Genomic DNA, 57,671 nt, shown 5'->3' on the forward strand with positions numbered 1-57,671 from the left:
GGTTTCTTGTAGGAGTGAGCCTGCTCGCGATAGCGGTCTAAAACTCAGCGCAAATCCAAAGCCTTAAACAAACAGCTTCAAAACATTCCCCATCGCCTCATCAGCAAACCCCTGCACAAAATCCTTGAACCCCGGCAACGCTTCTTCACCTCCCGAAGCCGGCTCGGCAATGATCGTCCAGGTCGCCCGCGATCTGCCTTCGGCCAGTGATTCCACCTGCATCGCCGCCCACAGATTCGCCACCCCCAAGGTGTTATAGATCGTTGTCCAAGTCATGTTCAGCGCTTGGTCATCGCGTGAATTGAGCTGTTCGACGACGATGTTGCCGTCCTTGAAATGCTTCTTGCGCAGCGAAGACACGCCCTCGCCGGTCATCTCGATGTGCGACAGCGCGGGTATGAAACGGTCGAAACCGGCGAAATTGCCGACCACCGCCCAGACCTGCGCGGCGTCCGCCGGTATCTCCACCGAGGACACAACGTGGCAGCCTTGCGGGTTTTTAATCAGGGTGTCCGGTTGCAGATTGTTCATGGTGTTGCTCCTTTTTATGCACTAGATGAAATCGATCTGTTTCAGGTAATCGCAGCCGCGGCGTAACAGCGCCGGGGATTTGTGCGGGTAGTGCGCGCCCATCTGCCGCACGCCGGCGGCGGCGTTGGCGTGGCCGATCAGCGAGATATCGCCGATGTCTTCTTCGAAGCCGTTGAGGTAAAACCCGAGTACGCCGAACAGTGCGTTGTCGGCATCGACCCGGCTCAGTTGCTGCTGCCAGTCGGCGACGCTGACCAGCGAAAACTCGCGGCCGGTTTCCCGAAACGAAGCGACATAGGCATCCCAGCTCAGCGGCTCGGGGTTGTGCAGGTTGAACACCGCGCGCTCGGGCGAATAGCGGCTGGCATGGAAGGCAATGAAGCGGGCGAGAAAGTCCACCGGCATCAAGTCGAAGTTCAGCGCAAACGCTGGCACCTGACCGAGCTGAATCGAGCCTTTGAGCATCAACATCAGGCGGTTTTTGTGCGGCTGGCAGACACCGCTCAGGCTGTTGAAACTGATGTTGCCGGGGCGATACAGATTGACCCGCACGCCACGCTCGCGCGCCCGCTCGAGGAGGCGTTCGCCGACCCATTTGGACAGGTTGTAGCCGTTGCGAATGTAGATCGGCGGCGTCGCTGCGGCGGGCAGCTCCAACACGCGACCGGCCTCATCCACGGTGCTGGATGCGGACAGCGTCGAGACAAAGTTGAAGACCTTTTTGCACTGCCCTTCGCATAGCCTCAGGAGCGCGAAGATCGGCTCGACGTTGTCCGCCGCCAACGACTCGTAGTCGAGCACGTGATTGACGTTGGCGGCGTTGTGCACCAGCGCGCCGAACTCGCGATCCAGCCGCTGATAATCGTCATCGCCCAGGCCTAGCTGCGCGTGAGTCAGATCCGCCGCATAGACGCGCACCCGGCGCAGATCCAGGTGCTCGAGACGGTTCTCGCGCAGTGCTTGGGCAAAGCGCTGCGCCGCCGTTTGCCCACCGCCGTCGCGCACCAGGCAAGCCACCTCGCTGGCCCCCCAGCCGAGCAGTGCTTCAACGATGTGGACGCCGACAAAGCTGTTGGCACCGGTGACGATCACTTTGTGCACATCGCCCATGCGGTTGATCGGCAGCGGCTCGATATCCAGCGCGCGTTCGGCGTCGGCCATGGCCTGTACGCTGAGCACGGCGCGATCATCGGTGCCGCGTACCAGCGTTGCCAGTTTGCGGATTGTCGGCAGTTCGATGAAGCGGTTGATCGAAATGCTGCGCCCAAACTCCTCACGCAGGCGCAGCAACAGCCGCGACAGCAGAATCGAATGGCCGCCAAGATTGAAGAAGCTTTCGTCAGTGGAAATGTCGTGGCCAGGCAGCTCCAGCAACTCCGCCCAGATCGCCAGCAGCAGCGCTTCGTCGGCATTCGCCGGCAGGCTTTTCGCTGCGCCGTCCTGTACGGTCACCGGCATTGCCAACAGCGCTTTGCGGTCGACTTTGCCGTTGCTGGCGAACGGCATGCCCGGCAGCTCGGTCCACGCTGTCGGGTGCATGTAGTCCGGTAAAAATTGCCGGGCATGCGCCTGCAGCGCCTCGCGGGCATCATCTGACTGCGGCTGGGCGAGGAACGCCAGGATGCGCCGCTGACTGTCGATCACCACCGCAATCTGACGATACAACCGACTGTCCCGCAGGCAACGCTCGATCTCTTCCGGCTCGACGCGAAAACCACGAATTTTCACTTGGTTGTCACGTCGCCCGCACAACTCGATGCCGTGCTCGCCCCACTTGGCCATGTCGCCGCTGCGGTAGGCGCGCAAGGTCTCGCCTCCCGGCAAGGCCAGGGTCAGATAGCGTGCGGCGGTCTGCTGCGGATTGTTCAGGTAACCGAGGCAGACACCGGGGCCGACGATGAACAGTTCACCCACGGTTTGTTCGGGTACCGGTTGCAGATCGTCGTCGAGAATCAGCACCTGACTGTTGGCGATCGGCGCGCCGAGGCTGCGATTGCTGTCGCTGTTTTCGAGTCGCCGGGCGGTAATCAGTACCGTGGCCTCGGTCGGGCCATAGAGGTTATGCAACGTGCCCTGCCGGGTCAGTTGCTCGATGACGAAAGGCTCGCAGACATCGCCGCCGGTCATCACCTGCACACCTTGCAGGTGTTCCAGCGGCAGGATGCTCAACAGCGCCGGGGGCAGGAACGCATGGGTCAGTTGCCGTCGGCGGATCAGCGCAACCAGTTGCAGCGGATCGCGCCGCTGCGTGTCGTCGGGCACTACCAGTTCGGCGCCGGCGATCAGCGTCGGGAAGATGTCGATCAGCGACGAGTCGAAGCTCAGCGAAGAGAACTGTAACACCCGGCTTTCGCTGCTCAGTTGCACATAGTCGGCGTACCACGCGGTGAAGTGCGCGAGGTTGGCCTGGCTGAGCAGCACCCCTTTCGGATGCCCGGTGGTGCCCGAGGTGTAAAGCGCCATGCACGGCGCATCGAGGGCGGGACGTCTTTGCAGCAAGGGTTGGCTGAGATCGGCAGCCGCTGCATGGATGCCGCTGATATCCAGTGCCGACATCGTGCCCCCCAGCGCCTGCTCGCCATCGTGGAGCAGCAGCACCGCTGCGGCGTTCTGCACAATGTATTGCTGGCGCGGCAATGGATGGCTCGGCTCCAGCGGCAAATACACCGCACCGCTGCCGAGAATCGCCAGAATCGCGGCGTACAGCGCCGGACTTTTCGGCAGGCAGACGGCAATCACCCACGGCTGCGGGTGGCGCTCAAGCAAGGGCTGTAGTCGTTGTTGAATCGCCAGGCTGTGGGCCTGCAACCGGTGGTAGCTGATCGACTGCCCGTCCAGATGCAGAGCGGGCCGTCCGGCATGCTCGATCAGGCTCTGTTGCAGGCGTTCGATCACCGAGACCTGCGCCTGTTTCAGCAACGCTGCATTGGCCGTGTCGTTGAAGCGATGGACATACGCCAGGCTGTCGAGAAACAGCAGATCTTCCATGCGCTCGAAATCCGGCGCGGTCAGCGCAGGGGCGTGGCGAAGCGCGTCGGGGTCGCGGGAAAAGCGGCTGACCAGCAACGTCACTTCGTCCACTACCTGCGCCAGTACCCGTTGGCGCAACGCCTGACCGTTGCCGGACGGCTCATCGGCCATCGGCACGCGGCTGATCAGCGACGAGCCAAGAAAACACAGCAAGTCGAGTGACGGCAGACCGCCGCTGCTCCGGGCGGCGACGCCCAATCGCAAATGCAGATGCGGGATCGCGCAGCCATCGCCGGCGGCAATGAAACCATCGTCAATGATCAGGTCCACCGCCGATAGTGCCGCACCGCTGCGGCGTATTGAATGACCGTGTTGTTGCAGTTCTTGCGCCAGGTCGGTCATGGCCTGGCTGGTGCCTGTCAGCACAATGTCGAGACGTTTCATGTCGGCTTCCTTGTCAAACCAGATAGTCGCGCAGGGCGTGCTGCACACAGGGGCTGTCGAGCAGCGAACTGTTGTGGAAGAACTTGACGATGTTGCCCACCAGCGGGTGGTGGCGGTTGATCGGGAAGGCCAGCCCGACGATTTCCTCGCGCAGTGATCGGCGCGTGGCATCGCTGACCGGCAGCGCGTCGATCAGGCGCAGGTCGAAGGCCTTCTGGATGTCGTGGGTCAGGTAGTGGCCGATGAATACCGGCAGGATCTGCGCGATGGTGTTGCGGTCCGCGTCGCTCGCGGTGTGCCAATAGATGCGCACCATGCGTGCCCAGAAACTGGAATGGCGGCCCTCATCGAGCAAGTGGTCGGCCATCAGCCCCTTGATTGACGGCTTCACCGTGTCGTCGCGGGCGAACGCGGCGACATCGCCGGTCACGGTGTTTTCGGCGATGGCCACACAGATCAGTTCCACCGCGCCGCGCAGGTGCTCCGGTGCGAGCGCCACGGCGGCGGGAATCGCTCGGCTCAGCTCGATTTCGTCCGGCAACCGGATGGGCTCGATGCCGGTCAGCGCCACCGTTTGCTGCATGAAATCCATGGCCACCAGCGCGTGGTAATCCTCATCGACCACCACGGTCATGGCGTCATAGCGGCAAGCGAGCGGGAACGGCACGTCGAAGCGATTCTTGGCGATGCTGCGCGCGGTCTTGTCGACGATTTCAGTCTCGAAAATCACCACGTCGTTGATGAATTTGTACAGCGTCTGCACCAGGGCGAAATCACGTAGTTGCGGGCATTCGCGCAGGAACGTTTCGCTGAGCACCAATGGCTGGCGGCTGAGCGGATAAATCAGCCGCTGATCGTCTTCCAGTACCCGCCGCGGACGTGTGCGGATGGTGGCGCGGCTCTCCCAGACATCGGCAAACGATTGATAGTCGGCAGGGTTCATCGGGCCACCTCCGCCAGTGGCGCGCCCATGCTCAGGCGCAGGCCGTCCCATAAAGCGATGCGGCTTTCAACGGCGGCGATGGCACTGGCGTAGACCTCGGCTTGTCGTTGCGGATCACCCGCGATCAGCCGCGCCAGCGGTTGCTCTGCCGCCGGGCCGTGGTCTTCGGAGTCGACCTCAATGTGCCGTTGCAGGTAGTAACGGAAGGTCGGTGCTTGTTCGATGCCGATGCCCCAGTCATCGAGAATGCGCTGGAACATCGTCGGGATCACGCTTTCGCGGCCGTGCAGAAACGCGGCGGCAACGCTATGCCCCGGTGCCTGCAGGGCAGTGCGCAAGGTATCGCGGACAAACTGCGCGGCCGCCGGCTCAACCTCGACGCTTTGCAGCGCCACTTCGTAGCTCACGCCTTCCTCTTGCAGCGTCACGAAGCGTTCCACCGCCGTGGTGCTGGCGCCGATTTCGCGCATCGCATCCAGATACAGTTCGAAGTGGCTGTAGTGCCCTTCGGCCAGGCGATCGTCCGATTCCTCACCAAGGACGATCTCGTTGATCAGTCGGGCGGCGTGGGGATCGCGCGGTGGCAGCCAGGGCAAACGGGTACAGGTCAGTTCCTGTTGCAGGCGTTTGGTCAGCGACATGAAATCCCAAACGGCAAATACGTGGGTCTCCATGAATCGACGCAATACCGACAATGAAGTGATCTCGGAAAAGATCGGGTGAACGCTAAGTTCGGCTTTCTTCAGGGCGAGTTGGTGCTTGAGGGGCATCATGATGTCCTTTATCAGTGATATGAAGTGGAACAGCTTTATCAACTACGCAATCAGCGGAACAACGATTTGTTTATGTTTCAAATGCCTAAATTAAAAATGCCGAGGCATTGTTCAAGTGCGGTCATGCACATCTGTCAGGCTGAAGCGGTCGGCTGGTGTGGGCCTTGAGCCTGGCGCATCACCGAGGCGATTTACCGAAGGTGAACGTTGAAGTTCAAACTTGGCGAGGAAAAATTAATACAGGCTCAAACTATTTAACAAGTTTATTTTCAATTATTTTTAGTTTGCGGTTTTGCAAGTATGAGTTGCGCCGATAAAACTATTGGTTGAAGTTTTATTTGGGCGTAGTTACTCCTTTCGGCAAATAACGGCCAAAATGGGACAAACAGAGTGAATGCCTCACTCGAAGCAACTTTCAACTGAAGAGAATTGATTGATTAAAGGGGGCGGAGGTTGGCCGTGATTGGCGCCAGAACGTCCTTTTTCCCGTGACAAGGCTCCTTCCGTAGGTTCCTGGTGCGGGGACTGCGCCGGCGGTGCGGGGCGTCGCCCGTTCTGTATTGGGTTGGCGCCTAAAGAGTGCGGGTAAATGGTGGCCACGGCTATGCCCGTTTCATTCACTCGGGGCCGGGAAACCGGGCTGATGGAGGCAAAACGGTCGGAGCGGGCAGGCGCATCCACCACCTGGCTGGGTGGCGGACAGAGCAGGGGATTTGTAAGCAGTTAATTCGAGGGGAGGGGAGCCGTTCAGGGTTTGGCTTGGCGGCTTTGACCGGCAGGGCTGTCGAGGTAGCGAGTAATGACTTCCACACCGCGATTGAGATGCTGGACCAATAGCGTCACCGAGCCTTCTACGTCACCGTCGATGGTCGCTTGCAGCATCGCCCGGTGGTCGTCCTGGGATATTTTGCCCAGGCCCATGGCTTCGAGGTTAAAGCGCAGGAAACGCTCCTCCTCGTTGAGGCCGTCTTCGACCAGGCGCAACAGGCGCCGGTTGGCCGCTTTGCTGTACAGGGTCATGTGGAACAAGCGATTGAGCCGACCGATTTCGCTGTAGTCGTGTTGATTTTCCAGCTCTTCGATCAGCGCGGCCGCGCGGTCATGGTCGGCGGGGGTCAGCAAAGGCACTGATTGGCGCAGTGCTTCGGATTCCAGCAGGATGCGCAATTGGTAGGTTTGCGTCGCGTCTTCTTGAATCAACGGTGCGACCACGGCACCTTTGTGTGTGGTTACGCTGAGCAGCGCCTGGGCTTCGAGCTGGCGCAAGGCTTCGCGCACCGGCATGCGGCTGACCCCGAACAGATCGGCCAGGTCCTGCTGGCGCAGGGCAGTGCCACAGGGCAAACGGCCATCGAGAATGGCCGTGCGCAGGGTTTCCTCGATGGTCGAACGGGCCAGGTGTGCGGGGATCGGCCCATCGACTTTAATGCTGTGCAGTGGTTTGGGCTTCTGAGTCACGACTACGCACCCTGTATGTCGACTGAATTTGGATCCAAATGACACTAGTGATTGCTTTACAGGTTGTCAAACCGTGTAGAAGAACGCGTCCTGTGTTGAGTTTAGCGCGTTACCGATGATCTCACGGTGCCATTGTTTTTTCGCAGACTAAGCTTCACCATCAAACGCTTTCCTCCCTGCCCTCTGGAAACTTGCTGTGGCGGTACGTTTCGCGATCCCCCGGACGTTGCGCTGGCTTGGCTGCGCACTGCTGCTGGCCGGCGTCATGCTGGGCGGCCTGCATGCCGATTGGGATTTTTCCGCGATCAGCCGCAAGGCCACGGCCATCTATGGGCCGCTGGGCGCCGGGCAGCAGCGCATCGATGCCTGGCAGAACCTGTTGGCGACGCAGAAACAGGTCAGCGAGATGGACAAGCTCAACGTGGTGAACCGGTTTTTCAACCAACAGGTGCGCTACGTCGAAGACATCGATCTGTGGCGTGAGGTCGATTATTGGGAAACCCCGATCCAGGCGTTGTGGAAGGGCGCCGGCGACTGCGAGGATTATGCGATCGCCAAGTATTTCAGCCTGCGCCACCTCGGGGTCTCCAGTGACAAGCTGCGCATCACCTACGTCAAGGCCCTGCGCCAGAACCGCGCGCACATGGTACTCACTTACTATGCCACCCCCGACGCCATGCCGCTGGTACTCGACAGCCTGATCGACCCGATCCAGCCGGCATCGCAGCGAACCGATTTGCTGCCGGTCTACTCTTTCAATGCCGAAGGTCTGTATCTGCCGGGGGCCAAGGGCAACAAAAAGGTCGGTGACACCAAACGCCTGTCGCGCTGGCAGGATGTGCTGAAAAAAATGCAGGCCGAAGGTTTTCCGGTCGAGACGACTAACTAGGAGCACGCGCTCAGATGTCTTTGTTCAAACAGCTGTTGATCGCTATCTGTCTGTTCCTGGTGGTTGCCTTCACCGGCAGCTTCATGGTCAGTCTGGAGAGCTCGCGCACCCAGTACGTCAACCAGTTGCGCTCCCATGCCCAGGACGCCGCGACGGCGCTGGCCTTGTCGCTGACGCCGAACATTGACGATCCGGCGATGGTCGAGTTGCTGGTCAGCTCGATTTTCGACAGTGGCTATTACGCGAGCATTCGCGTGGTCGATGTTAAAACCGAGAAAACCATCGTCGAGCGAACCGGCATCCCGGCGGTGAGCAACGTGCCGGACTGGTTCGTCAAACTGATCGGTCTGGAACCGGCCGGTGGCGATGCGCTGGTCAGCCGAGGCTGGGAGCAGGCGGCGCGGGTCGAGGTGGTCAGCCATCCGATGTTCGCCGTGGCCAAACTCTGGCAGAGCGCGCTGGGCAGTCTCGGCTGGCTGCTGCTCTGCGGTGCGGTGAGTGCGGTGCTGGGGGCGTTGCTGCTGCGCCGACAACTGAAGCCGCTCGATTACATGGTCAAGCAGTCCCACGCCATCGCCCGTCGCGAGTTTCTCAGCCTGCCGGACCTGCCGCGAACCCCGGAATTGCGGCGCGTGGTGCAAGCAATGAATCAGATGGTCGAGAAGCTCAAGGCACTGTTTCAGGAGCAGGCTGAGCGCAGCGAAAAACTGCGTGCCGAGTCCTATCAGGACAACCTCACCGGGCTGGCCAACCGGCGTTATTTCGAGATGCAACTGAACGACCGGGTGAGCAATCCGGAGCAGGCCAGTTCCGGTTATTTGCTGCTGTTGCGGGTGAAAGACCTGGCCGGGCTGAACCAGCGTCTCGGCGGCCAGCGCACCGATCAATTGCTGCAAGCGGTTGGCGAGCAATTGTCCCGCGAGTGCGCCAAGTACCCGGAAACCCAGAACCTCGTCACCCGTATCCGCGGCGGTGAGTTTGCCGTGCTGGCGCCGGGGCTGGTGCGCGAGGAAGCGCTGCAACTGGCGCAGAACCTCGACAGTGCCCTCAGCAGTCTGCATGCCACGGGCGCGACCGATGTGCCGACGGTGGCGTCGATTGGTCTGGCGCCGTTCGCCCACGGCGATTCGCCGCAGCAGGTACTGACCCTCGGTGATCAGGCGCTGGCGCAGGCCGAAGGACAGGGTGAGCAGAACTGGGCCTGTATCGAACAGAGCCTGAGCGCAGACGTCGGCGACGATCATCACGCCTGGCATCGCTTGCTTGACCAGGCCTTGAGTCAGCAGCGTTTCGAGTTGTATTTCCAGCCAGTGGTGTCCGCCCAGGACCCGCAACTGGTGCTGCATTACAAAGTGCTGTCGCGTCTGCTCGACGAGCAGGGCCAGACCATCCCCGCCGGGCGCTTCCTGCCCTGGCTGGAACGCTTTGGCTGGACGGCACGACTGGACCGCCTGATGCTCGAACGCGTGCTCGATCAGATGAAAAACCACGAAGATGCGCTGGCATTGAACCTGTCTTCCGCGACCCTGGCCGATCCCCAGGCGCTGAACAAAGTCTTCGACATCCTGCGCGCGCATTCCAATCTCGGCGCGCGCCTGACCCTGGAAATCGGTGAAGAGCAGTTACCGGAACAAGCGGTGCTGGAGCAATTGACCCGGCGCCTGCGCGAGTTGGGCTTTTCGCTGAGCCTGCAACGCTTCGGCGGGCGGTTCAGCATGATCGGCAACCTGGCGCGGCTGGGGCTGGCGTACTTGAAAATCGATGGCAGCTACATTCGTGCGATCGATCAGGAAAGCGACAAGCGCCTGTTCATCGAAGCGATTCAGCGCGCGGCGCACAGCATCGATCTGCCGTTGATTGCCGAGCGGGTCGAGACTGAAGGGGAATTGTCGGTGATTCGCGAAATGGGTCTGTACGGGGTTCAGGGGCAGTTGCTGGGTGAACCCAAACCTTGGCGGTGAGCGGTTGAACAGCGGCACTCACCCTGACCTGCCTGTGAAGCGAAGGCCAGGGTGAGCGGGTCCGTCAGACCGCGTCCCGCGGCAGCATCAACCCTAACGGCAAGCGCACCCGCGCTTCCAGCCCGCCACCGGAGCGATTGCGTAATTCGACGTTGCCGCCGTGCATCGACGCGATCCGCTTCACGATCGCCAGCCCCAGTCCGGTGCCCTTGCCGCCGCGGGCCCGATCGCCGCGAGTGAACGGGTTGAAAATCGCCTCAAGCTCGGCAGGGTCGATGCCCGCCCCGCGGTCCATGACGCTCAGCACCACATAGGGCGCGCTGGTGTCGCCGGACACATAAGCGGCGACTTCCACGCCACTGCCCGCATGGTTCAGGGCGTTGCCGATGAGGTTGTTGAGCAGGCGCTTCATCGATACCCGACGCAGCGGAAACGGCTGGATCGGCTCCAGGCGCAAACGGACTTTTTCTTCATTCTGGTTGTACGGCGCGGCCACTTCGCGTACCAGATCGCTGAGGTCGACCTCTTCGACCGACTCGTCGCGACCGTCGCGGATGAACGCGAGGAACTGATCGAGAATGGCGTCCATGTCTTCGATATCACGGACCATGTCGTCGGTCAGGTCGTTGTGATCGCCCATCAACTCCAGCGACAACCGCAAGCGGGTCAGTGGTGTGCGCAAGTCATGGGAAACGCCCGCCAGCATCAGTTCACGCTCGCGCCCGGCTTGCTCGACGTCTTCGGCCATCTGGTTGAAGGCGCGGTAGACCTCGGTCATTTCGCTCGGCGTGTCGCTGATCGGCAGCCGCACGCTGCGGCCCTGTCCGAGTTGCCGCGCGGCATACACCAGGCGCTTCAGCGGCTGGTTGAGCTGGCTGACAAAAATCCACGCCGAGGCCGTCGACAACAAGCCGATGGCGAGGAACCAGCCGAGCACGTTCCAGATTTTCTGGCCACGCAATGGATGCGGATACAGCGGCACTTTCAGCCAGCCATCGCCCAGGCTCGGCGCGCGCACCCACAACGCTGGCGGCGAATGCATGCGCAAGCGCACTTCGGTGTCGGCACCCAGTTCCGCCTGCATCTGGCGTTGATAAATTTCGCTGTACGGCCAGTGCTGTTCGCCTTCCGGCACACCGGCACCGACCACGCGAATCAGGGTCGCGGCATCGGCAATTTTTGCGCGGTTTTCTTCATCGGCGGCCCAGTAGGCACGCAACGTCAGGGCGACGCCGTGGCTGTACTGACGGTCCACCAGCACGTCCTCGTTCATCAACAGATAAACCAGGGTCAGCGCCTTGGAAAACAGCACGACGATGAGCACCAGCCAAAGGGTGCGGGAGAAAAAACTTTGGGGGAACCAGACGGGGGTTTTCATCTTTAACCGCTACACACTTGCAGGAGCGAGCAATGCTCGCATATTGCGGATTGCGAGTCTGTGGCAATGGCCGTGCGACCAGAGCCTTGCAGACTCGCTCCTACAAATCACCGATCACTTGGTGGCGGTGCCATCCGGTACGAACACGTAACCCACGCCCCAGACAGTCTGGATATAGCGCGGTTTCGACGGGTCCGGCTCGATCATCCGGCGCAGACGCGAAATCTGTACGTCGATGGAACGCTCCAGGGCATCCCACTCGCGGCCCCGGGCCAGGTTCATCAGTTTGTCGCGGGTCAACGGCTGACGGGCGTTCATCACCAGCGCCTTGAGCACTGCGAACTCACCGGTGGTGAGCATGTGCACTTCGTCGCCACGCTTCAATTCACGGGTCGCCAGGGACAAGACGTAGTCACCGAATGTGACGTTTTCGTCCTCGCTGCCCGGCGCGCCCGGTACCGGTGCGGCCTGACGGCGCAGAACGGCCTTGACGCGCGCCATCAGCTCGTCGGGGTTGAATGGCTTGGCCAGGTAATCGTCGGCGCCCAGTTCCAGGCCCTTGATGCGGCTCAGCTCGTCGCCCTTGGCGGTAAGCATGATGATCGGGATCTGGTTGTTCGCGCCACGCAGACGGCGGCAAGCGGTCAGCCCGTCTTCGCCAGGCAGCATCAGGTCGAGGACGACCAGATTGAACACTTCACGCGACAGCAGACGATCCATCTGCTCGGTGTTCGGAACGGTACGGGCGCGGTAGCCCTTGCTGACGAAAAAACGTTCCAGCAGGCTGCTCAGCCCTGGATCGTCATCAACAATAAGAATTTTTTCGCCTTCAGCAGTTTGTGCAGTGCTGCTCATTAGATGCTCCTTTTAGCTCGGCGCGCATTATGGCGTAGCTGCCGTTATACGCACCGTGTGCATTGTTAGCAGATTTTTCCTTCACTGCCAGAAAACCGGGGTTTATGCCTACAAGCTGCAACGCCCCTGAATGACAGAACGCTGGTTATAATGCGCGGCGTTTTGTGCCAGGCAACGTCTGAATCGTTACCGTAAGTGGCCGGCATTTTTTCCGGCCCTGTGCAGTAACCGTTCGATTTCACGGGTCAATGGGCTGCCTCTTGATCCAGGCAGCGGCAATTTTCTAGCCGCTCAATCAGCCTCCAGGCCTTTATTTGCGTGCCTGAGAGCCTGCTTTCACACTATGTCAGGTGGTTTTATGGACAGCATCAACAGCCGCATCGCCGAGGAACTCGGCGTACGCCCGCAACAGGTCGAAGCGGCCGTCGCGCTACTCGATGAAGGTTCTACCGTTCCCTTCATCGCCCGTTACCGGAAAGAAGTCACCGGCAGCCTCGATGACACCCAGTTACGTCATCTGGAAGAGCGTCTGCGCTACCTGCGAGAACTCGACGAACGGCGCATCAGCATCCTCGCCAGCATCCAGGAACAGGGCAAACTCACCCCTGCCCTGGAGCGCGACATCAAGCTCGCCGACACCAAGACCCGCCTCGAAGACTTGTACCTGCCGTACAAGCAGAAGCGCCGCACCAAGGGTCAGATCGCCCTGGAAGCCGGCCTCGGCGAGCTGGCGGACGGCCTGTTCAACGACCCGAACCTCTCTCCGGAAACCGAAGCCGCACGCTTCGTCGACGCGGAAAAAGGCGTGGCTGATGTCAAGGCAGCGCTGGAAGGCGCCAAGTACATCCTCATGGAGCGCTTCGCCGAAGACGCCAGCCTGCTGGAAAAACTGCGCAACTACCTCAAGCAGGAAGCGATCCTCAGCGCCCGCGTGATCGCCGGCAAGGAAGAGGAAGGCGCCAAGTTCCGCGACTATTTCGAACACGACGAGCCGCTGAAAAGCATGCCGTCGCACCGCGCGCTGGCAATTTTCCGCGGCCGCAACGAAGGCATTCTCAGTTCCGCGCTGAAAGTCGGCGACGAGCTCCCAGGCTCCATGCACCCATGCGAAGGCATGATCGCCCAGCAGTTCAATATCCAGAACCAGAGCCGCCCCGCGGACAAGTGGCTGAGTGAAGTGGTGCGCTGGACCTGGAAGGTCAAGCTCTACACTCACCTGGAAACCGACCTGCTCGGCGAGCTGCGCGACGGCGCCGAAACCGAAGCGATCAACGTGTTCGCCCACAACCTGCACGACCTGCTGCTGGCCGCTCCGGCCGGGCCGCGCGCGACCCTGGGTCTCGATCCGGGCCTGCGTACCGGTTGCAAGGTGGCGGTGGTCGACGCGACCGGCAAGCTGCTCGATCACGCCACGGTTTACCCGCACGTGCCGCACAACAAATGGGATCAGACCATCGCGATTCTGGCCGCCCTGTGCGCCAAACATTCGGTGGACCTGATCGCCATTGGCAACGGCACCGCCAGCCGCGAAACCGACAAACTGGCCATCGAGCTGATCAAAAAATACCCGGCGATGAAAATGACCAAGGTCATGGTTTCCGAAGCCGGTGCATCGGTGTACTCGGCATCGGAACTGGCGGCCAAGGAATTCCCGGACCTCGACGTGTCGATCCGCGGTGCGGTGTCGATCGCCCGGCGTCTGCAGGATCCGCTCGCCGAGCTGGTGAAAATCGATCCGAAATCCATCGGTGTTGGCCAATACCAGCACGACGTCTCGCAGCTGAAGCTGGCGCGTGGCCTGGATGCCGTGGTCGAGGACTGCGTGAACGCCGTGGGTGTGGATGTGAACACCGCCTCCGTGGCATTGCTGGCGCGGATTTCCGGCCTCAACGCAACGCTGGCGCAAAACATCGTCGCGCACCGTGACGAACACGGCGCGTTCAAGACCCGTGCAGCGCTGAAGAAAGTCGCGCGTCTGGGCGAAAAAACCTTCGAACAGGCCGCCGGTTTCTTGCGCGTGATGAACGGCGACAACCCGCTGGATTCCTCGGCGGTGCACCCGGAAGCCTATCCGCTGGTGCAGCGCATCGCCGCTGAAACCGATCGCGATATCCGCTCGCTGATCGGCGATGCCGCGTTCCTCAAGCGCCTGGATCCGAAGAAATTCACCGACGAAACCTTCGGCCTGCCGACCGTTACCGACATCCTGCAAGAGCTGGAAAAACCTGGCCGCGATCCGCGTCCCGAGTTCAAGACTGCCGAGTTCCAGGAAGGCGTCGAAGACCTCAAGGATCTGCAACCGGGAATGATCCTCGAGGGCGTGGTAACCAACGTGACGGCCTTCGGTGCGTTCGTCGACATCGGCGTGCATCAGGACGGTCTGGTGCACATCTCGGCGCTGTCGGAGAAGTTCATCAAGGATCCGCGCGAAGCGGTGAAGGCCGGCGACGTGGTCAAGGTCAAGGTCATGGAAGTCGACATCCCGCGCAAACGCGTCGGCTTGTCGATGCGCATGAGCGACACCCCGGGCGAGAAGGTCGACGGCGCCCGTGGCTCGCGTCCCGGCTCGGCACCGCGCCAGTCTTCAGGCAGCGCGCCGCGCAAGGAAACCGTAACCGCCGCCCCGGTGAACAACGCGATGGCCTCGCTGTTCGCCAACGCCAAGCAGTTGAAGAAACGCTGATGGAATTGCCGGCCGGGCTCGTCGAGAGCGCGTTTTTCAAGCTGTTGGGCTGCCGCCTGCACAGCCTCGAAACCGGGGTGGCGCAAGTCGCCCTCGCCCTTGAGCCCGAACTGCGCAACCGCGGCGGCAAACTGCACGGCGGCGCGCTGTTCAGTCTGGTCGACATCGCCATGGGGCTGGCCTGTTCCAGCACCCATGGCTTCGATCAGCAGAGCGCGACCATCGAGTGCAAGATCAATTACATTCGCGCCGTTTCCGACGGCGAGGTGCTGTGCACGGCGCGGGTGATCCACCCGGGCCGGCGCACGCTGGTGGTCGAAGCCGACGTGATGCAGGGCGACAAACTGGTCGCAAAAGCGCAAGGCACGTTCGCTGTGCTGTAGATGTTGCTCATCATTTTGAGTTAATTTCGGCGCTGTGATCGCAGCGTCGAGCTCTTCTGTGGGAGCGGGCTTGCTCGCGAAGGCGGTGTGTCAGGTGACGTTATATTGACTGACACTCTGCCTTCGCGAGCAAGCCCGCTCCCACAGGTATTGCATGATCTTCGCGTGCATCTGCCAGATTCAGGGATTGAAGTCGGCGGTTCGAAAGTGCCTTTTGAGGCTAAAAAACCAGGCGATAACGCCAGTTTCAACTTCACCCTTGTAGACCGTCCTGCCCACCCCCATATTGGGGCGACTGACGCGTGAAGGAATCCAAATTGAGCGAACTTCTCAACCGCCGCCTGGCTCTGCTCGGCGAGCGCGCTAACCTCTCCCTGCTCAAGCAGTGCCTGCACGGTATCGAACGTGAATGCCTGCGCGTGACCAGCGAAGGTCGCCTGGCGCAAACGCCGCACCCCGAAGCCCTGGGTTCCGCGCTGACCAACGAACAGATCACCACCGACTACTCCGAGTCGCTGCTGGAATTCATCACGCCGGCCTTGCCGAACCCTGCCGACACGCTGGCGAGCCTGGACAAGATTCACCGTTTTGCCTACAGCAAGCTCGGCAACGAGTACCTGTGGAGTCCATCGATGCCGTGCCCGTTGCCGGCCGAGGAAGACATCCCGATCGCCTATTACGGCACCTCCAACATCGGTCAGCTCAAGTACGTCTACCGCAAGGGCCTGGCTCTGCGGTATGGCAAGACCATGCAGTGCATCGCCGGGATTCACTACAATTTCTCGCTGCCGGAACAACTCTGGCCGCTGCTGCGCGAGGCCGAAGGTTTCGTCGGTACGGACCGCGATTTCCAGTCGGTGTCGTACATCGCCCTGATCCGCAACTTCCGTCGCTACAGCTGGCTGCTGATGTACCTGTTCGGAGCGTCGCCGGCGCTGGATGCCGGTTTCCTGCGCGGCCGTTCGCATCAGTTGGAACAGCTCGATCCGGACACGCTGTATCTGCCGTACGCCACCAGCCTGCGCATGAGCGATCTCGGTTATCAGAGCAACGCCCAGGCCGGCCTGACGCCGTGCTACAACGACCTGGCGAGCTACACCGACAGCCTGCGCAAAGCCGTGGCCACGCCGTACGCGCCGTACGTCGAAGTCGGTACGCACAAGGATGGCGAGTGGGTCCAGCTCAACACCAACATCCTGCAGATCGAAAACGAGTACTACTCCAATATCCGCCCCAAACGTGTGACGTACACCGGCGAGCGGCCGATCCAGGCACTGATGGCGCGTGGCATCCAGTACGTTGAAGTGCGTTGCCTGGACATCAACCCGTTCCTGCCGATGGGCATCGACCTCACCGAGTCGCGTTTCATCGACGCGTTCCTGCTGTATTGCGCACTGAACGACAGTCCGCTGCTGACCAACACCACCTGCGGCAATGCCACGTCGAACTTCCTCAGCGTGGTCAAGGAAGGTCGCCGTCCGGGCCTGCAATTGCAGCGTGACGGCCAGCCGGTCGAGATGAAACAGTGGGCCGCCGAATTGCTTGAGCAGATTGCTCCGCTGGCCGCGCTGCTGGACCAAAGCGTTGGCGGTGATGCGCACAGCAAGGCACTGGATGCGCAGTTGGCGAAAGTCAGCGACCCGTCCCTGACGCCATCGGCGCAGGTGCTGGCGGCGATGGCCGAGCACAAGGAAAGCTTTGCGCAATTCTCTCTGCGTCAGAGCCAGGCGCATGCCGAGTTTTTCCGCAGCGAGCCATTGGCTGCGGATGAACAGGCGAAGTTCGAAGAGCTGGCGCGCGCGTCGCTGGCGCAGCAGACCGAGCTTGAGCAGAACGAGGTTGGCGATTTTGATGTGTTTGTCGGGGCGTATCAGGCGAGCATCCTCGCCATCAGCAACTGATATAGAAGGTCCTTCGGCCCTTTTCGCGAGCAGGCTCGCTCCCACAGAGGAATTCGGTCCTGTGGGAGCGAGCCTGCTCGCGAATGACCGCTGCGCTTAGATTTTTCCGCTCATAAGCTCATTCTAAAAAGTTATTTATTTCTAAATTCTTAGATCATTTAGTCTCCATTCACGCCGACGCTCGGTCGCCTGATATGGAGCTCTCAATTGAAACTGAATGTCCCGCTTCGCCTGCTCGCCGCCGCTTCGCTGGCGGCCGCAAGTTTCCTCGCTCAGGCCGCCGACCTCACCGTCGCCTACCAAACCACCGTTGATCCGGCGAAAGTCGCCCAGGCCGATGGCGCCTACGAAAAAGCCACCCGGGCCGACATCAGCTGGCGCAAGTTCGACAACGGCGCCGACATCATCGCCGCCATCGCGTCCGGCGATGTGCAGATCGGCTACCTCGGTTCCAGCCCGTTGACCGCCGCGATCACCCGCAAAGTCCCGGTCGAAACATTCCTCATCGCCACGCAGATCGGCGCCGCTGAAGCCCTGGTCGCGCGTGAGGGTTCCGGCATCAAAACCCCGCAAGATCTGATCGGCAAGAAAATCGCTGTGCCGTTCGTGTCTACTGGGCACTACAGCCTGCTGGCGGCGCTGAAGCACTGGAACATCGATCCGTCGAAGGTCACCGTACTCAACCTCGCTCCGCCGGCGATCATCGCGGCGTGGAAACGCGGTGATATCGATGCCACTTACGTCTGGGACCCGGCCCTCGGCGTCGCCAAGGAAAACGGCAAAGTGCTGATCACCTCTGGCGAACTGGCCAAATTCGGCGCGCCGACCTTCGATGCGTGGATCGTGCGTAAAGACTTCGCCGCCAAGCACCCGGAAATTGTCACCGCCTTCGCCAAAGTCACCCTCGACGCCTACGCCGACTACCGCAAGGATCCGAAAGCCTGGCTCGCCAATCAGTCCAATGTCGACAAACTGGTGAAACTCTCCGGCGCCAAGGCCAGCGACATTCCGTTGCTGCTGCAAGGCAACGTCTACCCGCTGGCGGCGGATCAGATCAGTGACCTCGGTGCGCCGACCACCAAAGCCATCACCGACACGGCCGTGTTCCTCAAGGAGCAGGGCAAAGTCGAGGCGGTGCTGCCGGACTACGCGCCGTACGTCAGCGCCAAATACATCACTAACTGATCGGGAGTCGACCGCGATGGCCTTGCTACAGCTGGAGCGCATCAGCGCACAGTACCCGGGCAGCCCGGAACCTGTGCTGGCGGATATTTCTCTGACCCTGGGACCCCGGCAGTTGCTGGTCGCCCTCGGCCCGTCCGGCAGTGGCAAGACTTCGCTGTTGAACCTGATTGCCGGTTTTGTCGATCCTAGCGCCGGACGCATCACCCTCGATGGCGTGCCGGTCAAAGGCCCGAGCGCCGAGCGCGGCGTGGTGTTCCAGGATGACGCCTTGCTGCCTTGGCAGAATGTGCTGGGCAACGTCGCGTTTGGCCTGGAACTGGCCGGCGTCGCCAAGCCAAAACGCGAACAGCGCGCCCGGGAAATGCTTGCGCTGGTCGATCTGGCCGGTTTCGAAGAGCGGCGCATCTGGCAGCTTTCCGGCGGCCAGAAACAGCGTGTCGGCCTTGCTCGTGCCCTCGCCGCCGACCCTCGGGTGCTGCTGATGGACGAGCCGTTCGGCGCCCTCGACGCGTTCACCCGCGAGCAGATGCAGGAGCTGTTGCTGCAAGTCTGGCAGCGCACCGCCAAGCCGGTTTTTCTGATTACCCACGACATTGAAGAGGCGGTATTCCTCGCTACGGATCTGATTTTGCTGGCGCCGAATCCGGGGCAGATCGTTGAGCGTCTGGCGCTGGACTTCGGTCAGCGTTATGCCGCTGGCGAGCCGGCCCGGGCGATCAAGTCCGATCCGCGTTTTATCGAAACCCGCGAGCACGTGCTGAGCAAAGTGTTTTCGCAACGCAGTGCCGTGCAACGGCAGGAGCGCGCATGAGCAGTTACGACGTAACCGCTGCGGCGGCGAAAACGCCTTCGGTGATCCTGCCGGTACGCCGCAGCCTGAGTACACGCTGGATCAGCCTGTTGACCCTCTTCGCCCTGTTGGCGATCTGGTGGGCGGTGACTGCTACCGGTCTGATCGAACCACTGTTCCTGCCGCCACCCTCCGCCGTGCTGCAAAAAGGCTGGCTGCTGGTGACTTCGGGCTACATGGATTCGACCTTGTGGCAGCACTTGGGCGCGAGCCTGAGTCGCATCGGTCTGGGCCTGGTCTTTGCGATTCTCACGGCAGTGCCGGTGGGCATCGCCATTGGTGCCAATCGCATCGCCCGCGGTGTGCTCGATCCGCTGATCGAGTTCTACCGACCGATTCCACCGCTGGCCTATCTGCCGCTGATCGTGATCTGGTGCGGCATCGGCGAGCTGTCGAAAGTGCTGCTGATCTATCTGGCGATTTTCGCGCCGATTGCCATCGCCACCGCGACCGGCGTGCGCACCGTAGACCCGGCGAAATTGTGCGCGGCGCAGTCGTTGGGCGCCACTCGCGCGCAACTGATTCGCCATGTGATTTTGCCCAGTGCATTGCCGGATATCCTCACCGGCGTGCGCATCGGCCTGGGGGTGGGCTGGTCAACCCTGGTTGCCGCCGAACTGATCGCCGCCACCAGCGGTTTGGGTTTCATGGTGCAGTCGGCCGCGCAGTTTCTGGTCACCGACGTGGTGGTGCTGGGGATTCTGGTCATTGCCCTGATTGCCTTCGCCATGGAAATGGGCCTGCGCGCGCTGCAACGCAAACTGGTGCCGTGGCACGGCCAGGCGCACTGAAATGTGCTGTGAATCCCTTGTAGGAGTGAGCCTGCTCGCGATGTCGGTGTTTCAGTCACCAGTGAGTCGCCGGTCTGCCTGAATCGCGAGCAGGCTCACTCCTACAAAAGCTTGAATCCCCCGAATTCGAAGAGAACCACCATGAGCACTCTCAACATCACCCCACTAAGCTCTGCCCTCGGCGCGCAAATCGACGGCGTCGACATCAGCCAGCCGTTGAACCCGCCAACCCGCGACGCCATCGAGCAGGCGCTGCTGCAATATCAAGTGCTGTTCTTTCGCAATCAGCCGATCGAGCCGGCGCAGCAGGCACGCTTCGCGCATTATTTCGGCGACCTGCACATCCACCCGATCTACCCGAACGTGCCGGAACAACCGGAAGTTCTGATCCTCGACACCGCTGTCACCGACGTGCGTGACAACGCCATCTGGCACACCGACGTGACCTTCCTGCCGACGCCGGCGATGGGCGCGGTGCTCAGCGCCAAGTTGTTGCCGGCGTACGGCGGCGATACCTTGTGGGCCAGCGGCATTGCCGCGTATGAGGCGTTGTCGACACCGCTGAAAAGCTTGCTTGAAGGCCTGACCGCGACCCACGATTTCACCCGCTCGTTTCCGCTCGAGCGCTACGGCAACACGCCCGACGCGCTGGCGCAGTGGGAGGAGGCGCGGCGCAAGAATCCACCGCTGTCACACCCGGTGATTCGCACCCATCCGGTCAGCGGGCGACGTTCGCTGTTCGTCAACGAGGGCTTCACCTCGAAGATCAATGAGCTGTCGGAGACCGAGAGCGAGGCGATCCTGAAGTTTCTCTTTGCCCATGCCACCCGACCGGAATTTACCGTGCGCTGGCGTTGGCAGCAGGACGATATTGCGTTTTGGGACAACCGCGTGACGCAGCATTACGCCGTGGATGACTACCGCCCGGCGCGGCGAGTAATGCAACGCGCCACGGTGCTGGGCGACGTGCCGTTTTTCCGCTGAGCGCATCGCGAATGGCCCTGGCTTCAGGGAAGCATTCCAGATATCGCGTCAGATTCGATATTCCAACTAGATATTAATAAATAGCTTCTTATTCCTTAACGAATATAAATCCTCTCCCTATACTCGGTCACGAACAGACACGACGCAGGAGAGCTCCCCATGCGCAACGAATCAATCCGCTACCTGATTGTGCCGGGCTGGCAAGGATCGCCAGATGACCATTGGCAAACCCACTGGCAAAACAGCCTGCCCAACAGCGCCCGGGTCGAGCAAGCCGACTGGCTGACGCCGCGCCGCGAAGACTGGGTCGCGGCCCTGGCCGAAGCGATCGCCGCCGACAGCACGCCGGTAATTCTCATTGCGCACAGCCTTGGCTGCATCACCGTTGCCCATTGGGCGGCCACCGCGCCGCTACACTACCTGCGTCAGGTACGCGGTGCCTTGCTGGTCGCCCCGGCGGATGTCGAACGCCCGGCCTGTGCTCCGGCGCTGCGCAACTTTGCGCCGATTCCCACCGATTTGCTGCCCTTTCCCAGTCAGGTCGTCGGCTCCGACAACGACGCCGCCGTGAGTGCGCCACGTGCGTTGGAGCTGGCGCGCAACTGGGGCGCCGAGGCGGGGATTCTCGCCGGTGCCGGGCACATCAATGTCAAATCCGGGCACCAGCGTTGGGAGCAGGGGTTTGCTTACCTCTACCGCCTGCAAAACCGCATGGAGCATCACGCCCGCCGGCGCGCCTGATTTCTTTTTTTCAACGCCGCCGCCTCCAGGGCGGTTTGGGCGGGAGTCTGCCATGAGTTTCGAAACGTTCGGCCAGCCGTTGCTGACCTTTCCCGATGCGGAAAAAAGCCCCCTGAGCATTCGCGCCAAGGCGCTGGTGTTTGTCGATCCGCGCTCGCGTCAGTTGCGCGAAGAACTCGAACAATTGGCCCCGCGCTCGCTTTCCGTATTGATTCGCGGCGAGACCGGCACCGGTAAAGAACTGCTCGCCCGGCATATCCACCGCGCCAGTGATCGCAGCGGTCTGTTCGTCTCGGTCAACTGCGGGGCCATCAGCCCGACCTACGCCGATGCCGAATTGTTCGGCTATGCCGCCGGCAGCTACAGCGGTTCGGCCAGCAGTCGCGCTGGCTGGTTCGGTTCGGCCAATGGCGGCACTTTGTACCTGGATGAAATCGGCGACTTGCCGCTGCCGATCCAGATCAAATTGCTTGCGGCGCTGGAAAATCACGAAGTAACCCGCGTCGGCGCGCCTCAGCCGAGCCCGGTGGATGTCCGTTTGGTCGCTGCTACCAGCATCGATCTGGCCCAAGCCGTGGACGCCGGAAAATTCCACGAGCGGCTCTATCGCTACCTCAGCGAGGGCCATCTGGAATTGCCGGCGTTGCGTGCGCGAACCGGCGATATCTTGCCTCTGGCCGAGTATTTCCTCGGCATCTACAGCCAGCGCCTCGCCTTGCCTGTGCCGTTGATCAGCGAAGCGGCGCAGCACGTGCTTGAGCAACATGGCTGGCCGGGCAATACCCGCGAGCTGGAAAACGTCATTCACTTCGCCCTGTTGGTCAGCACTGGCGATGAGATCCTGCCGGAGCATCTCAATCTGCCCGAAGCGTCTGCGCCGCCGCTTCACATCGAACGTCTGGTGAAGCAAATCAACATCGGCGGCAGCGCTGCTGAGCGTAAGGCATTGAAAGAGCTCCTGATTCGCTTGAGCGAGGGGCTGTGACCATTTTGTTCAACATGAACAAAATGGAATATGAAGCTGAATAAACGTTATTGTCCGGGAATAAAAAATCCCGGTATTGTCCGCCTCACGCCAGCGATATCACTTCACTGGCACACGTATTAATGCCGTCGTCGATGACGACCGTGATTTTCGATAAGGACACTGCATGAAAAAGGTTCTGTTGTTTACCGCATTGGCGGCTGCTCTGACGGCTTCTTTCGCCAACGCCGGCGAGAAACTGGTGGTTGCCGCAACGCCAGTGCCGCACGCTGAAATTCTCGAGCTGATCAAGCCGACCCTGGCCAAAGAAGGCGTGGATCTGCAAATCAAAGTCTTCACCGACTACGTGCAGCCCAACGTACAGGTTGGCGAGAAGCGTCTGGACGCCAACTACTTTCAGACCCTGCCTTACCTGAACAGCTTCAACCAGGGTAAATACAAGGACGACAAATCCAAGTACCTGGTGACCGTGCAGGGTGTCCATGTTGAACCATTCGGTGGCTACTCAAGCAAGTACAAGACCCTGGCTGAACTGCCGGACGGCGCGACCATCGCTATCCCCAACGAAGGCAGCAACAGCGGCCGTGCCCTGATCTTGCTGCAGAAGGCCGGCCTGATCGAACTCAAAGACCCGAAAAACGCCGTGGCGACGCCGAAAGACATCGCCAAGAACCCGCATAACTTCAAGTTCAAGGAACTGGAATCGGCGCTGCTGCCACGGGTGCTGAACGAAGTTGATCTGGACATGATCAATACCAACTACGCGCTGGAAGCCAAGCTCAACCCGCAGAAAGACGCGCTGTTGATCGAAGGCGCCGATTCGCCGTACGTGAACTTCCTGGTGGCCCGTGAGGACAACAAGAACAGCGACGCGATCCAGAAACTGGCCAAGGCCCTGACCAGCCCGGAAGTCAAAGCGTTCATCGAGAAGAAGTACAGCGGCGCGGTACTTCCGGCGTTCTGATTCAACGTTCGGGAATCCGCTGCACATGTAAAAACGCCGATGGCCAGCGATGGTCATCGGCGTTTTTGTCTGTGTATCGGGAGGCTGGTATATGACTATGTGGCGAGGGAGCTTGCTCCCGCTCGGCTGCGCAGCAGTCGTAATCAAGCTAACTCAATCTACGCAACAGACTGCAACAAGGAGTCCTTCGGCCTCCAGCGGGAGCAAGCTCCCTCGCCACATTGTTCGGCGCTCGAAGTAAAAAATCGCAGCTTCCGGATTGATGTGTAATACCGGCTGAGCGCTGCGATTTTGATCTGGCCGTTACTTCAGACCCTGCGCTTTCACTGCCCGGCGCAACGCCATCAGCCACTTCACAATATCCTGCGGGTCCAGGCGCTGGGGTGCTTTTACGTCAGCCATATTCTCTTCCTTGTGATAGTTCGGCCGGGAGTCTGGCCAAAAGCTGTTCGTCCTTGGAGGGCTTTCCTGAAAAAAAGATCCTTCCTACAGCGAAAAGGAAAATAGCCTTCTTATTCCTTCCCGGCAAACCCACAGGATAGTTTTTTGGGTGATATAAATATGCTTTAACAGTATTTAAATTCCCGTTTTTATACCTATAAAGTCAGTGCCTGCCGGACAGCCACCCGCTGTCCATGGATTGCACCACCGCCGCTTACCGAGCGGCGTCAGGACGCTTCATGACTTTCGATTACGCGTTTATTCTCAGCACTCTGCCGGCCTTTCTCAAAGCCGTAGGCGTAACGCTGCAGGTCGGATTCATCGCGATCGGCACTTCGCTGCTGGTGGCGCTGCTCAATGCGACGATTCTGGTGTTGCGCACGCCTTATCTGCACAGGGTGGTCGGTGTGTACGTCGAGCTGGCGCGCAATACGCCATTGCTGATCCAGCTGTTTTTCGTTTACTTCGCGCTGCCGGCTCTGGGCATCAAGGTCTCCGGGTTTACGGCAGCGATCATCACCATGACCTTCCTCGGCGGTGCTTATCTCACCGAAGTGCTGCGTGCCGGCGTCGATGCGGTGCCCCAGGCACAACTGGAATCCGGCCGGTCAATCGGCTTGTCCCACGGTCAATTGCTGCGCTACGTGATCCTGCCGCAAGCGGGGATCCTCAGCCTGCCGTCGCTGTTCGCCAATTTCATATTCCTGCTCAAGGAAACCACCGTAGTCTCGGCGGTGGCGGTGCCGGAAATTCTCTACACCACCAAGAGCTACATTGCGCTCTATTACAAAACCTACGAAATGCTCGCCGTGTTGACGCTGATCTGCGTGTTGTTGTTTCTGCCGCTGTCGCTGCTGCTCAGCCGCCTGGAAAGGAGGCTCCAGCATGGCCAGTTCGGGTCTTGAGTTGCTTTGGGTGTCGTTGCCGCAATTGGCCAAGGGCGCCGGGCAAACCTTGTCGATCTCGTTTCTGAGCATTGCCATCAGTACCGTCGGCGGCGTGCTCTATGGCGTGTTGCGCACACTCAATGTGCGCTGGCTCAACGCAATCCTGCGGGTTTACCTGGAGCTGTTCCGGGCGATCCCGGTGCTGGTCTGGTTGTACCTGCTGTTTTTCGGCCTGCCGATTTTCCTCGGCCTGAGCCTGCCGAGCTTCTGGTGTGCGGTGCTGGTGCTGTCGCTGTGGGGCGCCAGCGAGGTCGGCGAAGTGGCGCGCGGTGCGCTGCATTCCCTGCCGCGCGGGCAGCGTGAAGCCGGGCTGTCGATTGGCCTGAACGCCGCGCAGCTTTACGGCTACGTGCTGCTGCCGCAGGCGCTGAAACGCATGACGCCACCCACCATCAACGTCTACACGCGGATCATCAAGACCAGTTCGCTGGCGGTGCTGATCGGTGTGGTCGACGTGATCAAGGTCGGTCAGCAGATCATCGAGCGCACCTACGAATCGGTACTGATCTACGGCGCGCTGTTCCTGTTTTTCTTTTTCATCTGCTACCCGCTCTCGGCCGCCTCGCGCGTGCTGGAGCGGCGCTGGACGCAAGCATGAGCGCATTGATCGAGTTTCGCGGTTTCAACAAATTCTACGGCGAGCAACAGGTGCTCAACGGCATTGATCTGCGCGTGCAGAGTGGCGAGGTCATCGTCATTCTCGGCCCCAGCGGCTGCGGCAAAAGTACCCTGCTGCGCTGCCTCAACGGCCTGGAAACGGCGCACAGCGGCAGCATGACATTCGCCGGGCGCGAACTGCTCGATAAGGCCACCGACTGGCGCGACATCCGGCAGCAGATCGGCATGGTGTTTCAGAGTTACCACCTGTTCCCGCACATGAGCGTGCTCGACAATCTGTTGCTCGGTCCGCTCAAGGTGCAAAAGCGTCAGCGTCGCGAAGCGCAACAGCAGGCCGAAGCCTTGCTGGAGCGCGTCGGCCTGCTGGACAAGCGCGATGCGTTCCCGCGCCAGCTCTCCGGCGGTCAGCAGCAACGCATCGCCATCGTCCGTTCGCTGTGCATGAATCCGCGGGTGATGCTGTTCGACGAAGTCACCGCCGCCCTCGATCCGGAAATGGTCAAGGAAGTGCTGCAGGTCATTCAGGGCCTGGCCCGCGAGGGCATGACCCTGTTGATCGTCACCCATGAAATGGCCTTCGCCCGCGCGGTGGCCGACCGCATCGTGTTCATGGATGCCGGGCGCATCCTTGAACAGAACCCCCCCGAGACTTTCTTTACGAACCCGCAAACCGCACGCGCGCAGCAGTTCCTGGAGAAGTTCTCCTTCGTTGCCACACTGCCCAAAACGAATCCGACAAAGGAACTGGAACCGCTATGAAAACTGCCGCTTTTTTAATGCCTCTGCTCAGCCTCGCCTTGCTCGCCGGTTGCGGTAAGACCGAAGCACCGCCCAAACCCAAAGTTGCCAGCGAAAGTGCGGCCCCGGCGGGTTATCTGGACAAGATCAAAGCCCGCGACAAACTGATCGTCGGCGTCTTCACCGACAAGCCACCGTTCGGTTTCGTCGATGAGGCCGGACGCTACGTCGGCTTCGATACCGACATCGGTCGGCGCTTCGCCAAGGACCTGCTCGGCGATGAGAACAAGGTCGAATTCGTGGCCGTGGAACCGGCGAGCCGCATCCCGTTTCTGCAAAGCGACAAGGTCGACCTGATCCTGGCCAACATGACCGTGACCCCGGAGCGCCGGGAAGCGGTGGAATTTACCAACCCGAACCTCAAGGTCGCGGTTCAGGCACTGGTACCGCAGGGCAGCTCGGTGAAAAAACTCGATGACCTGGCGACCCGCACCACCATTGTCACGACCGGCACCACGGCGGATATCTGGCTGACCAAAAACCACCCGGACTGGAAGTTGCTCAAGTTCGAGAAAAATTCCGAGTCGCTGCAAGCCTTGGCCAACGGTCGCGGCGATGCCTATGCGCAGGACAATCTGGTGCTGTTCAGTTGGGCCAAGCAGAACCCGGGCTATCGCGTGCTGGAGGAAAAGCTCGGGGCAGAAGCGCCGATTGCGCCGGCGGTGAAGAAAGGCAATCTCGAATTGCGCGATTGGGTCAACGCTGAGCTGGCGAAGCTTGGGGAAGAGAAGTATCTGCTCAAGCTGTATGACCAATATGTGCGCAAGGAGCTGAGTGATGACACCCGGCCTGAGAGTGTGATTGTCGAAGGCGGCAAGTGGCAGGGTTGATCCGTTGATTCAGTAGTGACGCTGAAATTGCCTTCGCGAGCAGGCTCGCTCCCACAGTGGTACGCGGTCTTCTGTGGGAGCGAGCCTGCTCGCGAATTTTTCAGCCACCGCTTAATCCGGCCAATGCCACGCCGGTTCATCCAGCACCCGCTGGCCGACAATCCCGGTCTGCCCCAGCGTCTTCTCCAGCACGATGCAGTTGCATTCCGGATCTTCCTGCAATGCCGAGATCAATCGCCGCGCATGGGACACCACCCACACCTGGCACTGCTGCGACGCGCGGATGATCAGGCGTGCCAGCGCCGGCAGCAGATCCGGATGCAGGCTGGTTTCCGGTTCGTTCAGCACCATCAGTGTCGGTGGTCTCGGTGTCAGCAATGCCGCGACCAGCAACAGGTAACGCAACGTGCCGTCTGACAATTCCGCCGCCGATAACGGCCGCAGCAAGCCTTCCTGATAAAACTCGATGGCAAAACGGCCACCGGCCAACGGCGCGATGTGCAAGCGCGCGCCGGGGAAGGCATCGCTGATTGCCGCCTGTAGCGCTTCCGGATCGCCGATTTCAATAATCGTCTGCAACGCCGCTGCCAGGTCCCTGCCGTCGTGATGCAGCACCGGCGTGCGGGTGCCCAGTTGTGGCTGACGCACCGGTGCGTCGGCGTCGCTGCGAAAGTGATCGTAAAAGCGCCAGCGGCGGATAAACTCGCGCAATTCAAGTACCTCCGGCGAACCGCGCAGGCTGCCGACCTGATCGAACAGGCTGTCGAAGTCCGGCGTGTATTGCGCCAGTACCTCCCATGTGCGCTCGGCGCGGGCGCGGACCATCGGGCCATTGCGGTCCACCAGCAGGCTCGCGGGGCGAAACACGGGGCCTGCCCAGATGCATTCGCGCTTGATTTGCGGATCGAGTGAAAAACAGGACTGGCTTGGTTCCGGCAGACCCAGACTGATCGAATAACTGAAATCTTCCCCGGCAAACCCCAGGCGCAGACGTTTCACGCTCTGGCGAACCGTGGACTGGATGGCCACCTCGCCGCTGCGCATGCGCCGGCTGAGGGTTTCCGGCCCGGCCCAGAACGTCGAATCCAGCCCGCCTTCGCGAGCCAGCGCATTGACCACGCCACCCTGCGCGGTTTCCGCCAGCAGGCGCAAGGCCCGGTAGAGGTTGGACTTGCCACTGCCGTTGGGCCCGGTGATCAGGTTCAGCCGGCCCAGTGGAATCACCAATTTATTGATCGAGCGGTAATTGGCCACCGCCAGGGTGTTGAGCATGAAATCCTTCTCCGCATACGCTGAATCCGTCACACGATACCCGTGTAGGAGCTGGCGAAGGCTGCGATTTTTTGATGTTGTTTTCAATAAGATCAAAAGATCGCAGCCTGCGGCAGCTCCTGCAGATATAAATCTGGTGTCAGGACGGGCAAGCGTGGAACCCTGTTCTAAGCTCTGAAGTCGTATCGTCTCGACAGCAGCATTACAGGCCAAGGAGTGTGCATGGCGGGTCCCGGATTGAAAGTGCTGATGGCGTTGAGCGCCATGGCGTTGCTCACCGCTTGCGGCGACAAGAAACCTGCTCAGGAATACTTGCCAAGGGTCTTTGTGCAAAAGGTCGAACCGGCAAACTACGCCGCAGCGGTGACCCTCACCGGTGATGTGCAGGCACGCGTGCAGACGCAATTGTCATTTCGCGTCGGCGGCAAGATCATCCAGCGCATGGTCGACGTCGGCGACCGTGTCACCGCCAAACAGGTGCTGGCCAGACTCGACCCGAAAGATTTGCAGACCAACGTCGATTCCGCCCAGGCCCAGGTCGTCGCCGAACAGGCCCGCGTGAAGCAGGCAGCGGCGGCGTTCGTCCGTCAGCAAAAACTCCTGCCCAAGGGCTACACCAGCCAAAGCGAATACGATTCGGCACAAGCGGCGTTGCGCAGCAGCCAGAGCGCATTGAGCGCCGCCCAGGCGCAATTGGCCAACGCCAGGGACCAGCTCAGCTATACCGCGTTGATCGCCGATGCGCCGGGGATCATCACCGAGCGCCAGGCCGAAGTGGGCCAGGTGGTGCAGGCCACCGCACCGATCTTCAGCCTGGCCCGTGATGGCGACCGCGACGCAGTGTTCAACGTTTACGAATCGCTGCTCGCCGAGCGCCCGGCAGAGCGTTCGATTGTGGTCAGCCTGCTCGACAATCCGCAGGTCAAAACCACCGGCACCGTGCGCGAGATTACCCCGGCGGTATCGGCGCAATCGGGCACCGTGCAGGTCAAGGTCAGCCTCGACAAACTGCCGCCGGGCATGCAGCTCGGCTCAGTGGTCAGCGCCACGGCCAAAGGCTCAGGCAAATCGGCGGTCGAATTGCCGTGGTCGGCACTGACGAAGAACATCAGCGCGCCGGCGGTCTGGCTGGTCGATGGCAACGGTGAAGCGCAATTGCACAACGTCACGGTTGGCCGCTACCTGACCGGCAAAGTCATCATCAGCGAGGGGCTCAAGGGCGGCGAAAAAGTCATCGTCGCCGGAGGGCAATTGCTGCACCCGGGGATGAAAGTCGAAATCGCTGAAAACACTTACAAGGATTTGCAACCGGGAGCGCAACCATGAAGCGTTTCGGGCTGTTGTGCATGGCGCTGATACTCACCGCCTGCTCGGAAAAGGAAGCCGCGCCGGAGCCGGTGCGGCCGGTGCTGTCGGTCAAGGTTGAAGCCTTGAGCGAGGAAAATCTCGGCCGCTTTGCCGGGAGCATCCAGGCGCGCTACGAAAGCAATACCGGTTTCCGCGTCGGCGGGCGTATCGCCAGTCGTAACGTCGATGTCGGCGCCGAGGTGCAGAAGGGCACGTTGCTTGCGACCCTCGATCCGTCCGATCAGCAAAACCAGTTGCGCTCGGCTCAGGGCGATCTGGCCAGGGTCCAGGCGCAACTGATCAACGCGCAAGCCAACGCACGGCGGCAGCAGGCGCTGTTCGATCGCGGCGTTGGCGCCCAGGCGCAACTGGACGTTGCCAACACGGATCTGAAAACTACCCAGGCTTCCCTGGACCAGGCACGCGCGGCGGTCAACCAGAGCAAGGACCAACTCAGCTACACCGAACTGCGTGCCGACCACAAAGCGGTGGTCACCGCCTGGAACGCCGAGGCCGGGCAGGTGGTGACGGCGGGGCAGCAAGTGGTGACGCTGGCGCAACCGGACATCAAGGAGGCGGTGATCGACCTGCCCGACACGCTGGTCGATCAGCTTCCCGACGACGTGGTGTTTTCGGTCGCTGCACAGCTCGACCCGAGCATCCACACCACGGCGATCATCCGCGAGATCGAACCCCAGGCACAGAGCGCCACGCGTACCCGCCGCGCACGTCTGACCCTGACCGATACACCGGACGGTTTTCGCCTCGGCACGGCAATCAGTGTGACCCTCAGCTCAGCGATCAAACCGCGTATCGAGTTACCCGCCACGGCGTTGCAGGAGGTCGAGGGCAAAGCGCGGATCTGGGTGATCGATACCCAGAGCAAAACCGTCAGCCCTCGCGACGTCACGGTCATCAGCCGCACCGACAGCAGCGTGGTACTGGCCGGCGGTGTGAAGGATGGCGAGCGCGTGGTCAGCGCCGGCGTCAACAGTCTCAAACCCGGACAATCGGTAAAACTTGACGAGGACAGTCAATGAAAGGCTCTTTCAACCTCTCCGAATGGGCCCTCAAGCATCAGTCATTCGTCTGGTATCTGATGTTCGTCGGATTGCTCATGGGGGTGTTTTCCTACTTCAATCTGGGCCGCGAAGAAGACCCGTCATTCACCATCAAGACCATGGTGATCCAGACCAAGTGGCCGGGCGCGACTCAGGAGGAAACCCTCAAGCAGGTCACCGATCGCATCGAGAAAAAACTCGAGGAACTCGACTCCCTCGACTACGTGAAAAGCTACACGCGCCCCGGCGAATCGACGGTGTACGTGTACCTGCGCGACACCACCAGTGCCAAGGACATCCCGGAAATCTGGTACCAGGTGCGCAAGAAAATCGACGACATTCGCGGCCAGTTTCCCCAGGGGATTCAAGGGCCGGGCTTCAACGATGAGTTCGGTGACGTGTACGGCTCGGTGTACGCCTTTACCGCCGACGGCCTGACCATGCGCCAATTGCGCGATTACGTGGAACAGGCGCGGGCCGAGATTCGCAATGTGCCGGGGCTGGGCAAGATCGAAATGGTCGGCCAGCAGGACGAAGTCATTTACCTGAATTTCTCCACCCGCAAACTGGCCGCGCTGGGGATTGATCAGCGCCAGGTCGTGCAAAGCCTGCAATCGCAGAACGCCGTGACCCCGGCCGGGGTGATCGAGGCCGGTCCCGAGCGGATTTCCGTGCGCACCTCGGGCCAGTTCGCTTCGGAAAAGGATCTGGCCGAGGTCAACCTCAAGCTCAATGACCGTTTTTATCGTCTGGCTGATGTCGCCGATATCAGCCGTGGCTACGTCGATCCGGCAACGCCGGAATTTCGTTTCGACGGCAAGCCGGCCATTGGCCTGGCGATAGCCATGCAAAAGGGCGGCAACGTTCAGGAGTTCGGCAAGGCTTTGCACGCGCGCATCGACCAACTCACCGCGGACCTGCCGGTAGGCGTCGGCGTGCACACCGTGTCCGATCAGGCAGTGGTGGTTGAGGAGGCAGTGGGCGGTTTCACCAGCGCCTTGTTCGAAGCGGTGATCATCGTGCTGGTGGTGAGCTTCATCAGCCTCGGCGTACGTGCCGGTCTGGTGGTGGCCTGCTCGATCCCGCTGGTGCTGGCGATGGTGTTTGTGTTCATGGAATACAGCGGCATCACCATGCAGCGGATTTCCCTCGGCGCGCTGATCATCGCCCTTGGTCTGCTGGTGGACGACGCGATGATCACCGTGGAAATGATGGTCACGCGCCTGGAAATGGGCGAGAGCAAGGAGCAGGCGGCGACGTTCGCCTACACCTCGACGGCCTTCCCGATGCTCACCGGTACGCTGGTGACCGTCGCCGGTTTCGTGCCCATCGGCCTCAACGCCAGCTCCGCCGGTGAATACACCTACACCCTGTTTGCGGTGATCGCGGTGGCGATGATCGTCTCGTGGGTGGTGGCGGTGTTCTTTGCGCCAGTGATTGGTGTGCACATCCTCAGCGCCAATGTGAAGCCGCACGCTGCCGAGCCGGGGCGCATCGGTCGCGCGTTCAATGGCGGTCTGTTGTGGGCCATGCGCAATCGCTGGTGGGCCATCGGCATTACCGTGCTGTTGTTCGTGCTGGCGGTCTTTTGCATGCGCTTTGTGCAGAACCAGTTCTTCCCGGCCTCGGACCGTCCGGAGATTCTGGTTGACCTGAACCTGCCGCAAAACGCTTCGATCGACGAAACCCGCAAAGCAGTGGACAAGCTCGAAGCGACCCTCAAGGGCGATCCGGACATCGTGCGCTGGAGCACTTACATCGGCCAGGGCGCGATCCGTTTCTACCTGCCCCTCGACCAGCAATTGCAAAACCCGTACTACGCGCAACTGGTGATCGTCAGCAAGGATTTCGAAGCGCGCGAGGCGTTGAGCCAGCGCCTGCGCGAGCGTCTGCACAAAGACTTCGTCGGCATCGGCAGCTACGTGCAGGCGCTGGAAATGGGCCCGCCAGTGGGCCGCCCGATCCAGTACCGGGTCAGCGGCAAGGACGTCGATCAGGTGCGCAGGCACGCCATCGATCTGGCGACCGAACTGGACAAAAACCCGCACATCGGCGAGATCATTTACGACTGGAACGAGCCGGGCAAGGTCCTGCGCATCGACATTGCCCAGGACAAGGCACGCCAGCTCGGGCTGTCGTCCGAAGACGTGGCGAACCTGATGAACAGCATCGTCAGCGGCGCACCCTTGACCCAGGTCGATGACGACATCTACCTGATCAACGTCGTCGGCCGTGCGGTGGATGCCGAGCGCGGGACGCCGGAGACCCTGCAAAACCTGCAAATCGTCACGCCGAGCGGCACCTCGATTCCGCTGCTGGCGTTCGCCACCGTGCGCTATGAACTGGAGCAGCCGCTGGTGTGGCGTCGCGATCGCTTGCCGACCATCACCATCAAGGCGTCGGTGCGTGACGAGATCCAGCCGACCGATCTGGTGAAACTGCTCAAGCCGTCGATCGACGCCTTCGCGGCCAAATTGCCGGTCGGTTACAAGGTCGCCACGGGCGGCACGGTCGAGGAGAGCGGCAAGGCCCAGGGGCCGATTGCCAAGGTTCTGCCGTTGATGCTGTTTCTGATGGCGACCTTCCTGATGATCCAGTTGCACAGCGTGCAGAAGATGTTCCTGGTGGCCAGTGTCGCGCCGCTGGGGCTGATTGGCGTGGTGCTGGCGCTGGTGCCGACCGGTACGCCGATGGGTTTTGTGGCGATCCTGGGGATTCTCGCGCTGATCGGCATCATCATCCGCAACTCGGTGATTCTGGTGACGCAGATCGATGAGTTCGAACAGAAAGGCTATGCGCCCTGGGATGCGGTGGTGGAAGCGACTGAACACCGGCGCCGGCCGATCCTGCTGACCGCGGCGGCCGCGAGCATGGGCATGATCCCGATCGCCCGGGAAGTGTTCTGGGGGCCGATGGCCTACGCCATGATTGGCGGGATCGTGGTGGCAACGCTGCTGACGCTGTTGTTCCTGCCGGCGCTGTATGTGGCCTGGTACAAGATCCGCGAACCGCAGAAGGACGAGCAGGCGGCGCGGTGATGGCGGGCCACGCATCTTTGGGAATGGTCTGACTTACAGCAGCAACGGCTTGGGTTAACGTCCCTCCTTCATTTGAGGAGGGACGTCCGATGTCGACCGTTGCTGGCTGCTTGCGCCATCTCCTGCTGCTGGCGGGCCTGAGTCTGTCGCCGTCATCGCTGGCCGAAGTCCTGCTGGAAAACGCGCTGTGGCGAGTCGCGGTCGATCCGGCAACATTGGCGGTACGTGTCGAACCCACCGGCCGCCCCGCCGTGCAGGCCTCGACCGGTGGGCTGCGGCACACGGTCAGCCAACTGAACAGGCGCGACAACCGCCTCGACTGGCAGTGGGGCGGGGGTGTCTGGGCGCTCAGTGTCGAGCTGGACCAGCGCGAGGTGTCGTTCTCGATCACCGCGCGGACACCTTCCGAACTAGAGTTTTTGCATCAGCCCGGCAGTGCGATGGGCCAGGCACTGATCTGGCCGCTTGCCGAAGGGCATTACGTGCCCCGTGGCGATCCCGTCTGGCGCCGGTTTCTGATCAACCAAGGCGCACTCGATACCATCCAGGACCTGAGCCTGCCGCTGTGGGGGATGGCGCATGCCGGGTTCAGCCTGCACTGGCTGATGACCGAGCCTTATAACAATCAGCTGCGCTTCACCACGGACGGCGATGCGCTGGCGTTATCGGCGCGGCATCGCTTTACCTCGCTTGAACCCTCAAGGCCGCTGACGTTCCGCCTGTTCCTCGGCACTGGCGAACCGTTGGCCGGCGCTCGACGCTACAAGCAATGGCTGATCGACAGTGGCCAGTACGAAACCTTGCAGGACAAGCTCGCGAAAACCCCGCAGGCCCGCAAGCTGCTGGGCGCCAGCCACGTCTACTTGTGGGGCAACGGCCTGTTGGGGCCGGACGACGTGCGCAATTGGCCGCTGCTGCTCGCCCGTTTGCGTGGTTCGGCGCCGCTTGCCGGCGAGCTGCGCGCCGCAATGGATGCTGAAGCGCTGCGACTGATCGCGAGCGAGACCTTGCTCAACCGCTATCAGCAGAGCCTGCTGTTGCGCAGTCTCAACCAGGCATTGAACACCCAGGCACGCAAGACCTGGCAGGCTCAAGCGGTCCCGGACATGTCGGCGCTGGTCAACAGTTACGCCGAGGTGCGCGCGCAACTGGCCAGTGCCTTGGCGAATGCGCTGACGTCCGACTCGACGCGCTGGGGCAGCACCTTGTCGCAACGTACCATCCAGCAACTGCAGGACGCCGGGCTGTCGCGTTTGTGGTTGGGACTCGGCGAAGGCTGGGAGGGCGGGCTGTGGCATCCGCAAGCGGTTCGCGCTGCGGTAAAGGCGGGCTATCTGATCGCGCCGTACGACTCTTACGAGACAGCGTTGCGCGGTGACGAAAACCCGGACTGGACCACTGCGCACCTGGGCGACCGGGCAAACCGCGATTGCGCAATTGTGTTGGAGGGCGGTGCGCTGAAACGCGGTTTTCAACAGGCGGGCCACTACATCGATCCGCGGTGCGTGCGACCGCTACTGGAGCAACGCGTGCGCGCCATCCAGCAGGCTGCCGGGTTCAACAGCTGGTTTCTCGATGCTTACGCCGCGGGCATGGTGTTCGACAGCTATCGTTCCGACGCGCCCCTGACCCAGGCGCAGAACGCCGAAGGCAATGTCGCGGCCTCCCGCTGGCTCAACGAAACCCTGCGAATGCCGAGCGGTTCCGAGGGCGGCAACGCGACCACCGCCCGTGGCCTGCTGTTTGCCCATGGCATGCAGACGCCGGTGATCGGTTGGGGCGATGGCGAGATGCAAGAACCCGGCTCGCCGTTCTTCGTCGGTCAGTGGTATCCACCGGAACAACCGGCAGTGTTCTTCAAGCCGGTGCCGGTGAAGGCGTCGTATCGGCGCATTCACTTTGAACCCGAGAACCGTTTACCGCTGTACCAAACGGTGTTTCACGGATCGATCATTACTAGCCATCACTGGCTGTTCGACAGCCTGAAATTGAGCAACGTGCGCATCGAAAACGAACTCGCGCAGCTGCTCTACAACGTGCCACCGCTGTATCACCTGAGTGCAACGACGCTTGCGCAGCGGTTGCCGTTGATTGCGCGTCAGGAGCGGTTTTTCCGTCCGCTGCACGAGCGACTGGCGACCCAGGCGCTCAGTGCTTTCGAGTGGCTGAGCGAGGACAGAAAAGTGCAGCGGACCACGTTCGAGGACGGCACGCGACTGATCGCCAACTTTGACGCCGTCCCGCGTGAACTGGAGGGGCAGATGCTGCCCGGGCATAGCGTGATGGCGCTGACACCGCAAGGTTCGGTCAGCCGTTACGAAGCGCTCGCCGCGCCGTAGGTCAGACCTTGCGCCAGACGCTGGCCAGCCACGGTTGCTGCTCGCGGGGCAGACCGGCGGGACGGTAATAGTGCTCCAGTTCGACAAACCCGGCATCCGTCAGCAATCGACGCCAGGCTTCAAGGTCGTGGTAGGCGCCGTATCGCGGGCCGTTCCAGCCCTCACGATTGTCCCCGCGCGGATTGGAACTGAACAACACGCCATCGGCTTTCAGCGTGCCGTGCAATTGCTTGAGCACCTGCGGCAACGCCTGCGAGGGCACATGAAACAGCGTGGCGTTGGCGAAGACGCCGTCGAAGCGCGCGGTCGGCAAGTCCAGCTTGAGGAAGTCCTGCTGCCAGACCTCGCAACCGCTGTCCTCGCGGGCCATCCGCGCGAATTCCAGCGAACCGTCGAGACCGACGGCGACATGCCCCATTCGCGTGAACGTCTGCAAGTCGCGCCCCGGGCCGCAGCCGAAATCGAGGATCGTGAACGGCGCCTGCGACCTGATGTGGCGCAGCAACGCATCGATGTTCTGGCTGACGTCGTGGTCGCGGGTGCCTTCACGGAAGTCTTCGGCCACTGAGTTGTAGTGGCTTAGGGTCGTGGCGGTAATCTGTTCGAGGTCGGTAGGCGTCTGTTTCATGATCGGGGCTGTGTCGGCGAAGTCAGGCCTGACTATAAGCGTTTTCGCGCTTGAAAGATCGCCGACTTGGGCAGCGCCAACGGGGCCCTTGCAAGCTCTGCTGGTGCTGCCCAGGTCTGCGATCCTCAGGGCCGGTTTCAGTTGCGCTTCATCTCCAGACAGTCGATCGAGCGATCGACCATCGCCTTGGCCATCTCCAGCAAATGCCAGACCGAGAACACCATGGCCCGATCTTCGCCTCCGAGATGATCGCCACACTGGTGCACAGTCACCGAGGCGCAGCGCAGCAGGTCGGCGACATACAACTGGGCGTCCTCCAGCGATACATCATTGCTGATGCTGTACACGCGTTTTTGCCCTGGCAGGTTCATGGGGTTGCCGGCCAGATGGGTGTCCACTGCTCGGCAAAGGGCGGAGCGATCCTTGAGCAGATCCGCAGTAAAGTTCTGGTGAGAGGCAAGGTTGAACGGAGGATCGGGAAGATGTTTTTCCATAGGTAAACTCCTGACTTCAAGTGGGAGCCAACCATTTCGCGACTAAACGAGCAGGCGGCGGCTGCACGCGGGTCAGTCGCTGATCACAAGCATCGGCGCACTTGAAAGTGCCCCGCGCCCAGCCGCCATCCATCAGATGAAAACTCTCTGCTGATGTCAGGTCTGACTGCACGCCCAGCGAATCCGAGCGACTACACCCGGTCACTGCCGAACAGTGACGGTCGGAGATTAGCTACGGGATATTTCGGGCACAAGCGTCGAAAATAATCTAGGAATCGTCCTGCAAAGGGCGGTGGTCATGCCCGGTGAAACGGAAAATTACCTGTGGGAAATGTCTGGTTTTCACCAAGGATCTTGCCTTTTATTCGTAACCAGCGACGTCATCAGATGAGTTCAGTGGCTATGAGCCATCGCGTTGCACGCAGCTTAGCACCTGTTAGTTCTTACAGTATCGAACCACGGAAAACCGGCTCAGTATGGGGACACTGACCCGAGGACTCGCGTAGCCGTGAACACTCGCCGCGACACCACCACGCCGACCTTGTCGGTCATTGACCCGCGCGCATTGGCAATTCGTAGCGTTGCCTATTGTCGGCATCCGGACAAACCCGACATCGACGCGCGCATCACCCGGCAGGTGTTTGATGACGTGGGGCGTCAGGTGGCGTCGTGGGATCCGCGGTTGTGGGGCGTTGCGCCGAAGCCGAATCTGACCACAAGCTACGCATTGAGTGGCCAGGCATTGTTCACAGACAGCGTTGACGCTGGCTGGCAGGTGCGGCTGTTGAATGAAGCGGGGTCGGTTTGTTCTGACTGGGATGCGCGTGGTAGCCAGAGTCATCGCCAATACGATGATCTGCAGCGTCCGCTGGCGCTGACTGAGCAAACGCATGACGGGCAGTCCTGCGTGGTCGAGCGCTGGAATTATGGCAGCGCCACGGATGATTGCGCCCAGCACAATCAATGCGGCCGTCCGATCCGCCACGATGACCCGGCCGGCAATCGGCACTTCGATGACTACGGCCTCGGCGGCGCAGTGCTGGTGGAGTCGCGACGTTTTTTGATTGAGCTGGAGACGCCTGACTGGCCAATCGAACCCGATCGGCGGGATGACTACCTCGAGAAAACAACCTACATCACCCGGCAGACGTTCAATCCGACAGGCGACTTGCAGCATCACACCGACGCGATGGGCAACCTCAGCACGCAGCATTACAACGTGGCCGGGCAGTCTTGCGCGACCTGGCTGTTGCAGGCCGGCGACGGCAGGCAGCCGACGTGTCTGGTCAGTGCCATTCGCTACAACGCGCAGGGTCAGATCGAAAGTGAGACGGCCGGCAACGGCGTCATCGCCCGTGCCGAATACAGCCGCGCTGACGGCCGGTTGCTCAGACTGCTCGCCAGTATCGGCGCGCGACCTGCGTTGCAGGATCTGAATTATGTCTACGATCCGGTTGGCAACATCATCAGCCTGGAAGACAAGACTCAAGTCGTGTCCTTGTTCAACAATCAGCGTATCGATCCGGTCAGTCGGTATCGCTACGACAGCCTTTATCAGCTGGTCGAGGCCAGCGGTTGGGAGGTCAGCAAGCCGAGCCATGGCCCGGCTTTACCGGATCTTCTGCCAACGCCGCTGGACCCCAATCAACGGCGCAACTACACGCAAAAAATCGATTACGACGCAGCGGGTAATCTGATCACCCGCCACCACAGCGGTGCGCCGGGGTTTTCGATGTACACCTCCCATCACAGCAATCGGAGCCTGGCGCAGCGCGACGATGGTTCTTTGCCCGGGGAAGCGGAGATAGCGCTGGGATTTGATGCGGCGGGTAATCAGCTCGAGTTGCAACGTGGTCAGGCCATGACGTGGAATGTCCGTAATGAGCTAACTCGGGTTGCGCTGGTCAACCGCGGGAATAAGACCGATGACTACGAATGTTATCGCTGCAGTGAACCGGGTCATCGGCTGCGCAAGACCCATGTCATTCAAGCATCCGGGAAGATGCGTCGAGCGGAAGTGCGCTATCTGCCAAACCTTGAGGTCCACCGCGGGGCGGATGGTCGAGAATGGCATGTAATCAGTATCGAGACAGGGCGTAATCAGGTGCGCCTGCTCCATTGGCCTGATGGCGATGAAATTGATCAGCAGTGTTATAGCCTTGGCGATCATCTCGGCTCCAGCACTTTGGAATTGGATGAGTCTGCCGGGCTTCTCAGTCAGGAGCACTTTTACCCGTATGGCGGTACGGCGTGCTGGGCCGGCAGAGATGCACTGACGGTAAAGCACAAGACAACCCGTTATTCGGGCCGGGAATTCGACGCTACCGGACTTTATTACTATGGATATCGATACTTCGCGCCATGGCTGCAGCGCTGGATATGTCCCGACCCGGCAGGAAAAGCTGATGGGCTGAATCGCTATACGATGGTGGGAAATAACCCCGTCAGCTTTTACGACTGGCAAGGCACGGTAAAAATTCCGGCAGATGTTTTCATCAGCGATATCGTCAACCCTATGGCCAAGAGCATTGAGACGGGATGGTTTGAAGAACTGATCTGGAACGACGAAGCACAATCGTTCGCGAGCACCGGCGTGGTTTATGGGCGGGGTATGGAAGCTTATGAGGGAGAGTCCTCAGTCTGGACACCGACGGCATTCGGTGATGCAGTAGCCCTGTTCCGCGATCAAACCGGGAGGCTTCGTCTCTTTGCCAATATGTATCAACAACATATGGGCATACAGCCGGGTATGGGGTTGCCGGAGTTTGCGGGCATATTGAAAATCGACCCGCTGAATACCGCAGGATTTACCATCGACAATAGTTCTGGCCATTACAAGCCGGAGCCTTCTGTTGGCCATGAAGCGCTGGTTAGTGAAATCGCACCGGCCCAGTCGGTCAGATTTGTCACGGTTCCTGAAAGCCTGGGTTTTGGTTCGGCACTGCGAATGGATTCGATTGATTCCCCCGAGCAGTATTCAATTCTTGTCAATCGATTCAAACACGATTATCGAGGTCTTATCGGATACTTGAAGGAGCATGGTGTATGGGAGGCTGCCAAGGCGCTTTGGGAAAACAGTAAAGCGCTTGGCCTCATCTTCGAGATGGACGCGACAGGGCTGAGCGCTCAGGAAATCTATATGAAACGTTCCGTGCTGGCGGCCGAACCCGTATCGGCGCCCATGTCGTCCTCACTGACCGCAAGCAATCCAGAGCCATCCACCCAACCCAAAACCAGCAAATCCTCCTTTTTCCAGCGTTTGTTTTCTCGCTAACCTTTGCTGCGGTGAATGCTATCAGCGCAAGAGGGCAGCATTCCCTTGCGCTGATTAAGTATGGACTCAACGCTTGTTCAACCCCCGCGCCAACCGATCCCCACCCAACTGGATCACCGCCACTAACGCCACCAGCAACACGATCACCGTCAACATGATCTGGCTGTCAAAACGTTGATAGCCGTAGCGATAAGCGATATCACCCAAACCGCCCGCACCAATCGCACCGGCCATGGCCGAGGAGTTGATCATCGTCACCAGGGTAATGGTGAAACCACCGACAATCCCCGGCAATGCCTCAGGCAACAACACATGCCAGACGATATGCCAGCGCCGGCAGCCCATCGCCTGCGCGGCCTCGATCAGACCATGGTCTACCTCGCGCAGACTGACTTCGGCAATCCGTGCAAAAAATGGCGTCGCGGCAATGGTCAGCGGCACCACCGCCGCCCACACACCGTAAGTGGTACCGACGATCAAGCGGGTGAACGGAATCAGCGCAACCATCAGAATCAGGAACGGGATCGAGCGGAACAGATTGACGAAGGCGCCCAGCGCACGGTTCAGCACCGGCGCCTCGTAGATGCCGCCCTTGTCGCTGGTGACCAGAATCACTGCCATGGGAATCCCCACCAGCAGCGCGATCAGTGAAGACACGCCGACCATCAAAAACGTATCGATAAAACCCTGCAGCAAGCGATCAAACCACATAGCCCAGTACCTCCACCCGTTGCGCCCACTGCCCGGCGCGTTCGCGCAATTGTCCGGCGTCGAGCGATGAGCCGCTGACGGCCAACAACAGTTGCCCGAGCGCATGGCCCTGAATGCGCTCAACGCCGCCGTGAAGCAGCTTCACCTGGCCACCCAGCGCCGCAAATAATGCGGCCAGATCCGGTTCATCAGCGGCACTGCCAGTGAACTGCAAGCGCAACACCACAGCCGCTTCGCAAGAGGTTGGCTGCGTCAGCAAACGGCTCTGCAACTCCTCCGGCAACGCGTGTTGCAGCGGTGCGAGCAAGGTCTGGCTGACCTCGTGCTGCGGATTGCCAAACACTTCCCAGACCGGGCCTTGCTCGACGATACGGCCGTGCTCAAGCACGACCACGCGGTCGCAGATTTCACGGATCACCGCCATTTCATGGGTGATCAAGACGATGGTCAGACCCAGGCGTTTGTTGATCTCGCGCAGCAGGCCGAGGATCGATTGCGTGGTTTCCGGATCCAGCGCTGAAGTGGCTTCGTCGCACAGCAAAATGTCCGGGTCATGCACCAGCGCGCGGGCGATGCCGACCCGCTGCTTCTGCCCGCCCGACAGTTGCGCCGGATAGGCCTTGTGCTTGCTTTGCAGGCCAACCAGCTCGAGCAATTCGCGGACCTTTTTCTCGCGTTGCTCTTTCGGCACGCCCGCCACTTTCAGCGGCAATTCGACGTTTTGCCAAACGGTCTTGGCCGACATCAGATTGAAATGCTGGAAGATCATGCCGATACGCCGGCGCAATGCGACGAGTCGGTCTTCATCGAATTTGCCGATGTCCACCTGATCGATCAACACCCGGCCCGAGGTCGGTTGTTCGAGACGATTGATCGTGCGGATCAGCGACGATTTGCCAGCGCCGCTGCGGCCGATGATGCCGAACACTTCACCGCGCTGAATCGCCAGATCGACGCCCTGCAATGCCGCGACCGGGCCTTGCCGACCGTTATAGGTTTTGCCCAGGCCGATGAAGCGCACATGGGCGCGATTGAGTTCAGGATGAAGCTCGGTTTTTTCAGCGTTGTGTGGCTCTGGAATGGCCAGTCGCCGTTGGATCGCGGCCGTCATGCTCAGCTTTCCCAGCCGGCTTGATACAGCTTGCCGTGGGCCTTATCCAGCGCGGCGCGCACCACCGGCGAATGCTGGTAGATATCGACGAACTTGATCAGGCGCGGATCGGTTTTGCTCTTCGGCTGGATGACGAACTGGATTACGTATTCCTTGTGATCGAGGCCGTCAAACAGCAGCGCCGAGCCGGCATCGAAAGTCTTCGCCAGGCGAATGTAGGCCGGGTAGCCCTGGACCAGATCGGCATCGTCATAGGCGCGCACCAGTTGCACGGCTTCGACTTGCAGAATCTTGATCTTTTTCGGGTTGGCGACGATGTCGTCCTCGGTGGCTTTGTAGCCCACCCCCGGTTTCAGCGTGATCAACCCGGCCTTGGCCAGCAATTGCAGACCGCGACCGCTGTTGATCGGGTCATTGGCGATGGCGACGCTAGCGCCTTCGGGCAGCTCATCGAAGCTTTTGTATTTCTTCGAATAAAGGCCGACGTTGTTGATGATTCCCGGTGCGAACGGCACCAGGTCAAAACCTGACGCGGCTTTGGCGTTTTCCAGAAACGGGATGTGCTGGAAATAATTCACGTCGATGTCGCCGGCGGCGAGGCTGACGTTCGGCGCGATCCAGTCGGTGAACTCCACCAGTTCGACTTTCAGACCTTGTTTGGAGGCCTCCTCGACGGCGGCTTCCAGAGGGATGGCAAACGCGGCGGTGGTGCCGATTTTCAGCGGCGCATCGGCGGCGAACACCGCCGAACTGAACAGGCCGAAGGCCAGGGCCAGTGCTTTGACTGGGTGGGACAGGAGTTTCTTGGTCATGATGGTTTTTTCCAGTCAGTGCATGAATTTGTGGTGTCTGGGCGGGCCTCATCGCGAGCAGGCTCGCTCCTACATTTGGAATGCGTTCCCCTGTAGGAGTGAGCCTGCTCGCGAAGCTTTTTAATGCCTGTACGAAGATCCGGTGTGTTGATCTGGCAGCTGCGCCGCTTGGTGAAACAACTTCTCGCGCAAGGTGCCGCTGTCATAAGCGGTCTTGTAGGAGCCGCGCCGCTGCAACTCCGGAATCACCAGCTCAATGAAGTCGACGTAGCTCTCCGGGGTAACAATGCGGGTCAGGTTGAAGCCGTCCAGACCGGTTTCGGCGATCCACGCTTCCAGTTCATCGGCGACTTGCCCGGGCGAGCCGACCACGGTGATGTAGCGACCACCGAGCGCGTGCTGGTCGAGCAACTTGCGTCGGGTCCAGTCGTTGTTCTGCAGGTTTTTCGTCGCCGATTGAATGGCGTTGCTCTTCACGTACTGGATCGGTTCGTCGATCTGGTATTGGGAAAAGTCGATGCCGGTCGATGCGGAAAAATGCGCCACGCCTGCCTCGGCACTGGCGTAGCTCAGGTACTCGGCGTGCTTGGCCCACGCCGCTTCTTCGGTGGCGCCGACGATCACGTTGAGGCCCATGAACACCTTGATATCTTCGGGGTTGCGCCCGGCTTCTACGGCGCTGGCGCGGACCTTGTCGACCTGCACTTTGGTCGATGGCTTGTTCTGGCCGCTGATAAATACGCACTCGGCATGACGCCCGGCGAAGAGCAAACCGCGATCGGAACTGCCGGCCTGAAACAGTACCGGTGTGCGTTGCGGCGACGGCTCGCAGAGGTGATAACCCTCGACCTGATAGAACTCGCCGGTATGCTCGACCTTGTGCACTTTGTCGGGCTGCGCATAGATGCGCTGCTCGCGGTCGTTGAGCACCGCGCCGTTTTCCCAGCTGCCTTCCCAAAGTTTGTAGAGCACCTCAAGGTACTCGTCGGCCTGGTCGTAGCGGCGGTCATGTTCGACCTGTTCGCGCAAGCCCATGGCTTTGGCGGCGCTGTCCAGATAACCGGTGACGATATTCCAGCCGACCCGTCCACGGCTCAAATGATCGAGCGTCGACAGGCGTCGGGCGAACAGATACGGCGGTTCGTAAGTGAGGTTGGCGGTCAGGCCGAAACCGAGATTTTTGGTGACGGCCGCCATTGCCGAAACCAGCAACAGCGGATCATTGACCGGTAACTGGATCGACTCTTTCAGCGTCACGTCAACCGAGTTCTGGTAGACGTCGTATACGCCGACGATGTCGGCGATAAACAAGCCGTCGAACAGCCCGCGCTCCAGCAACTGCGCCAGTTCTGTCCAGTATTCAATGGTGTTGTAACGGGTCGAGGTATCGCGCGGATGCGTCCACAAGCCGTGGTTGATATGACCGATGCAGTTCATGTTGAACGCATTGAGCAGGATCTTCTTTTTCGCAGCGGGCATCAGATTGTCCCCCGCAGCGGCGGCTTTTCATCGTTGAGGTAGTAGTTGCCCACCGCGTGATACTTCCAGCGCACCGGGTCGTGCAGGGTGTGCACCCGGGCGTTGCGCCAGTGACGGTCGAGGCCGTGCTCGCTGAGGGTGGCCTGACTGCCAGCCAATTCGAACAGTGTGCTGCCGGCGGCGAGAGAAATCTCTGTGCTGATCGCCCGTGCTTCGGCAACGGCAATCGAGGCAGCGGCGACGGTCTCGGCATTGGTGTCGGCTTGCGCGGCATCGAGAAATTCGCCGGCGCGTTCGAGCAGGGCTTCGGTGGCGTGCAGGCGAATGCTCAAGTGGCCGAAGCTCTTCAGCGTCAGCGGATCTTCGCTGGCGTTGTCGTTCCCCGAGTCGATCCATGGCCGCGTCTTGCTGCGCACAAAATGCAGCGCATCCTCGTAAGCAGCGCGGGCAATACCGGTGTCGATGGCGGCATGAAGAATCTGCGCGAGCGGACCGACGGTGGTCGGGCGTTCGAAAGCGCTCTGGAACGGCAGCACATCGTCAGCCGCTACATACACATCCTCGAACAGCACTGAACCGCTGCCGGTGGTGCGCTGGCCGAAGCCGCTCCAGTCATCGATCACGGTCAGGCCTTTGCTGTCGCGCGGGACGAAAGCCAATTGCTGCACGCCGTGCTCATCGACCACGGACGTCGGAATGCGCTGCGCATAGATCGCGCCGGTTGCGTAGAACTTGCGACCATTGATGCGGTAGCCAGCACCGTCACGCTTGAGGCTGGTGACACGGTCGTGGGCGGTTTTGGTGCCCAGTTCCGCCAGCGCATTACCGAAGCGTTGGCCGGCGAGGACTTCGGCGTATAGCCGCCGTTTCTGCTCGTCGCTGCCATTCACGCGCAGCACTTCAAGTGCGTAGAAATGGTTCTGCGGAATCTGCCCCAGCGAGCCGTCGGCCTGAGCGATCAGCGCGATGACCCTGGCCAGGGTGACATTGGATACGCCAGCGCCACCGTAAGCCTTCGGCACGCTGATGCCCCACAGGCCGGAGCGGGAAAATACTTCGAGCTCCGCCAAGGGCAGGCGGCGTTCGCGGTCGCGCAGGGCACTGTCGCGTTTGAAGTCTTCGGCCAGGTCGCTGGCGACGATCAGCGCCTGCTCATCGCTGGTGATGACTGCGACGGGGTGAGAAAAAGTCATGTGCTTCTCCAGATGTCTGGTCGTTAGATCCAGGAGTGACGAGCAGGCAACGTGCCGTTCAGGCGAAAGGCGCCGACCGCGTGGTATTTCCAGCGCACCGGGTCGTGCAGGGTGTGCACGCGGGCGTTGCGCCAGTGGCGGTCAAGATTGAATTCGGCGAGAGTCGCGCGGCTGCCGGCCAGTTCGAAAAGCTTTTCGCTGGCCTGCAGCGAGATTTCGGTGGTCAGCACTTTCGCCTCGGCCACCGCAATCGAGGCACGTGCGGCGGATTCGGCGGTGAGCGGCGCGGCGTGCACCTGATCGAGCACTTGCCCGGCCTTGCGCAGCAGCGCTTCGGCGGCGTGCAGTTCGATTTTCAGTTTGCCGATGTCGGCGATCACGTAGAGGTCATCGCTGGCGCGCTCGACCTTGGCATCGATCCATGGCCGCGCGCGGGTTTTGACAAAGTCGATCGCATCATCAATGGCGCCACGGGCGATGCCGGCATCGATTGCTGCCTGGATCAACTGCGACACGGCGCCCTGGGTGTTCGGGCTTTCGTTGATCCTCCAGTTGTCGACCACCAACGCCGCGTCGACGCGCACGTTGTTGAGTAAGATCGTGCCGCTGGCGGTGGTGCGCTGGCCGAAGCCCGACCAATCGTCAACGATGCGCAGACCCGGTGTGCCACGACGGACGAAGGCCAGCACTTGCTTGCCGTCATCGTTGAGCGCTTTCACCGCGACCCAATGGGCAAACAGGGCGCCGGTGGAATAGAACTTCTGGCCGTTGATCAGGTAATCGTCGCCGTCGGCGGTGATTCGCGCTTTCAGTTCCAGGGTGTTTTTAGTGCCGCGCTCCGGGCCGGCATTACCGATGCGCCAACCTTCCAGAACACTCTGGAACAGCTGTTTCTTCTGCGCTTCGGTGGCGCTGCCGAGCACCAGATTGAGGATGCCGAACTGATTCTGTGGAATCTGCCCCAGCGCCGGATCGGCGGCGGAAATGATTGCGAACACCTCGGCCAGCGTCACGAACGAAACCTGCGGGCCGCCGTAAGCGCGCGGGATGGCAATACTGCCCAGGCCGCTGCGGGTGAACTGTTCAATTTCCGACCACGGCAACTTGCGCTGGCGATCGCGTTTGGCCGCCTGTACGCGAGCGACCTCCGCCAGTTCCCGGGCGGCCTGGATGGCCTGGGCGTCGTTGCGCAAGACTTGTGCGGGCAACAACAGTGGGGCGATGTCCAGATCCGACTGGACGTTTGCATCGGCCAGACTGGACATCAGCGCCGCTCCCTGGCTGCACGCAATGCCCTGGCGATCTGCACTGGGGTGATTGTGTTCCGGACCATGCTACCTACCTCACATTTCATGAAAAACGCCGCGAAGTGCGACGATTGAAGGAATGTCCGGTGGTCCGGTGCATATACCCTAAACGTGTATAAAAATTAAATAAACTAACTTTTAGGAATATGTATAGAAGGGTGTGTTGGCTGTCTGGTTAACCATTTATCGAGGAATCCTTGTGGGGCGGGGATTTTTCCAGGCCGGGTTGCGAAGCGAGCCCATGAAAGGGACTGCTACGCAGTCCAACGGGGATAAATCCCCTCGCCACGAGGCCCGCTGGTCACAGTCATTTCTTTATGGGTTCGGCGGCTTTGAGTGCTGGTTTCAGCGGCACCTTGAGGTACGGGTTTACACAACCGATTTTCAGCGTCCGTGGTGGCGCCCAGTTCGAGTTGTTGCCGACCCGGTCGATGACGCAGTAGGTCACGTCCAGACGTAGATCCTCACCGGCTTCGACGATGACCGCCGGCGGCACCCAGACCTGAATCGGCAGGTCGAGATCCGCCGCCGTGACCGGTGTCAGGTCCATGCGTACATCGCCCCAGCGCAAGGTGATTTCGTCACCTTCGGCCATGTTCACATAGGGTTCAATGGTCAGCGGCACGCCGCGTTTGATCTGGTTCGGATTGACGCCCTGGCGGCGAATGGCGTCGGGGAGGGTAACGGGCGCCAATTGCTGGTTTTCATCGCCGCAGAGTGTCGATGGCTGGCCACCGGGACAATCGAGTTTGACCTGCACCCGAGTCGCCGCCGACAGCGCGGGGCCATGGCCGACCTGCATGACCCGGTAGTGGATGCGCGCGGCGCCGCTGGCGATGAAACTCTCCGGCACGCGCAGGCTGACTGTGGTGCCGACGTCTTCGGCTGTCAGCACGCGGGAGGCGACATAGCACTTGTTCCAGAACAGTTCGATGAGGTCCCCGCAGTCCATTTCGGGGTAGGGCGGAACCTCGACGAACAGGTGTGCCGCGGCGGCCAGGTTGATAGCGGTTTTTTGCGCTGGCGCCAGAGTCGGCGCTGCCAGTTCGGGGGTATGCGAAGTGCGGGTCATCGATTTCTCTCCTTGAAGCCTTGCAGCGAAGTCCGTTTCTGAAAGAACAAAAGGGCGTGAATAAACTGGCAATAAAACCTGGAACTTTTATTCAAGTTGAATACGGGTTGGTTGAACTAATAGAGGCCAGTTGTCGACTAGATAAGAGGGCGTTGGTCGCGGTGTCAATAGACGGATTTAGTTAACTCGTAAATTACGGGTTAATCAGAAAGTTCCTACGGCGGCGCCGCAGAATGCCTCGGCCTGAAGGCGAAACAAGCCACGTAACCAAGGCGTTTTTATGTTTTTTAACGCGGGTTAATCTGCAGGCATTCACAGCAGATCGAGGTGTTGCCAGCCAAGGATTATCTATTGCGGAACATGAATAGTTAACGCGTCTGATAGTTTTTTCAGGAGAGGAGTGTGCGGCGATATTTCAATCAGGCGGGGGTAACTTCCATCCGTGGAAGTTGTCGGTAGCGCGGTGAAAGTTCTCAGGCGTGGTTGAGAAACTTGCTGAGAAACTGTTGGGTGCGTGGCTCTTTCGGATTGGCAAACAGTGCTTTGGCTTCACCTTGTTCAACAATCACGCCTTTATCGAAAAACACTACCCGGTTGGCCACGTCGCGGGCAAAACCCATCTCGTGGGTGACGATCACCATGGTGCGTTTCTCTTCAGCCAGACTGCGGATGGTCGACAGCACTTCACCGACCAGTTCCGGGTCGAGGGCCGAGGTCGGCTCGTCGAACAGGATCACTTCCGGCTCCATCGCCAGCGCCCGGGCAATCGCCACGCGCTGTTGCTGACCGCCAGAGAGGCGGCGCGGGTAGGCATCCTCTTTGCCGGCGAGGCCAACCTTGGCCAGCAGCCTTTTGCCCAGGGCAGTGGCTTCGTCGCGTGGCATCTTCTTGACCACGATCGGGCCTTCAATGACGTTCTCCAACGCTGTGCGATGGGGAAACAGGTTGAAGTTCTGGAACACGAAGCCGACGTGCTGGCGCAAGTTACGCACCAGGCTCTGCTGCTGGTTCAACGGGCGACGGGTATCGATTTCGATATTGCCGACCTTGATCCGGCCGCTGCTGGGCTCCTCAAGGAAATTCAGGCAGCGCAGGAACGTCGTTTTACCCGAGCCGCTGGGGCCAATGATTGCCACCACCTCGCCTTCCTGCACCTGCAGATCGATGCCGTTGAGCACCACTTGACCCTTGAATTGCTTGGTCAGTTTTTCCACGACGATCATGGGGTCAAGACTCCTGGTCGTGCCGATTGACCCGCTCTTCCAACTTGTTCTGGAAGTGCGAAAGCACTGTGGCCAGAATCCAGTAGATCAGCGCGGCGGCAAGATACATGGTGAAGACTTCGAAAGTCCGGGCGGTAATCAACTGCGCCTGGCGGAACAGTTCCGGTACCTGAATGGTGGCAGCCAGCGCGGTGTCCTTGACCAGTGAAATGAAGCTGTTGCCCAGCGGCGGCAATGCCGTGCGCATGGCTTGCGGCAGGATGGCCCGGCGCAAGGTCTGCGCACGGGTCATGCCGATGCTCGCAGCGGCTTCCCACTGGCCCCGTTCGATCGAACCGATCGCAGCGCGCAGGATTTCACAGGCGTAGGCGGCCATATTCAGTGAGAAGCCGATCAGCGCTGCTGGCAGCGGATCGAGTTCCAGGCCCATTTGTGGCAGGCCGTAATAAATTACGAACAGCTGCACCAGCAACGGCGTGCCACGAAAAAATGACACATAGATGCGTGCCAGCCAACTGACCGACTTGAAGCGCGACAGGCGCATCAGCGCCAGGCCGAAGCCCAGCAGCAGGCCGAAGAACATCCCGCCGAGGCTGAGGACTACCGTGTAGTACGCGCCCTTCAACAGAAAGGGCGCGGAATCCAGCGCGAGTTGGAAAGCTTCTTCCATTATTTAGTAACGTCTGCGTTGAAGTATTTCTTCGACAGCTTCTCAAGAGTGCCGTCAGCACGCAGTTCGCCGAGAGCCTTGTTCACCGCAGCCAGCAGTTCAGGTTCGCCTTTACGCAGGGCGATACCGGATTCCTGACGGGAGAAGGCTTCACCGGCGGCCACGGTTTTCGGGGCTTTCTTGGCGTATTCGAGCGCGGCCAGACGGTCGATCAGGATGGCGTCGGTGCGACCGTTGTTGAGGTCGGCAAACTTGGTCGGATCATCGTCGTAGGTGCGCACATCGGCACCCGGCACGTTGGCGCGGACCCACTGCTCGTAGTTGGTCCCCAGACCTACACCGACTTTCTTGCCGGACAGGTCAGTAGCGGTCTTGATGTTCAGTGCCGCTTCTTTGCTTTTCAGCACCAGGGCTTGAATGCCGGAGACGGTGTACGGTTCAGAGAAGTCGTACTTCTTCTTGCGCTCATCGGAGATGGTGACCTGGTTGACCACGAGGTCCAGACGCTTGGATTCCAGCGCAGCGAGAATGCCGTCCCATTTGGTCGGCTGGATCTTGGCTTTGACGCCGAGTTTCTGTGCCAGGGCTTCGGAGAGCTCGACTTCGAAACCGGACAGCTTGCCGTTTTCGTCGACGAAACTGAACGGTGGGTAAGTGCCTTCCAGGCCGACGTTCAGAACGCCTTTGTCCTTGATCTGCTGCAACTGCTCACCGGCCACTGCCTGGGTGAGCAGGCCGGTGCTCAGCGCCAGGCCCAGCGAGCCGACCAGCAGAGTGCGACGTAGTGCGGAAAAATTCATGACAAGCCCCTGTGTTTTCTTATGGAAGACGCTTAAGGAAGTAGGCAAATTCGTGATGTTGAACGACAGCGCTATCCTGCCTTAAAGCAGCTTATGCGTCTCGCCCGAAATTCGCCTGCGGCGAGACTATATGACGACGTCGTTAGACTTGAAAATAATAAATTACTGATCCTTTAGTCTTTTATCGAATATATCTGTGGCGAGGGAGCTTGCTCCCGCTCGGCTGCGCAGCAGACGCAAAATCTGCCACCACAATCCAATTGAGCTCAGTGATGGCTGAGTTTCGGGGCGTTTCGCACCCCAGCGGGAGCAAGCTCCCTTGCCACAGGCTTTTATGCAGCCAGGAGGATCAGGTGTTCAGAAAATCCTTGTACGCAAACAACGCCGGCGCGCCACCGGTGTGCAGGAAGATGATCGGGCCGTCCTCGAAGCGCTGCCGGCCAATGCCGTCGAGCAGGCCGGCCATGGCCTTGCCGGTGTAGACCGGGTCAAGCAGCAGACCTTCCTGGCCCGCCAACAGTTTCACCGCGGCGAGTGTGCCGGCATTCGGTTCGCCATAACGCGGGGCGAAATATTCATCCCACAACTCGACCTTGAAGCTGGCCGGCAGCTCGACGCCGAGCAGCTCTGCCGTGCGTTCGGCCAGACCCTGCACCTTCGGTCGCTGATCTTCTTCACTGCGCGAAACGGTCACACCAATCACCGGCAATTGTGGCAGCGCTTCCTGCAGGGCCAGCGCCAGACCGCTGTGTGTCCCGGCGCTGCCCGAGGCCAGCACCACCGCGGCGAAATCGAGGCCGCTGTCCTTGATCTGCTCAGCCAGCTCCAGACCTGCGCGTACGTAACCCAAGGCACCGAGTGCGTTGGACCCGCCAATCGGCACCAGATAGGGTTTCTTGCCATTGCTGCGCAGGCGCACGGCGAGGGCGGCCAGTTGTTCGTCGGCGTTGTCGAGGTTGTCGACCAATTCGACTTTGGTGTCGAACAGACCGAGCAGCAAGCGGTTGCCGTTGCCGGTGTAATTGCTGTCATCGGTGCCCAGCGGATTTTCCAGCAGGGCCACGCAGCCGAGGCCGAGCCTGGCGGCGAGTGCGGCGGTCTGGCGGACGTGGTTCGATTGCAAGGCACCGGCGGTGATCAGCGTGTCGGCGCCTTGGGCCAGCGCATCGGCGGCGAGATATTCGAGTTTGCGCAATTTGTTGCCACCCATGGCCAGCGGCGTCAGGTCATCGCGCTTGATGTACACCTCGCGGCCGAGCCATGCGGACAGACGCGGAAGTCTTTCCAGCGGGGTGGGGTGGCTGAGCAGGTCGAGGCGTTTAAAGCGTTCCAGTTGCTGTTTGAGCGGTTGTTTAAACATGGTTCCGTACTGGCGCAGAAAGATAAACGGACTATAGGCACGCCCTTTTGCAGGGGCAACCGCCAATCGCTTATAGCCAAACGAACTGAGCACAGCACTATCAGTTCTTAATTCGCCTTGGCAGGCATCCCTTAAAGTGGTTGCGGTGACGCGGCCAGACAGTCCGGCCGCCCGTGAGGAGTCTTTACCGTGAGCGAGCGTTCCAGCCATTGGCAACTACAGACCATCGTCGGCCAGCTACGCAGTGCGCGGGATCAATGGCGCGCCCGGAACGGCCGGGCCTCCGGCGAGCAGGGCGGACGCGAGTTACCGTCGCGAGCGGCGATGGCGGAGATTCTCGAAGCGCTCTGCGGCGCCTTGTTTCCGATGCGTCTGGGTCCGGTGGACCTGCGCGAGGAAAGTGAAGATTTCTACGTTGGCCACACCCTGGATGTCGCGCTGAACGCGTTGCTGGCGCAGACGCGGCTGGAACTGCGCTATGTCGCCCGGCACAGCGCGCAGGACGATAGCGAAGTCGAAGCCCGCGCCATCCAGATCGTGCAGGATTTCGCCCTGGCATTGCCGGGTCTGCGCACGTTGCTCGATACCGACGTGCTGGCGGCCTATCACGGTGATCCGGCGGCACGCAGTGTCGATGAGGTGCTGTTGTGCTATCCGGGCATTCTCGCCGTCATCCATCATCGTCTGGCGCACCATTTGTACCGCGCCGGGCTGCCGCTGCTGGCGCGGATCAGCGCGGAAATCGCCCACTCGGCCACGGGCATCGATATTCATCCGGGGGCGCAGATTGGCCGCAGTTTCTTTATCGATCACGGCACCGGCGTGGTGATCGGCGAGACCGCGATTATCGGTGAACGCGTGCGGATTTATCAGGCAGTCACCCTGGGGGCCAAGCGCTTCCCGGCGGATGAGGACGGCCAGTTGCAAAAGGGCCATCCGCGCCATCCGATCGTCGAAGACGATGTGGTGATTTACGCCGGGGCGACCATTCTTGGGCGGATTACCATTGGCAAGGGGTCGACCATTGGTGGCAACGTGTGGCTGACGCGCAGCGTGCCGGCGGGGTGCAATCTGACCCAAGCGAATCTGCAGCATGATGACGGGACGCAGAAGTAAGCTTCTGAATGTGCTTCGCGGCTGCTGACCTCTTCGCGAGCAAGCCCGCTCCCACATTGGATCTGTGACCGGCACAAATCCCCTGTGGGTGCGGGCTTGCTCACGAAAGACTTTCAGGCCGGATCGAGGTAGTGGCCTTCAGCCAATTCATCAGTGAACGAAACGCGGCAAACCCACGTCATACGCCTCCTTGGGCTACTGTAGGAAATCTACCGCCCAGCCTTGCGATTAGTCCTTACTACCCTATCCATGTTTAACTTGAACGTTCATTCAAGTTAAACCGGTGGTTCGCTGCCCGCTCACAACAGGAGGCTTGCCTTTGCTGAGTCCGATCATTTCAGCCATGTTTCATTGCTTCGAGGTGCACGTTTCATGAGTGCATCGTCCACCCCCGCCAGCGGTCTGGTACGCATGAACCCGCCGGTGTTCTACTTCGCCGCGACGGTGATTCTGCTGTTTGGCCTTGTCGTCATCGCCATGCCCGAACAGGCCGGCGCCTGGTTGCTGGAAGCGCAGAACTGGGCGGCCAATACGGTCGGCTGGTATTACATGCTCGCGATGACCCTGTATCTGGTCTTCGTGGTGGTCACCGCGTTATCCGGCTACGGCAAGATAAAACTCGGTGCCGACCACGACGAGCCCGAATTCAGTTACCTGTCCTGGGCCGGCATGCTGTTCGCCGCCGGGATCAGCATCACGCTGTTTTTCTTCTGTGTTTCCGAACCGCTGACCCACATGCTGCAACCGCCGCAGGGCGAGGCCGGTACGGCGGATGCGGCGCGACAAGCGATGCAGATTCTGTTTTTGCATTGGGGCCTGCATGGCTGGGGCGTGTTCGCCTTTGTCGGCATGGCGCTGGCCTACTTCGCCTATCGTCACAACCTGCCGCTGGCCCTGCGTTCGGCGCTTTATCCGCTGATCGGCAAGCGCATCAACGGCCCCATCGGCTATGCGGTGGACGGTTTCGGTATCATCGCCACGGTGTTCGGTCTCGGTGCCGACATGGGCTTTGGCGTGTTGCACCTGAATTCGGGCCTGGACTATCTGTTCGGCATCGCCCACACCCAGTGGATTCAGGTCGGCCTGATCACGCTGATGATGGGCGCGGCAATTATCGTTGCGGTCTCTGGCGTCGATAAAGGCGTGCGGGTGATGTCCGATATCAACATGCTGCTGGCCTGCGGGCTGTTGCTGTTTGTGCTGTTCGCCGGGCCGACGCAGCACTTGCTCAATACCTTGATCCAGAACGTCGGCGACTACCTCGGCGCCTTGCCGATGAAGAGTTTCGACCTCTACGCCTATGACAAGCCGAGCGACTGGCTCGGTGGCTGGACGGTGTTCTACTGGGCCTGGTGGATCGCCTGGTCACCGTTCGTGGGCCTGTTCATCGCGCGGATTTCTCGCGGCCGGACCATTCGCGAATTCGTCTTCGGTGTGCTGCTGATTCCGCTTGGTTTCACCCTCGCGTGGATGTCGATTTTCGGCAACAGCGCCCTTGATCAAGTGCTCAACCACGGCATGAGCGCGCTGGGCATGTCGGCCCTCGATAATCCCTCAATGAGCATTTATCTGCTGCTGGAAACCTATCCGTGGAGCAAAACCGTTATCGCCGTGACGGTGTTCATCAGCTTCGTGTTCTTCGTCACCTCTGCCGACTCCGGCACCGTTGTGCTCTCGACGTTGTCGGCCAAGGGCGGCAACCCGGATGAAGACGGGCCGAAATGGCTGCGGGTGTTCTGGGGCGCGATGACTGCGCTGATCACCAGTGCCTTGCTGTTTTCCGGCAGCATCGATGCGCTGAAGTCTGCCGTGGTGCTGACCTCCTTGCCGTTCTCGTTGATCCTGCTGCTGATGATGTGGGGCCTGCACAAGGCGTTCTATCTGGAGTCGCAAAAGCAGATTGCGCAACTGCATTCGCTGGCGCCGGTCTCCGGTTCGCGGCGCGGCACGGGCGGCTGGCGCCAGCGCCTGAGTCAGGCGGTGCATTTCCCTTCGCGCGATGAGGTGTACCGTTTCATGGACACCACGGTGCGCCCGGCGATCGAAGAAGTGACCGCGGTGTTTGTCGAAAAAGGCCTGAACGTGGTGACTCAGCCAGATCCGGCGCATGACAACGTCAGCCTGGAAATCGGCCATGGCGAGCAGCATCCGTTCATCTATCAGGTGCAGATGCGCGGCTACTTCACGCCGTCCTTCGCCCGTGGCGGCATGGGTTCCAAGCAGCTCAACAACCGCCGCTACTACCGCGCCGAAGTGCATCTGAGCGAGGGCAGTCAGGACTACGATCTGGTCGGCTATACCAAAGAACAGATCATCAACGACATCCTCGACCAGTACGAACGGCACATGCAGTTCCTGCACCTGGTGCGTTGATCGACGACTCGGCGCTCAGCAGCTTCAGGCCGAAAAAAGCTTGATGGCGGTTGCGCGACTATGCCTGCAAAGTCTGCGGTATGTGATCCGCAGCCTTCGCGGGCAAGCCCGCTCCCACAGTTTTTTGGGTTGATACAGAGTTTGTGAACGACGCGAAATCCTGTGGGAGCGGGCTTTGCCCGCGAGGCATATTGTCAGTCGACAATTGAAGTAGCTGACACTGCGCTTTCGCGAGCAAGCCCGCTCTTACTGGCGTGCGCAATTGCGCAGGATGCTCTCGCGTTCGATGACTGTGCATTGCAACAAATTCAGCCGCTGCACCTCATCGCATGGCAGCACCCCAAGGCTTTCCAGCACCCGCGTTGCCGCCAGCACTCCAATCTCCAGCGCCGGCGGCTTGATCGTGCTCAGACTCGGCAGCAGCATTTCGGCAAACGGGTAATCGCCGAAGCCCATCACAGCGCAGTCTTCCGGGATTCTGATTCCGGCGCGTTGCCCGGCGAGCAAGCCGCCGGCGGCGAGGTTATCGTTGGCGAAGATGATTGCGTCGGGTCGCGGTGAGGCATTCATCAAGACGTCCATCGCTTGCTTGCCGGCCTCGAACGGTGCGCGGTCGGTGTCTGGGGCGAACACCCATGGTTCAAGTCCTGCGGCGCGCAACGTCGCGGCATAACCGTCGCGGCGCTCCAGTGCACTGAAGTCGCCGGGCGCGCTGTTTTGTACAAACGCGATGCGTTGGTAGCCTTTTTTCAGCAGATGTCTCGCTGCCGCTACGCCCACTTCAACATGCGAGAAACCAATCTGCATCGGTCCACGTTCGGGCTGGTAATCCCAGGTCTCGATGATGGGAACATCTGCCTCGGCAATCATCTTCTCCGTGCCTGCGCTGTGGAAATGGCTGGTCAGCACCAGCGCCGCCGGCGACCAGCCGAGGAAAGCGCGCACGGCGTTTTCTTCCTGCCCGATATCGAAGTAACTCGACGCCAGCAACAGCTGATAACCGTGACGGCTCAGGGTGTCGCTGAAGCCTTGAATCGTATTGGCGAAGATCGGCCCGGAGATGTTCGGGATCACCATGCCGACGATTTTCCCCCGCGCCGAAGCCAGACCGCCGGCGACGAGATTGGGCACGTAACCTAATTCGGCCACGACGGCTGCGATCCGTTCTCGGCGTTCGGGCGAGACCTGTTCGGGCTGGTTGAAATAACGCGATACGGTGATCGCCGAAACACCGGCCTTGCGCGCCACGGCACTTAACGTCACACGGCCGGCGCCTCGGCGTTTGCGGGGCTTTTGTTCGCTCAAGGCTCAGTCCTTTATAAAAACAAAATCGCATATAAAAGTAATTTTTCAGTATTGGACGCTCTATGCGCGGCTTGCCAATACTGACGATGTTAGCGCTAACAAAGCGCGTTGTCTGCTACTCGCTCGAGCGAATGCCGAAGACAGATTTCAGGCGCTGTCGTCGCAGAACGGCAGCGATTCAGAACCATTTTCGAGCGGATGCACATGAATAACTTTCCTGGGGCGAGACACACACTGGCGCAGGCGATTCGCGCCGCGGGCTGGATCTTTACCGGGTTAGCGGCGCTGCCAGTGCCCAGCGCATTTGCCGCTGACAGCAGCGATCAGGAACCGACCCTGAAATCGGTGACGGTCACCGCCACCCGCCGCGAAGAGTCGCTGCA

General features: G+C 60.6%; 46 protein-coding genes (1 of these 46 running past the window's edge). 24 read left to right on the forward strand and 22 right to left on the reverse strand.

The features are described from left to right. Positions 1 to 63: 63 nt before the first annotated feature. The 5 genes from HU765_RS17630 to HU765_RS17650 form a co-directional block, all read right to left on the reverse strand. Positions 64 to 531, reverse strand: a complete 468-nt coding sequence (locus HU765_RS17630) for an SRPBCC family protein (protein WP_186621962.1) — start codon at positions 529 to 531, stop codon at positions 64 to 66. A 21-nt stretch (positions 532 to 552) separates the two neighbouring features. Further along, the gene (locus HU765_RS17635) at positions 553 to 3,945 is read right to left on the reverse strand and encodes an amino acid adenylation domain-containing protein (RefSeq protein ID WP_186621963.1); all 3,393 of its coding nucleotides are present in this window, start codon (positions 3,943 to 3,945) and stop codon (positions 553 to 555) included. 13 nt (positions 3,946 to 3,958) lie between these two features. Beyond that, complete coding sequence (locus tag HU765_RS17640; protein ID WP_186621964.1) at positions 3,959 to 4,888, reverse strand: diiron oxygenase; 930 nt, start codon at positions 4,886 to 4,888, stop codon at positions 3,959 to 3,961. Further along, a complete protein-coding gene (locus HU765_RS17645) occupies positions 4,885 to 5,661 on the reverse strand; it encodes a DUF3050 domain-containing protein (protein ID WP_186621966.1) in 777 nt (258 codons plus the stop codon). Before HU765_RS17645 ends, HU765_RS17640 begins: the two co-directional genes overlap by 4 nt. Positions 5,662 to 6,408: 747 nt before the next feature. After that, the gene (locus tag HU765_RS17650) at positions 6,409 to 7,119 is read right to left on the reverse strand and encodes an FCD domain-containing protein (protein ID WP_186621968.1); all 711 of its coding nucleotides are present in this window, start codon (positions 7,117 to 7,119) and stop codon (positions 6,409 to 6,411) included. A 196-nt stretch (positions 7,120 to 7,315) separates the two neighbouring features. On the opposite strand from HU765_RS17650, the gene lapG reads away from it, so the two are divergent. Continuing rightward, on the forward strand, positions 7,316 to 8,008 hold the full coding sequence (lapG, locus tag HU765_RS17655; RefSeq protein WP_186621969.1) for a cysteine protease LapG: 693 nt from the start codon (positions 7,316 to 7,318) through the stop codon (positions 8,006 to 8,008). Positions 8,009 to 8,022: 14 nt separating this feature from the next. Next, the gene (gene lapD / locus HU765_RS17660; protein WP_186621971.1) at positions 8,023 to 9,969 is read left to right on the forward strand and encodes a cyclic di-GMP receptor LapD; all 1,947 of its coding nucleotides are present in this window, start codon (positions 8,023 to 8,025) and stop codon (positions 9,967 to 9,969) included. 64 nt (positions 9,970 to 10,033) lie between these two features. Here the strand turns inward: lapD and HU765_RS17665 are convergent, their stop codons facing one another. Both HU765_RS17665 and ompR read right to left on the reverse strand, forming a co-directional pair. Next, entirely contained in the window at positions 10,034 to 11,347 is a 1,314-nt protein-coding gene (locus HU765_RS17665) for an ATP-binding protein (protein ID WP_186551545.1), read from the reverse strand. Between the two features lie 114 nt (positions 11,348 to 11,461). Next, complete coding sequence (ompR, locus tag HU765_RS17670; RefSeq protein ID WP_186551544.1) at positions 11,462 to 12,202, reverse strand: two-component system response regulator OmpR; 741 nt, start codon at positions 12,200 to 12,202, stop codon at positions 11,462 to 11,464. A gap of 358 nt (positions 12,203 to 12,560) precedes the next feature. On the opposite strand from ompR, the gene HU765_RS17675 reads away from it, so the two are divergent. The 14 genes from HU765_RS17675 to HU765_RS17740 all read left to right on the forward strand — a co-directional run bounded on the left by HU765_RS17675 (position 12,561) and on the right by HU765_RS17740 (position 27,303). Then, positions 12,561 to 14,885: a Tex family protein gene (locus tag HU765_RS17675; RefSeq protein ID WP_186621974.1), complete on the forward strand. Its 2,325-nt coding sequence runs from the start codon at positions 12,561 to 12,563 to the stop codon at positions 14,883 to 14,885. Further along, positions 14,885 to 15,268, forward strand: a complete 384-nt coding sequence (locus HU765_RS17680) for a PaaI family thioesterase (protein ID WP_186551542.1) — start codon at positions 14,885 to 14,887, stop codon at positions 15,266 to 15,268. The genes HU765_RS17675 and HU765_RS17680 overlap by 1 nt, the downstream gene beginning before the upstream one ends. Positions 15,269 to 15,585: 317 nt before the next feature. Further along, complete coding sequence (gene gshA / locus HU765_RS17685) at positions 15,586 to 17,169, forward strand: glutamate--cysteine ligase (RefSeq protein ID WP_186551541.1); 1,584 nt, start codon at positions 15,586 to 15,588, stop codon at positions 17,167 to 17,169. Positions 17,170 to 17,376: 207 nt separating this feature from the next. Further along, the gene (gene tauA, locus HU765_RS17690) at positions 17,377 to 18,354 is read left to right on the forward strand and encodes a taurine ABC transporter substrate-binding protein (RefSeq protein ID WP_186621976.1); all 978 of its coding nucleotides are present in this window, start codon (positions 17,377 to 17,379) and stop codon (positions 18,352 to 18,354) included. Positions 18,355 to 18,370: 16 nt separating this feature from the next. Further along, entirely contained in the window at positions 18,371 to 19,165 is a 795-nt protein-coding gene (gene tauB / locus HU765_RS17695) for a taurine ABC transporter ATP-binding subunit (protein ID WP_186621978.1), read from the forward strand. Continuing rightward, positions 19,162 to 19,995: a taurine ABC transporter permease TauC gene (gene tauC, locus HU765_RS17700; protein ID WP_186621980.1), complete on the forward strand. Its 834-nt coding sequence runs from the start codon at positions 19,162 to 19,164 to the stop codon at positions 19,993 to 19,995. Before tauB ends, tauC begins: the two co-directional genes overlap by 4 nt. 141 nt (positions 19,996 to 20,136) lie before the next feature. Further along, complete coding sequence (gene tauD, locus HU765_RS17705; RefSeq protein ID WP_186621982.1) at positions 20,137 to 20,979, forward strand: taurine dioxygenase; 843 nt, start codon at positions 20,137 to 20,139, stop codon at positions 20,977 to 20,979. A 159-nt stretch (positions 20,980 to 21,138) separates the two neighbouring features. After that, the gene (locus HU765_RS17710; RefSeq protein WP_186551536.1) at positions 21,139 to 21,720 is read left to right on the forward strand and encodes an alpha/beta hydrolase; all 582 of its coding nucleotides are present in this window, start codon (positions 21,139 to 21,141) and stop codon (positions 21,718 to 21,720) included. Positions 21,721 to 21,772: 52 nt separating this feature from the next. After that, a complete protein-coding gene (locus HU765_RS17715; protein WP_186621984.1) occupies positions 21,773 to 22,705 on the forward strand; it encodes a sigma 54-interacting transcriptional regulator in 933 nt (310 codons plus the stop codon). 166 nt (positions 22,706 to 22,871) lie between these two features. Then, positions 22,872 to 23,669: a MetQ/NlpA family ABC transporter substrate-binding protein gene (locus HU765_RS17720; protein ID WP_186551534.1), complete on the forward strand. Its 798-nt coding sequence runs from the start codon at positions 22,872 to 22,874 to the stop codon at positions 23,667 to 23,669. A 680-nt stretch (positions 23,670 to 24,349) separates the two neighbouring features. Then, positions 24,350 to 25,015 carry an amino acid ABC transporter permease gene (locus HU765_RS17725; RefSeq protein ID WP_186621985.1) on the forward strand — a complete coding sequence of 222 codons (666 nt, stop codon included), beginning with the start codon at positions 24,350 to 24,352 and terminating at the stop codon, positions 25,013 to 25,015. Beyond that, positions 24,996 to 25,655, forward strand: coding sequence for an amino acid ABC transporter permease (locus HU765_RS17730; RefSeq protein WP_099757697.1), 660 nt, complete (start codon positions 24,996 to 24,998; stop codon positions 25,653 to 25,655). Before HU765_RS17725 ends, HU765_RS17730 begins: the two co-directional genes overlap by 20 nt. Further along, positions 25,652 to 26,434, forward strand: coding sequence for an amino acid ABC transporter ATP-binding protein (locus HU765_RS17735; RefSeq protein WP_186621987.1), 783 nt, complete (start codon positions 25,652 to 25,654; stop codon positions 26,432 to 26,434). Before HU765_RS17730 ends, HU765_RS17735 begins: the two co-directional genes overlap by 4 nt. Further along, the gene (locus HU765_RS17740; protein WP_186621989.1) at positions 26,431 to 27,303 is read left to right on the forward strand and encodes a transporter substrate-binding domain-containing protein; all 873 of its coding nucleotides are present in this window, start codon (positions 26,431 to 26,433) and stop codon (positions 27,301 to 27,303) included. Before HU765_RS17735 ends, HU765_RS17740 begins: the two co-directional genes overlap by 4 nt. Positions 27,304 to 27,414: 111 nt before the next feature. Here HU765_RS17740 and HU765_RS17745 read toward each other — a convergent pair whose 3' ends face one another. Continuing rightward, positions 27,415 to 28,575 carry an AAA family ATPase gene (locus HU765_RS17745; RefSeq protein WP_186621991.1) on the reverse strand — a complete coding sequence of 387 codons (1,161 nt, stop codon included), beginning with the start codon at positions 28,573 to 28,575 and terminating at the stop codon, positions 27,415 to 27,417. Positions 28,576 to 28,797: 222 nt separating this feature from the next. Between HU765_RS17745 and HU765_RS17750 the strand changes: the two genes are divergently transcribed. The 4 genes from HU765_RS17750 to HU765_RS17765 all read left to right on the forward strand — a co-directional run bounded on the left by HU765_RS17750 (position 28,798) and on the right by HU765_RS17765 (position 36,360). Beyond that, positions 28,798 to 29,901: an efflux RND transporter periplasmic adaptor subunit gene (locus HU765_RS17750; protein WP_186621993.1), complete on the forward strand. Its 1,104-nt coding sequence runs from the start codon at positions 28,798 to 28,800 to the stop codon at positions 29,899 to 29,901. Then, positions 29,898 to 30,962, forward strand: coding sequence for an efflux RND transporter periplasmic adaptor subunit (locus HU765_RS17755; RefSeq protein ID WP_186621995.1), 1,065 nt, complete (start codon positions 29,898 to 29,900; stop codon positions 30,960 to 30,962). Before HU765_RS17750 ends, HU765_RS17755 begins: the two co-directional genes overlap by 4 nt. Further along, a complete protein-coding gene (locus HU765_RS17760; protein WP_186621997.1) occupies positions 30,959 to 34,021 on the forward strand; it encodes an efflux RND transporter permease subunit in 3,063 nt (1,020 codons plus the stop codon). The genes HU765_RS17755 and HU765_RS17760 overlap by 4 nt, the downstream gene beginning before the upstream one ends. A gap of 89 nt (positions 34,022 to 34,110) precedes the next feature. After that, positions 34,111 to 36,360, forward strand: a complete 2,250-nt coding sequence (locus tag HU765_RS17765; RefSeq protein WP_186621999.1) for a glycoside hydrolase — start codon at positions 34,111 to 34,113, stop codon at positions 36,358 to 36,360. A 1-nt stretch (position 36,361) separates the two neighbouring features. Here the strand turns inward: HU765_RS17765 and HU765_RS17770 are convergent, their stop codons facing one another. Then, complete coding sequence (locus HU765_RS17770) at positions 36,362 to 36,988, reverse strand: class I SAM-dependent methyltransferase (RefSeq protein ID WP_186622001.1); 627 nt, start codon at positions 36,986 to 36,988, stop codon at positions 36,362 to 36,364. Between the two features lie 137 nt (positions 36,989 to 37,125). Further along, on the reverse strand, positions 37,126 to 37,482 hold the full coding sequence (locus HU765_RS17775; protein WP_186551523.1) for a hypothetical protein: 357 nt from the start codon (positions 37,480 to 37,482) through the stop codon (positions 37,126 to 37,128). A gap of 508 nt (positions 37,483 to 37,990) precedes the next feature. Here HU765_RS17775 and HU765_RS17780 point away from each other — a divergent pair. Then, a complete protein-coding gene (locus HU765_RS17780) occupies positions 37,991 to 40,756 on the forward strand; it encodes an RHS repeat protein (RefSeq protein ID WP_186622003.1) in 2,766 nt (921 codons plus the stop codon). 66 nt (positions 40,757 to 40,822) lie between these two features. Here HU765_RS17780 and HU765_RS17785 read toward each other — a convergent pair whose 3' ends face one another. The 11 genes from HU765_RS17785 to HU765_RS17835 all read right to left on the reverse strand — a co-directional run bounded on the left by HU765_RS17785 (position 40,823) and on the right by HU765_RS17835 (position 52,494). Continuing rightward, positions 40,823 to 41,467, reverse strand: coding sequence for a methionine ABC transporter permease (locus HU765_RS17785; RefSeq protein WP_034151854.1), 645 nt, complete (start codon positions 41,465 to 41,467; stop codon positions 40,823 to 40,825). Next, on the reverse strand, positions 41,457 to 42,578 hold the full coding sequence (locus HU765_RS17790) for an ATP-binding cassette domain-containing protein (protein ID WP_186622005.1): 1,122 nt from the start codon (positions 42,576 to 42,578) through the stop codon (positions 41,457 to 41,459). Before HU765_RS17790 ends, HU765_RS17785 begins: the two co-directional genes overlap by 11 nt. A 2-nt stretch (positions 42,579 to 42,580) precedes the next feature. Next, positions 42,581 to 43,390 carry a MetQ/NlpA family ABC transporter substrate-binding protein gene (locus HU765_RS17795; protein WP_186622007.1) on the reverse strand — a complete coding sequence of 270 codons (810 nt, stop codon included), beginning with the start codon at positions 43,388 to 43,390 and terminating at the stop codon, positions 42,581 to 42,583. Positions 43,391 to 43,510: 120 nt separating this feature from the next. Next, complete coding sequence (locus HU765_RS17800) at positions 43,511 to 44,869, reverse strand: LLM class flavin-dependent oxidoreductase (RefSeq protein WP_186622009.1); 1,359 nt, start codon at positions 44,867 to 44,869, stop codon at positions 43,511 to 43,513. Continuing rightward, positions 44,869 to 46,062 (reverse strand): SfnB family sulfur acquisition oxidoreductase, encoded by a 1,194-nt coding sequence (locus HU765_RS17805; protein ID WP_186622011.1) that lies wholly within the window; start codon positions 46,060 to 46,062, stop codon positions 44,869 to 44,871. The genes HU765_RS17800 and HU765_RS17805 overlap by 1 nt, the downstream gene beginning before the upstream one ends. Before the next feature lie 23 nt (positions 46,063 to 46,085). After that, a complete protein-coding gene (locus HU765_RS17810; protein ID WP_186622013.1) occupies positions 46,086 to 47,327 on the reverse strand; it encodes an SfnB family sulfur acquisition oxidoreductase in 1,242 nt (413 codons plus the stop codon). 349 nt (positions 47,328 to 47,676) lie between these two features. Continuing rightward, positions 47,677 to 48,441: a hypothetical protein gene (locus HU765_RS17815; protein WP_186622015.1), complete on the reverse strand. Its 765-nt coding sequence runs from the start codon at positions 48,439 to 48,441 to the stop codon at positions 47,677 to 47,679. Between the two features lie 473 nt (positions 48,442 to 48,914). Next, on the reverse strand, positions 48,915 to 49,664 hold the full coding sequence (gene tcyN / locus HU765_RS17820) for an L-cystine ABC transporter ATP-binding protein TcyN (RefSeq protein WP_186551515.1): 750 nt from the start codon (positions 49,662 to 49,664) through the stop codon (positions 48,915 to 48,917). Between the two features lie 4 nt (positions 49,665 to 49,668). Next, entirely contained in the window at positions 49,669 to 50,334 is a 666-nt protein-coding gene (gene tcyL / locus HU765_RS17825) for a cystine ABC transporter permease (protein WP_186622017.1), read from the reverse strand. Next, the gene (gene tcyJ / locus HU765_RS17830) at positions 50,334 to 51,134 is read right to left on the reverse strand and encodes a cystine ABC transporter substrate-binding protein (protein WP_186622019.1); all 801 of its coding nucleotides are present in this window, start codon (positions 51,132 to 51,134) and stop codon (positions 50,334 to 50,336) included. The genes tcyL and tcyJ overlap by 1 nt, the downstream gene beginning before the upstream one ends. Before the next feature lie 349 nt (positions 51,135 to 51,483). Beyond that, positions 51,484 to 52,494: a D-cysteine desulfhydrase gene (locus tag HU765_RS17835; protein WP_186622021.1), complete on the reverse strand. Its 1,011-nt coding sequence runs from the start codon at positions 52,492 to 52,494 to the stop codon at positions 51,484 to 51,486. A 189-nt stretch (positions 52,495 to 52,683) separates the two neighbouring features. On the opposite strand from HU765_RS17835, the gene epsC reads away from it, so the two are divergent. Then, on the forward strand, positions 52,684 to 53,610 hold the full coding sequence (gene epsC / locus HU765_RS17840) for a serine O-acetyltransferase EpsC (protein WP_186622023.1): 927 nt from the start codon (positions 52,684 to 52,686) through the stop codon (positions 53,608 to 53,610). A gap of 411 nt (positions 53,611 to 54,021) precedes the next feature. Continuing rightward, entirely contained in the window at positions 54,022 to 55,983 is a 1,962-nt protein-coding gene (gene betT, locus HU765_RS17845; RefSeq protein WP_186551558.1) for a choline transporter BetT, read from the forward strand. 246 nt (positions 55,984 to 56,229) lie between these two features. On the opposite strand, the gene HU765_RS17850 is transcribed toward betT, so the two are convergent. Further along, positions 56,230 to 57,288, reverse strand: coding sequence for a LacI family DNA-binding transcriptional regulator (locus HU765_RS17850; protein WP_186622025.1), 1,059 nt, complete (start codon positions 57,286 to 57,288; stop codon positions 56,230 to 56,232). Positions 57,289 to 57,492: 204 nt separating this feature from the next. Here HU765_RS17850 and HU765_RS17855 point away from each other — a divergent pair, with 204 nt between their 5' ends. Next, positions 57,493 to 57,671, forward strand: the start of a protein-coding gene (locus tag HU765_RS17855) for a TonB-dependent receptor (protein ID WP_186622027.1). It continues 2,047 nt past the right edge of the window; the window shows 179 of its 2,226 coding nt (coding positions 1–179); the start codon lies at positions 57,493 to 57,495; its stop codon lies off the right edge, out of view.

Source organism: Pseudomonas sp. SWRI81, from assembly GCF_014268545.1.
Lineage (GTDB): Bacteria > Pseudomonadota > Gammaproteobacteria > Pseudomonadales > Pseudomonadaceae > Aquipseudomonas > Aquipseudomonas hamedanensis.

Coding starts and splice junctions, on each gene's coding strand:
- HU765_RS17630 (WP_186621962.1), bottom strand. CDS start 531: ATGAACAATCTGCAACCGGACACCCTGATTAAAAACCCGCAAGGCTGC.
- HU765_RS17635 (WP_186621963.1), bottom strand. CDS start 3,945: ATGAAACGTCTCGACATTGTGCTGACAGGCACCAGCCAGGCCATGACC.
- HU765_RS17640 (WP_186621964.1), bottom strand. CDS start 4,888: ATGAACCCTGCCGACTATCAATCGTTTGCCGATGTCTGGGAGAGCCGC.
- HU765_RS17645 (WP_186621966.1), bottom strand. CDS start 5,661: ATGATGCCCCTCAAGCACCAACTCGCCCTGAAGAAAGCCGAACTTAGC.
- lapD (WP_186621971.1), top strand. CDS start 8,023: ATGTCTTTGTTCAAACAGCTGTTGATCGCTATCTGTCTGTTCCTGGTG.
- HU765_RS17665 (WP_186551545.1), bottom strand. CDS start 11,347: ATGAAAACCCCCGTCTGGTTCCCCCAAAGTTTTTTCTCCCGCACCCTT.
- ompR (WP_186551544.1), bottom strand. CDS start 12,202: ATGAGCAGCACTGCACAAACTGCTGAAGGCGAAAAAATTCTTATTGTT.
- HU765_RS17675 (WP_186621974.1), top strand. CDS start 12,561: ATGGACAGCATCAACAGCCGCATCGCCGAGGAACTCGGCGTACGCCCG.
- HU765_RS17680 (WP_186551542.1), top strand. CDS start 14,885: ATGGAATTGCCGGCCGGGCTCGTCGAGAGCGCGTTTTTCAAGCTGTTG.
- tauB (WP_186621978.1), top strand. CDS start 18,371: ATGGCCTTGCTACAGCTGGAGCGCATCAGCGCACAGTACCCGGGCAGC.
- tauC (WP_186621980.1), top strand. CDS start 19,162: ATGAGCAGTTACGACGTAACCGCTGCGGCGGCGAAAACGCCTTCGGTG.
- tauD (WP_186621982.1), top strand. CDS start 20,137: ATGAGCACTCTCAACATCACCCCACTAAGCTCTGCCCTCGGCGCGCAA.
- HU765_RS17710 (WP_186551536.1), top strand. CDS start 21,139: ATGCGCAACGAATCAATCCGCTACCTGATTGTGCCGGGCTGGCAAGGA.
- HU765_RS17715 (WP_186621984.1), top strand. CDS start 21,773: ATGAGTTTCGAAACGTTCGGCCAGCCGTTGCTGACCTTTCCCGATGCG.
- HU765_RS17720 (WP_186551534.1), top strand. CDS start 22,872: ATGAAAAAGGTTCTGTTGTTTACCGCATTGGCGGCTGCTCTGACGGCT.
- HU765_RS17725 (WP_186621985.1), top strand. CDS start 24,350: ATGACTTTCGATTACGCGTTTATTCTCAGCACTCTGCCGGCCTTTCTC.
- HU765_RS17730 (WP_099757697.1), top strand. CDS start 24,996: ATGGCCAGTTCGGGTCTTGAGTTGCTTTGGGTGTCGTTGCCGCAATTG.
- HU765_RS17735 (WP_186621987.1), top strand. CDS start 25,652: ATGAGCGCATTGATCGAGTTTCGCGGTTTCAACAAATTCTACGGCGAG.
- HU765_RS17740 (WP_186621989.1), top strand. CDS start 26,431: ATGAAAACTGCCGCTTTTTTAATGCCTCTGCTCAGCCTCGCCTTGCTC.
- HU765_RS17745 (WP_186621991.1), bottom strand. CDS start 28,575: ATGCTCAACACCCTGGCGGTGGCCAATTACCGCTCGATCAATAAATTG.
- HU765_RS17750 (WP_186621993.1), top strand. CDS start 28,798: ATGGCGGGTCCCGGATTGAAAGTGCTGATGGCGTTGAGCGCCATGGCG.
- HU765_RS17755 (WP_186621995.1), top strand. CDS start 29,898: ATGAAGCGTTTCGGGCTGTTGTGCATGGCGCTGATACTCACCGCCTGC.
- HU765_RS17760 (WP_186621997.1), top strand. CDS start 30,959: ATGAAAGGCTCTTTCAACCTCTCCGAATGGGCCCTCAAGCATCAGTCA.
- HU765_RS17765 (WP_186621999.1), top strand. CDS start 34,111: ATGTCGACCGTTGCTGGCTGCTTGCGCCATCTCCTGCTGCTGGCGGGC.
- HU765_RS17770 (WP_186622001.1), bottom strand. CDS start 36,988: ATGAAACAGACGCCTACCGACCTCGAACAGATTACCGCCACGACCCTA.
- HU765_RS17775 (WP_186551523.1), bottom strand. CDS start 37,482: ATGGAAAAACATCTTCCCGATCCTCCGTTCAACCTTGCCTCTCACCAG.
- HU765_RS17785 (WP_034151854.1), bottom strand. CDS start 41,467: ATGTGGTTTGATCGCTTGCTGCAGGGTTTTATCGATACGTTTTTGATG.
- HU765_RS17790 (WP_186622005.1), bottom strand. CDS start 42,578: ATGACGGCCGCGATCCAACGGCGACTGGCCATTCCAGAGCCACACAAC.
- HU765_RS17795 (WP_186622007.1), bottom strand. CDS start 43,390: ATGACCAAGAAACTCCTGTCCCACCCAGTCAAAGCACTGGCCCTGGCC.
- HU765_RS17800 (WP_186622009.1), bottom strand. CDS start 44,869: ATGCCCGCTGCGAAAAAGAAGATCCTGCTCAATGCGTTCAACATGAAC.
- HU765_RS17805 (WP_186622011.1), bottom strand. CDS start 46,062: ATGACTTTTTCTCACCCCGTCGCAGTCATCACCAGCGATGAGCAGGCG.
- HU765_RS17810 (WP_186622013.1), bottom strand. CDS start 47,327: ATGTCCAGTCTGGCCGATGCAAACGTCCAGTCGGATCTGGACATCGCC.
- HU765_RS17815 (WP_186622015.1), bottom strand. CDS start 48,441: ATGACCCGCACTTCGCATACCCCCGAACTGGCAGCGCCGACTCTGGCG.
- tcyN (WP_186551515.1), bottom strand. CDS start 49,664: ATGATCGTCGTGGAAAAACTGACCAAGCAATTCAAGGGTCAAGTGGTG.
- tcyL (WP_186622017.1), bottom strand. CDS start 50,334: ATGGAAGAAGCTTTCCAACTCGCGCTGGATTCCGCGCCCTTTCTGTTG.
- tcyJ (WP_186622019.1), bottom strand. CDS start 51,134: ATGAATTTTTCCGCACTACGTCGCACTCTGCTGGTCGGCTCGCTGGGC.
- HU765_RS17835 (WP_186622021.1), bottom strand. CDS start 52,494: ATGTTTAAACAACCGCTCAAACAGCAACTGGAACGCTTTAAACGCCTC.
- betT (WP_186551558.1), top strand. CDS start 54,022: ATGAACCCGCCGGTGTTCTACTTCGCCGCGACGGTGATTCTGCTGTTT.